Source organism: Streptomyces deserti (assembly GCF_054782695.1).
Map to the genome: position 1 here is coordinate 56,686 of NZ_BAAGRZ010000020.1, position 56,865 is coordinate 113,550.

49 protein-coding genes and 1 pseudogene (1 of these 50 only partly in view) are annotated in these 56,865 nt (G+C 71.1%); 22 read left to right on the forward strand and 28 right to left on the reverse strand.

The genetic code is table 11. From position 1 onward, the window contains the following. Window positions 1-38: 38 nt before the first annotated feature. Entirely contained in the window at window positions 39-1,643 is a 1,605-nt protein-coding gene (locus ACYVMZ_RS27430; RefSeq protein WP_461084195.1) for a DUF4192 domain-containing protein, read from the reverse strand. Between the two features lie 200 nt (window positions 1,644-1,843). On the opposite strand from ACYVMZ_RS27430, the gene ACYVMZ_RS27435 reads away from it, so the two are divergent. Together ACYVMZ_RS27435 and ACYVMZ_RS27440 are read left to right on the forward strand one after the other, a co-directional pair. Further along, entirely contained in the window at window positions 1,844-4,009 is a 2,166-nt protein-coding gene (locus ACYVMZ_RS27435) for a RecQ family ATP-dependent DNA helicase (protein ID WP_461084197.1), read from the forward strand. Window positions 4,010-4,331: 322 nt separating this feature from the next. Further along, a complete protein-coding gene (locus tag ACYVMZ_RS27440; protein WP_461084199.1) occupies window positions 4,332-4,946 on the forward strand; it encodes a hypothetical protein in 615 nt (204 codons plus the stop codon). 364 nt (window positions 4,947-5,310) lie between these two features. On the opposite strand, the gene ACYVMZ_RS27445 is transcribed toward ACYVMZ_RS27440, so the two are convergent. The 3 genes from ACYVMZ_RS27445 to ACYVMZ_RS27455 all read right to left on the reverse strand — a co-directional run bounded on the left by ACYVMZ_RS27445 (window position 5,311) and on the right by ACYVMZ_RS27455 (window position 7,422). After that, window positions 5,311-5,946, reverse strand: a complete 636-nt coding sequence (locus ACYVMZ_RS27445; protein ID WP_461084201.1) for a hypothetical protein — start codon at window positions 5,944-5,946, stop codon at window positions 5,311-5,313. 68 nt (window positions 5,947-6,014) lie between these two features. Further along, complete coding sequence (locus tag ACYVMZ_RS27450) at window positions 6,015-6,716, reverse strand: ribonuclease HII (RefSeq protein ID WP_461084203.1); 702 nt, start codon at window positions 6,714-6,716, stop codon at window positions 6,015-6,017. Between the two features lie 82 nt (window positions 6,717-6,798). Beyond that, on the reverse strand, window positions 6,799-7,422 hold the full coding sequence (locus ACYVMZ_RS27455) for a TetR/AcrR family transcriptional regulator (RefSeq protein ID WP_461084307.1): 624 nt from the start codon (window positions 7,420-7,422) through the stop codon (window positions 6,799-6,801). Between the two features lie 184 nt (window positions 7,423-7,606). On the opposite strand from ACYVMZ_RS27455, the gene ACYVMZ_RS27460 reads away from it, so the two are divergent. Further along, the gene (locus ACYVMZ_RS27460) at window positions 7,607-9,154 is read left to right on the forward strand and encodes an MFS transporter (protein ID WP_461084309.1); all 1,548 of its coding nucleotides are present in this window, start codon (window positions 7,607-7,609) and stop codon (window positions 9,152-9,154) included. Window positions 9,155-9,510: 356 nt separating this feature from the next. Here the strand turns inward: ACYVMZ_RS27460 and ACYVMZ_RS27465 are convergent, their stop codons facing one another. From ACYVMZ_RS27465 to ACYVMZ_RS27475, 3 genes are all read right to left on the reverse strand, one after another. Next, window positions 9,511-10,419 carry an ADP-ribosylglycohydrolase family protein gene (locus ACYVMZ_RS27465; protein WP_461084204.1) on the reverse strand — a complete coding sequence of 303 codons (909 nt, stop codon included), beginning with the start codon at window positions 10,417-10,419 and terminating at the stop codon, window positions 9,511-9,513. 12 nt (window positions 10,420-10,431) lie between these two features. Beyond that, window positions 10,432-11,091: a histidine phosphatase family protein gene (locus ACYVMZ_RS27470; RefSeq protein ID WP_461084206.1), complete on the reverse strand. Its 660-nt coding sequence runs from the start codon at window positions 11,089-11,091 to the stop codon at window positions 10,432-10,434. A gap of 118 nt (window positions 11,092-11,209) precedes the next feature. Further along, entirely contained in the window at window positions 11,210-11,815 is a 606-nt protein-coding gene (locus ACYVMZ_RS27475; RefSeq protein WP_461084208.1) for a YdbC family protein, read from the reverse strand. Between the two features lie 155 nt (window positions 11,816-11,970). Between ACYVMZ_RS27475 and ACYVMZ_RS27480 the strand changes: the two genes are divergently transcribed. The 3 genes and pseudogenes from ACYVMZ_RS27480 to ACYVMZ_RS27490 all read left to right on the forward strand — a co-directional run bounded on the left by ACYVMZ_RS27480 (window position 11,971) and on the right by ACYVMZ_RS27490 (window position 13,295). Continuing rightward, window positions 11,971-12,504, forward strand: a complete 534-nt coding sequence (locus tag ACYVMZ_RS27480; RefSeq protein ID WP_461084210.1) for a TerD family protein — start codon at window positions 11,971-11,973, stop codon at window positions 12,502-12,504. A 4-nt stretch (window positions 12,505-12,508) separates the two neighbouring features. Further along, window positions 12,509-12,622, forward strand: a pseudogene (locus tag ACYVMZ_RS27485) (phosphotransferase); the annotation flags it as partial. A gap of 145 nt (window positions 12,623-12,767) precedes the next feature. Continuing rightward, window positions 12,768-13,295 (forward strand): phosphotransferase, encoded by a 528-nt coding sequence (locus tag ACYVMZ_RS27490; RefSeq protein WP_461084212.1) that lies wholly within the window; start codon window positions 12,768-12,770, stop codon window positions 13,293-13,295. Window positions 13,296-13,420: 125 nt separating this feature from the next. Here ACYVMZ_RS27490 and ACYVMZ_RS27495 read toward each other — a convergent pair whose 3' ends face one another. Next, complete coding sequence (locus tag ACYVMZ_RS27495) at window positions 13,421-16,303, reverse strand: vitamin B12-dependent ribonucleotide reductase (RefSeq protein ID WP_461084214.1); 2,883 nt, start codon at window positions 16,301-16,303, stop codon at window positions 13,421-13,423. Window positions 16,304-16,469: 166 nt separating this feature from the next. Further along, window positions 16,470-17,030, reverse strand: coding sequence for a transcriptional regulator NrdR (nrdR, locus tag ACYVMZ_RS27500; protein ID WP_461084216.1), 561 nt, complete (start codon window positions 17,028-17,030; stop codon window positions 16,470-16,472). Between the two features lie 566 nt (window positions 17,031-17,596). Between nrdR and lexA the strand changes: the two genes are divergently transcribed. Continuing rightward, window positions 17,597-18,376, forward strand: a complete 780-nt coding sequence (lexA, locus tag ACYVMZ_RS27505; RefSeq protein ID WP_210589133.1) for a transcriptional repressor LexA — start codon at window positions 17,597-17,599, stop codon at window positions 18,374-18,376. 273 nt (window positions 18,377-18,649) lie between these two features. Here the strand turns inward: lexA and ACYVMZ_RS27510 are convergent, their stop codons facing one another. From ACYVMZ_RS27510 to ACYVMZ_RS27525, 4 genes are all read right to left on the reverse strand, one after another. After that, window positions 18,650-20,626: an ATP-dependent DNA helicase gene (locus tag ACYVMZ_RS27510; RefSeq protein WP_461084218.1), complete on the reverse strand. Its 1,977-nt coding sequence runs from the start codon at window positions 20,624-20,626 to the stop codon at window positions 18,650-18,652. A 525-nt stretch (window positions 20,627-21,151) separates the two neighbouring features. Beyond that, the gene (locus tag ACYVMZ_RS27515) at window positions 21,152-22,075 is read right to left on the reverse strand and encodes a GNAT family N-acetyltransferase (RefSeq protein WP_461084220.1); all 924 of its coding nucleotides are present in this window, start codon (window positions 22,073-22,075) and stop codon (window positions 21,152-21,154) included. Between the two features lie 84 nt (window positions 22,076-22,159). Continuing rightward, entirely contained in the window at window positions 22,160-24,484 is a 2,325-nt protein-coding gene (locus ACYVMZ_RS27520; RefSeq protein WP_461084222.1) for an IucA/IucC family protein, read from the reverse strand. Window positions 24,485-24,663: 179 nt separating this feature from the next. Then, window positions 24,664-26,283, reverse strand: coding sequence for a diaminobutyrate--2-oxoglutarate transaminase family protein (locus tag ACYVMZ_RS27525; RefSeq protein WP_461084224.1), 1,620 nt, complete (start codon window positions 26,281-26,283; stop codon window positions 24,664-24,666). 705 nt (window positions 26,284-26,988) lie between these two features. Here ACYVMZ_RS27525 and ACYVMZ_RS27530 point away from each other — a divergent pair. Further along, window positions 26,989-28,215, forward strand: coding sequence for a trypsin-like serine peptidase (locus ACYVMZ_RS27530; protein ID WP_461084226.1), 1,227 nt, complete (start codon window positions 26,989-26,991; stop codon window positions 28,213-28,215). Between the two features lie 248 nt (window positions 28,216-28,463). After that, the gene (locus ACYVMZ_RS27535) at window positions 28,464-29,672 is read left to right on the forward strand and encodes a trypsin-like serine peptidase (protein ID WP_461084228.1); all 1,209 of its coding nucleotides are present in this window, start codon (window positions 28,464-28,466) and stop codon (window positions 29,670-29,672) included. Window positions 29,673-29,774: 102 nt separating this feature from the next. On the opposite strand, the gene hflX is transcribed toward ACYVMZ_RS27535, so the two are convergent. From hflX to miaA, 6 genes are all read right to left on the reverse strand, one after another. Then, window positions 29,775-31,268: a GTPase HflX gene (gene hflX, locus ACYVMZ_RS27540; protein WP_461084230.1), complete on the reverse strand. Its 1,494-nt coding sequence runs from the start codon at window positions 31,266-31,268 to the stop codon at window positions 29,775-29,777. Between the two features lie 177 nt (window positions 31,269-31,445). Continuing rightward, window positions 31,446-32,933 (reverse strand): M1 family metallopeptidase, encoded by a 1,488-nt coding sequence (locus tag ACYVMZ_RS27545; protein WP_461084232.1) that lies wholly within the window; start codon window positions 32,931-32,933, stop codon window positions 31,446-31,448. Window positions 32,934-33,175: 242 nt separating this feature from the next. Further along, the gene (locus ACYVMZ_RS27550) at window positions 33,176-35,335 is read right to left on the reverse strand and encodes a RelA/SpoT family protein (RefSeq protein WP_461084234.1); all 2,160 of its coding nucleotides are present in this window, start codon (window positions 35,333-35,335) and stop codon (window positions 33,176-33,178) included. Window positions 35,336-35,617: 282 nt separating this feature from the next. After that, window positions 35,618-36,496, reverse strand: coding sequence for a diaminopimelate epimerase (gene dapF / locus ACYVMZ_RS27555; RefSeq protein ID WP_461084236.1), 879 nt, complete (start codon window positions 36,494-36,496; stop codon window positions 35,618-35,620). Between the two features lie 52 nt (window positions 36,497-36,548). Continuing rightward, entirely contained in the window at window positions 36,549-37,052 is a 504-nt protein-coding gene (locus ACYVMZ_RS27560) for a hypothetical protein (protein WP_461084311.1), read from the reverse strand. 108 nt (window positions 37,053-37,160) lie between these two features. Next, the gene (gene miaA, locus ACYVMZ_RS27565; protein WP_461084238.1) at window positions 37,161-38,099 is read right to left on the reverse strand and encodes a tRNA (adenosine(37)-N6)-dimethylallyltransferase MiaA; all 939 of its coding nucleotides are present in this window, start codon (window positions 38,097-38,099) and stop codon (window positions 37,161-37,163) included. A 181-nt stretch (window positions 38,100-38,280) separates the two neighbouring features. On the opposite strand from miaA, the gene ACYVMZ_RS27570 reads away from it, so the two are divergent. Both ACYVMZ_RS27570 and ACYVMZ_RS27575 read left to right on the forward strand, forming a co-directional pair. Further along, complete coding sequence (locus ACYVMZ_RS27570; protein WP_461084240.1) at window positions 38,281-38,553, forward strand: hypothetical protein; 273 nt, start codon at window positions 38,281-38,283, stop codon at window positions 38,551-38,553. A gap of 25 nt (window positions 38,554-38,578) precedes the next feature. Further along, entirely contained in the window at window positions 38,579-38,848 is a 270-nt protein-coding gene (locus ACYVMZ_RS27575) for an antitoxin (RefSeq protein ID WP_461084242.1), read from the forward strand. A gap of 178 nt (window positions 38,849-39,026) precedes the next feature. On the opposite strand, the gene ACYVMZ_RS27580 is transcribed toward ACYVMZ_RS27575, so the two are convergent. The 5 genes from ACYVMZ_RS27580 to ACYVMZ_RS27600 all read right to left on the reverse strand — a co-directional run bounded on the left by ACYVMZ_RS27580 (window position 39,027) and on the right by ACYVMZ_RS27600 (window position 43,343). Further along, window positions 39,027-39,740 carry a class III extradiol dioxygenase subunit B-like domain-containing protein gene (locus ACYVMZ_RS27580; protein WP_461084244.1) on the reverse strand — a complete coding sequence of 238 codons (714 nt, stop codon included), beginning with the start codon at window positions 39,738-39,740 and terminating at the stop codon, window positions 39,027-39,029. Window positions 39,741-39,850: 110 nt separating this feature from the next. Then, window positions 39,851-40,120 (reverse strand): hypothetical protein, encoded by a 270-nt coding sequence (locus ACYVMZ_RS27585; RefSeq protein ID WP_461084246.1) that lies wholly within the window; start codon window positions 40,118-40,120, stop codon window positions 39,851-39,853. 36 nt (window positions 40,121-40,156) lie between these two features. Next, entirely contained in the window at window positions 40,157-41,677 is a 1,521-nt protein-coding gene (gene miaB / locus ACYVMZ_RS27590; RefSeq protein ID WP_461084248.1) for a tRNA (N6-isopentenyl adenosine(37)-C2)-methylthiotransferase MiaB, read from the reverse strand. 65 nt (window positions 41,678-41,742) lie between these two features. Then, the gene (locus tag ACYVMZ_RS27595) at window positions 41,743-42,396 is read right to left on the reverse strand and encodes a response regulator (RefSeq protein WP_461084250.1); all 654 of its coding nucleotides are present in this window, start codon (window positions 42,394-42,396) and stop codon (window positions 41,743-41,745) included. Beyond that, entirely contained in the window at window positions 42,396-43,343 is a 948-nt protein-coding gene (locus ACYVMZ_RS27600; protein WP_461084313.1) for a sensor histidine kinase, read from the reverse strand. The genes ACYVMZ_RS27595 and ACYVMZ_RS27600 overlap by 1 nt, the downstream gene beginning before the upstream one ends. A gap of 245 nt (window positions 43,344-43,588) precedes the next feature. Here ACYVMZ_RS27600 and ACYVMZ_RS27605 point away from each other — a divergent pair, with 245 nt between their 5' ends. Both ACYVMZ_RS27605 and ACYVMZ_RS27610 read left to right on the forward strand, forming a co-directional pair. Then, entirely contained in the window at window positions 43,589-44,074 is a 486-nt protein-coding gene (locus ACYVMZ_RS27605) for a cation:proton antiporter regulatory subunit (RefSeq protein WP_461084252.1), read from the forward strand. 4 nt (window positions 44,075-44,078) lie between these two features. Beyond that, the gene (locus ACYVMZ_RS27610; protein WP_461084254.1) at window positions 44,079-45,308 is read left to right on the forward strand and encodes a cation:proton antiporter; all 1,230 of its coding nucleotides are present in this window, start codon (window positions 44,079-44,081) and stop codon (window positions 45,306-45,308) included. A gap of 112 nt (window positions 45,309-45,420) precedes the next feature. On the opposite strand, the gene ACYVMZ_RS27615 is transcribed toward ACYVMZ_RS27610, so the two are convergent. Continuing rightward, window positions 45,421-45,828 (reverse strand): pyrophosphohydrolase domain-containing protein, encoded by a 408-nt coding sequence (locus ACYVMZ_RS27615; RefSeq protein WP_461084256.1) that lies wholly within the window; start codon window positions 45,826-45,828, stop codon window positions 45,421-45,423. A 108-nt stretch (window positions 45,829-45,936) separates the two neighbouring features. Here ACYVMZ_RS27615 and ACYVMZ_RS27620 point away from each other — a divergent pair, with 108 nt between their 5' ends. After that, window positions 45,937-46,932, forward strand: coding sequence for a TAXI family TRAP transporter solute-binding subunit (locus tag ACYVMZ_RS27620; protein WP_461084258.1), 996 nt, complete (start codon window positions 45,937-45,939; stop codon window positions 46,930-46,932). Window positions 46,933-47,435: 503 nt separating this feature from the next. On the opposite strand, the gene ACYVMZ_RS27625 is transcribed toward ACYVMZ_RS27620, so the two are convergent. Both ACYVMZ_RS27625 and ACYVMZ_RS27630 read right to left on the reverse strand, forming a co-directional pair. After that, a complete protein-coding gene (locus ACYVMZ_RS27625; protein WP_461084260.1) occupies window positions 47,436-48,839 on the reverse strand; it encodes a sensor histidine kinase in 1,404 nt (467 codons plus the stop codon). 9 nt (window positions 48,840-48,848) lie between these two features. Beyond that, the gene (locus ACYVMZ_RS27630) at window positions 48,849-49,535 is read right to left on the reverse strand and encodes a response regulator transcription factor (protein WP_461084262.1); all 687 of its coding nucleotides are present in this window, start codon (window positions 49,533-49,535) and stop codon (window positions 48,849-48,851) included. 290 nt (window positions 49,536-49,825) lie between these two features. Here ACYVMZ_RS27630 and ACYVMZ_RS27635 point away from each other — a divergent pair, with 290 nt between their 5' ends. The 8 genes from ACYVMZ_RS27635 (at window position 49,826) to ACYVMZ_RS27670 (ending at window position 56,259) form a co-directional block, all read left to right on the forward strand. Continuing rightward, window positions 49,826-50,602 (forward strand): amino acid ABC transporter ATP-binding protein, encoded by a 777-nt coding sequence (locus ACYVMZ_RS27635; RefSeq protein ID WP_461084264.1) that lies wholly within the window; start codon window positions 49,826-49,828, stop codon window positions 50,600-50,602. A gap of 91 nt (window positions 50,603-50,693) precedes the next feature. Further along, a complete protein-coding gene (locus ACYVMZ_RS27640; RefSeq protein WP_461084266.1) occupies window positions 50,694-51,533 on the forward strand; it encodes a glutamate ABC transporter substrate-binding protein in 840 nt (279 codons plus the stop codon). 75 nt (window positions 51,534-51,608) lie between these two features. Further along, window positions 51,609-52,274 (forward strand): amino acid ABC transporter permease, encoded by a 666-nt coding sequence (locus tag ACYVMZ_RS27645; RefSeq protein ID WP_461084268.1) that lies wholly within the window; start codon window positions 51,609-51,611, stop codon window positions 52,272-52,274. Further along, on the forward strand, window positions 52,271-53,182 hold the full coding sequence (locus ACYVMZ_RS27650) for an amino acid ABC transporter permease (RefSeq protein ID WP_461084270.1): 912 nt from the start codon (window positions 52,271-52,273) through the stop codon (window positions 53,180-53,182). Before ACYVMZ_RS27645 ends, ACYVMZ_RS27650 begins: the two co-directional genes overlap by 4 nt. A 243-nt stretch (window positions 53,183-53,425) precedes the next feature. After that, window positions 53,426-55,039, forward strand: a complete 1,614-nt coding sequence (locus ACYVMZ_RS27655; protein ID WP_461084272.1) for an FAD-dependent monooxygenase — start codon at window positions 53,426-53,428, stop codon at window positions 55,037-55,039. 138 nt (window positions 55,040-55,177) lie between these two features. Beyond that, window positions 55,178-55,249 (forward strand): putative leader peptide, encoded by a 72-nt coding sequence (locus ACYVMZ_RS27660; protein WP_309544753.1) that lies wholly within the window; start codon window positions 55,178-55,180, stop codon window positions 55,247-55,249. Window positions 55,250-55,330: 81 nt separating this feature from the next. After that, entirely contained in the window at window positions 55,331-55,870 is a 540-nt protein-coding gene (locus ACYVMZ_RS27665; protein ID WP_461084274.1) for a cupin domain-containing protein, read from the forward strand. Next, on the forward strand, window positions 55,861-56,259 hold the full coding sequence (locus tag ACYVMZ_RS27670) for a rhodanese-like domain-containing protein (protein WP_461084315.1): 399 nt from the start codon (window positions 55,861-55,863) through the stop codon (window positions 56,257-56,259). The genes ACYVMZ_RS27665 and ACYVMZ_RS27670 overlap by 10 nt, the downstream gene beginning before the upstream one ends. Before the next feature lie 126 nt (window positions 56,260-56,385). On the opposite strand, the gene recX is transcribed toward ACYVMZ_RS27670, so the two are convergent. After that, window positions 56,386-56,865 carry the 3' portion of a recombination regulator RecX gene (gene recX / locus ACYVMZ_RS27675; RefSeq protein ID WP_461084276.1) on the reverse strand. The gene runs 459 nt beyond the window's last position, so 480 of the gene's 939 nt are visible here — the last part of the coding sequence; its start codon lies off the right edge, out of view; the stop codon is at window positions 56,386-56,388.

The window sequence follows — 56,865 nt, forward strand, 5'->3', positions numbered from 1 at the left end:
GGTCTGCCGGATCCGGTCGCCGCCGCTCCGGTGATCGCTCACTCCTCCCCCTCGGCGCCGTGGGGGCCGGGCTGAACGCCTTCCTGGTCGGGACCGCGTCGGCGCGCGGCTCCCTTCCCGGACGTGGGCGGCCGCGTGGCGCTCGCCCGCGCGCTGCCGGGGCGCGTACCGCCAGCCGCCCCACCGCCAGCAGGCCTCCTGCCCGCCGACGTACGGCGGTGGGGAGCGCGCCCGCTCGGTTCGCAGGCGTCCGCCCGGGCGGGACGAGGTGCGCCGTCGGCCGCACCGGCGGAACGCAGGCGGCGTCGGCGGCGAGAGGGCACTGCCTCAGGGGCGGGCTCGGCTGCCTCCCGCGCCGTCGGCCTCTCGGCGTCCGCCCGGGCGGCCGGCGCCGCGGCTCCCGTACGCGCGCGCCCCTCGCGTTCTGTGCGCAGGCAGCGGCGGATCGACTCCGGGTCGAGTCCCTCGTTGCAGGCCTGGTGCAGGAGACGGGCGAAGAGGTAGTCGGGGTCCGCGCCCAGGGCCATGGCGAGAGCCTCGCGGGCCTCCAGTTCGTCACCCGTGGACCAGGCGACCCATCCGGCGAGGGTGAGGAGCGCCGCGGCGTGCTCGCCGTACGGACCGACGCAGCGGCGGGCCAGGGCCCGCCAGAGACGCAGAGCAGGACCGGCCTCGTCGCCCTCCATCCACTCGGCCGCGCGGTCGCGGGTCGTGCGGTCCTGCAGGCCGAGGATGAGCGTCGCGGCTTCGTCATGGGAGACCAGTCCGTCGTCGCGCAGATCCGCCATGAGCGTGCCGGACACGCGTGGGGCCTCGGCCAGGCGGCCCATGATCCGCTCGGCCAGTAGCAGCGTCTCCTCGGCCACCTCCGCGCGACCCGTGTCGTCAAGGATCCTGGGGATCAGGGCCATGCTGGCGGTGTCCAGGGCGACCTCCTGCTCGAGGGCCGCGGCGTTCTCCCAGGGCAGCAGCCTGGCCCGCAGCTCACGCAGCGTGCCGCGCACCTGGATCCCCGCGTAGGTGGCAGCGGCGGCCAGCACTGAGGTACCGGGCAGGCCCATCGGGGTTCCGTCGGCCGGGCAGCACGCCTCGCTCTCACAGCAGTAGGACCAGTAGCGGCCGTCCGAGATGCACAGAGCCTCGACCACCGGCACGTCCAGGGCGCCACACTCCACGCGCAGCTTCTGGGCCAGCGGACTCAGCCGTTCCTTCACCTGCCGGCCCGACTCGCCCTTCCCCGGTTCCTGGCAGAGGAAGGCGACGATCTGCTCGGGCTTGGCCCCTCGGCGCTCGCTGCCCGTCACCAGGCCGTGGGCCAGTTGCCGGGCTGCGGACGGCCAGTCGTCGGCGCTGCCGGGAATGCCGAGCCGGGCGCGGCCGCCGAACCGGCCGCGTCCGTCCCTGTCGTGCAGGGCGACCAGGACGATGCTGTCCTCGGGGCGGTATCCGAGCAGATAGGGCAGGGCGTCGGCCAGTTCGGCCGGAGTGCGCAGGGTGATCTGCTGCTCGCCGCCGTGCCTGTCGTACGCGGTGCAGGCGACGTCCTGTGCGCGCCGGTCGCGGCTGTCCCGCCCGGCGTTCACCTCGCGTCCGGTGATGTCGCCGTTTTCGGGGGATCCCGTCGTTTCGCTGTGGTTCGTCATGCGGAGACGATCTCGCGGATTGCGAAGTTCCGCTTTGGGCTGTGGATAAGTCCGATCAGGGACACGTCACCCAACAGGTTCGCCCCGCATAGTCTGGACCGCAGGCGACGCCGACGGGGCCGAAGATGAGGCCGAAGATGAGGCCGAAGCAGCAACGGCCGATGCCGCAGTTGTCAGTGCCGTCCTGTTGTATGGAACGCATGGAGCACACGAGCAACGCGGAACTCCGGTCGGCCGCCGACGCGGTTCTCGCCCGCCTCGTCGGGGATGCCTCGGGCGCGGCCCGGCTGCGCGAGGACCAGTGGCGGGCGATCGAGGCGCTGGTGGCCGAGCGGCGCCGGGCCCTGGTCGTCCAGCGCACGGGCTGGGGGAAGTCCGCGGTGTACTTCGTGGCGACCTCGCTGCTGCGGGCGCAGGGCAGCGGCCCCACCGTGATCGTCTCCCCACTGCTCGCGCTCATGCGCAACCAGGTCGAGGCGGCGGCCCGGGCCGGTATCCACGCCCGGACCATCAACTCCTCCAACACCGAGGCGTGGCAGGCCGTCCAGAACGAGATCGCCGCAGGGGAGGTCGATGTCCTGCTGGTGAGCCCGGAACGGCTCAACAACCCGGACTTCCGCGACCAGGTGCTGCCCAAGCTCGCGGCCGCCACCGGCCTCCTGGTGGTGGACGAGGCCCACTGCATCTCCGACTGGGGCCACGACTTCCGCCCGGACTACCGGCGGCTGCGCACCATGCTCGGCGATCTCCCGCCCGGTGTGCCCGTGCTGGCGACCACCGCCACCGCCAACGCGCGCGTGACCGCCGACGTGGCAGAGCAGCTCGGCACGGGAGGCACCTCGGACGCCCTGGTGCTGCGTGGCCCGCTGGACCGGGAGAGCCTGAGTCTGAGCGTGCTGCGGCTGCCGGACGCCGCGCACCGGATGGCCTGGCTCGCCGACCACCTCGACGAACTGCCGGGCTCGGGGATCATCTACACGCTCACCGTGGCCGCCGCCGAGGAGGTCACGGCGTTCCTGCGGCAGCGCGGACACACGGTCGCCTCGTACACGGGCCGGACGGAGAACGCCGACCGGCAGCAGGCCGAGGAGGACCTGCTCGCCAACAAGGTGAAGGCGCTGATCGCCACCTCCGCGCTCGGCATGGGCTTCGACAAGCCCGACCTGGGCTTCGTGGTGCACCTCGGCTCGCCGTCCTCCCCGATCGCCTACTACCAGCAGGTCGGCCGCGCGGGACGCGGTGTGAAACACGCCGAGGTGCTGCTCCTGCCGGGGAAGGAGGACGAGGCGATCTGGGAGTACTTCGCATCGCTGGCCTTCCCGTCGGAAGACCTGGTGCGCCGCACCCTCGACATCCTCGCGCGCGCGGAGAAACCCCTGTCGCTGCCCGCCCTGGAGCCCTTGGTGGAGCTGCGCCGCTCCCGTCTGGAGACCATGCTCAAGGTTCTCGACGTGGACGGGGCGGTCAAACGGGTCAAGGGCGGCTGGATCGCGACCGGGCAGCCGTGGACGTACGACACGGAGCGGTACGACTGGGTGGCGCGGCAGCGCAAGGCCGAACAGCAGGCGATGCGCGAGTACGCGGCGACACCGGGTTGCCGCATGGAGTTCCTGCAGCGCCAGCTGGACGACGAGGGCGCGAGGCCCTGCGGTCGCTGCGACAACTGCGCGGGCGCCCGCTTCACCGCCGACGCCTCCGAGGACGCCCTCGCCGCCGCGCGCGTGGACCTGGGCCGGGCGGGCGTCGAGGTGGAGCCCCGCCGGATGTGGCCGACCGGGCTTCCGGCGATCGGCGTGGACCTCAAGGGGCGTATCGCGGCCGACGAACAGGCCGCGCCTGGACGGGCGTTGGGGCGTCTGTCGGACATCGGATGGGGCAACCGGCTGCGGCCGATGCTCGCGCCCCAGGCTCCGGACGGACCCGTGCCGGACGATGTGGCGAAGGCCGTGGTGGGCGTGCTCGCCGACTGGGCCAAGGGGCCCGGTGGCTGGGCCTCCGGAGCCGCGGACGCCCCGCCGCGTCCGGTGGGCGTGGTCACCGTCGCCTCGCGCACCCGGCCCCGGCTGATCCACTCGCTGGGAGCCCACATCGCCGAGATCGGCCGGCTGCCGCTGCTGGGCTCCGTCGAGTACACGGGAGAGGCGTCCCCGGCCTCCCGGAGCAACAGCGCCCAGCGTCTGAAGGCACTCGACGGGGCGCTGACCGTGCCGCCCGCCCTCGCCTCCGCACTTGCCGAGGCCCGGGGCCCGGTCCTCCTCGTGGACGACTACACCGAGACCGGCTGGACCCTCGCGGTCGCGGCCCGCATGCTCCGGCGCGCCGGAGCACAGGGTGTGTTGCCCCTGGTACTGGCCGTACAAGGCTGACAGGCGGCCCCCGTGTGGACAGCCAACCGCAGAGCCGGCCATGCACACCTCTGGACGCCGCGCACCTGCGTGACGTACGAACGTGTCGGGCTCGAACGCCCCATGGGCCGCCCGGCGACGCACCGGGTGGGGATATAAGCCGCGCATCATCCGATTACGGTCGGCTGCCCCAATTGCTCGTTGCCGCAATCAAGTTCGACAGGAAGAATTGAAGTCCGCTCCCGCACGGCTCGTCCGCCGACCCGGTAGGGCTTCGCTGCGGTGCGCGCTCCCCCGAATCCGACCCCGCCCGCTGTGTGGGCGCGTAGCCGAAGGGAGGACCGTGACCTTCGGATTCGCTCCGTCCTCGGCGGCATCGTTGTCGACGTCCGCCGCTTCCGCCAACCGCGTGCTCGAACCCGCGGAGTGGGCCGCCGCCGGGATCCCGCTGCTGCGCAACCCCCGGGAGGTCGTCAGCGGACTGCACGCCCGGCACCATCCCCAGCCGGCGACCGCGGTCGTGGCCGTGCTCGATCAGGACGAGCGGCTGCGGGCGAGCGCCTCGTTCACCCGCCGCCCGGCACAGGCCGACGGCTGGATGTTCCGCAACGTGCTGCTGGCCCAGCTGCGCCGCGTCATCCCGCACGACCTGCGGCGCCGCACGCCGGTGCGCACCGCCGTACTGCTCTACTGCCGTGAGGGCGACGCGCGTTGGACGGAGGAGGACGGTGCGTGGATGTGGGGCCTGCGGGACGCCTGCACGCTGCACGGCCTGCGCTGCGGGGCGTACATCACGCTGACGCGTGACGGATGGCAGGTCCTCGGCGAAGGTCGTGGCGGACGCCGCCCGAACGCGGACTCGCCCCCGGAACCGTTCGCCACGTCCGAGGCGCCTCCCCCGCTGCCCCGCACCGGCGGTGCGGCATCGGACGTCCTGCGCCGCGCGGCGGCCCGCTGAGCGGACCCGAAGGAACCCCCGGCACATCCCCGTGTCGTGCGGCATACGACCAGTTCCGTACAACGGACGGGTCCACCCCGACGGCAAGCGGCCCCTCGCCCCGCACAGGTACCGGCACCCCGTCCGGCGACTGTCGCGCAGGGCCAGCCCGGACGGCTCGCAGCGCAAGCCGGCCGTTAGAGCCGCAGCCTGTACGGCACTCCCCGACACGTGGCTCCAGAGCACACTCACGGACCACGCCAAGGCCTGCGCACGGCGGCCGCCTTGGCCCTCGGCGCACGTCGAAGCCCCCACGGTGCAGACGCCACCACCGCGGGCGCCTGCGTCAACCCCCCGGCGTCCCTCCGGGCGCCACGGCGTCGGCTCAGACGCCCGCGCCCAGCACCGAGTTGATCTGCTGCGGATCGCCGCAGACGATCAGCAGGGCACCGGCCCGGGAGTGGGCCAGGGTCAGGGCACTGGCCGCCGCGGCCTCCGAACCGCCGTTGACGGCGACCACGACGACGGGCCGCGAGGCGGCGCGGTCGGCGACGGCGGCGTCCGCGTAGAAGACGTCGTCTCCGGCGTCGTGCTGCGCCCAGTAGGAGGCCTCGCCGAAGGACAGCTCGTGAGCGGCCCACGGGTGCGGCTCGCCGGTGGTGATCACCAGCACGTCGCCGGGGGCGCGGCCCGAGTCCAGGAGCAGATCCACGGCTTCCTCGGCGGCGTCGAGCGCGCCTTGGGCCGAGGCCGGGATCAGCTGGATCTGCGGAGCGGCCGAAGCGGCGGCGGCAGGGGCAGCCGGGCTGGACGGTCCGGGCTTGGCTGCGGCCACGTCACGCGGCGTGCGTTGCACCGGCGGCGCGGGCCGGAGAGGGCCGGGACGACCGGGACGCGACGGAGCCGCGGGGCGGGGGCCGGGTACGGGACGGGGGGTCGGCGCGGTACGGCCGCTGGCCGGGGTGGCGCGGGGACCCTGGGCACTCTCGTGAATCTGAGGCTCCTCGGGAATGAGAGGCATGAGTTGATGTTTATCAAACGTTGGTACGGCTCGCGTCGGCGGGTGGCACATGCGTGCACGCGGAACCGTCAGAAATCGAAGCCGAGCTGACCCTCGATTTCTGGAACGCTTCCTTCCGCCCAGCTGCGGACCTTCTTGAGGTGCCGCCACTGGGGCAGCGCATCAAGATACGCCCACGACAACCGGTGGTACGGAGTGGGGCCCCGGACCTCCAGTGCGGCCTTGTGCACGGGCGACGGATACCCGGCGTTGTCCGCAAAACCGAAGTCTGCATGGTCGATACCCAGTTCGGCCATCATTTTGTCGCGCTGAACCTTGGCGATCACCGACGCCGCCGCGACCGCCACGCACGACTGGTCGCCCTTGATCACCGTACGGACCTTCCAGGGCGCCCCGAGGTAGTTGTGCTTGCCGTCCAGGATCACCGCGTCGGGACGCACCGGCAGGGTCTCCAGGGCGCGCACCGCCGCGAGGCGCAGCGCGGCCGTCATCCCCAGGTCGTCGATCTCCTCGGGGGAGGCGTGCCCCAGGGCGTACGACGTCACCCACTTCCGCAGTTCCTCGGCGAGCTCGGTGCGGCGCCTGACGGTGAGCAGCTTGGAGTCGGTGAGGCCTTCGGGGGGTCGGCGCAGTCCGGTGATCGCCGCGCAGACGGTGACGGGGCCGGCCCACGCGCCGCGCCCCACCTCGTCGACACCCGCGATGATCTTCGCTCCGGTCGTGGCGCGGAGGGAGCGCTCGACGGTGTGAGTAGGTGGTTCGTACGGCATGGCGCCCTTAGATTACGCCGCCCGCAACCGACCGCGACACCCTGGTTTCCCCGAGCAACGTCAGCACCTCTGCGGACCCGGCTCAGGCACGGCTCGGCCGCAGCAGCGGAAGCATGAGCTGGTCGATCATCTCCCTGAGATCCTCGTCGCTCCATTCACTCCCGCACATCTTCGAGCGGTACATCATCATCGCCGGGATGGCGTCGACGACGTATCCGTTGTCCGCGTCCGACCTGACCTCTCCACGCCTTATTCCACGGGTGATGACCTCCCGAAGCAGCTTGACGGTAGGCTCCACCACCCCTTCGAAGATCACACCATGGAAGCGTTCCGCCTGGGTCGGGTCGCATTCGTGAATCACTGCACGGAGCGCGAATCCGGGTCGGGAGTACATCGCGTCGCGCGCCTGTCGGCACAGTGCGAGCAGATCCTCGCGCACGCTGCCCAGGTCGGGCGCCTCCTCGAAGCGCGGCAGTCCGGCCTGCAGCGCGTCCGCGACGAGGTCCTCCTTGGACGGCCAGCGCCGATAGACAGCGGCCTTGCCGGTCTGGGCGCCGGCGGCAACGCCCTCCATCGTGAGGCCGTTCCAGCCGACCGTACCCAACTGCTCCAACGCGGCATCCAGGATCGCGCGTTCGAGCACGGCGCCGCGCCGGCGGGGGGAGGCCGTCTGAGCGGAGGCGGCCGTCCAGCGCGAGGTAACCATCAGTGACTCCAGCAAGCAGGGGAAGCGGGGATTCCGGGGATGGGCTCTTGTCACACGGCAGCAAAGGGGGAGACGCCACACTGCGACGTTTTAAGTGAACGCTTGCGTTCACTACCGGGGACTCACTACCGTGAACGCGACAGTGAACGCGAGCGTTCACTAACGCACTTGTGGGGGACCCATGGTGACAACCTCTCAGTTGATCAAGGACCAAAAGCCAGGTGCGGCACGCCGGGAGGGGCATCCCGGCATAGCGCTCACCGTCATCGCAGCCTGCCAACTCATGGTGGTACTCGACGCGACGATTGTGAACATCGCTCTCCCGCACATTCAAGAAGCCCTCAAGTTCAGCACCACCGACCTCACGTGGGTCGTCAGCTCCTACACACTCACCTTCGGCGGTCTGCTGCTTCTGGGCGGCCGAGCCGGTGACATCCTCGGCCGCCGCCGGGTCTTCATGACCGGCATCCTGCTGTTCACCCTCGCCTCGCTGCTCGGCGGTTTCGCCCAGGAGCCCTGGCAGTTGCTGGCCGCACGCGTCCTGCAGGGCATGGGTGGTGCGATCGCGTCGCCCACCTCGCTGGCCCTCATCACCACCACGTTCCCGGAAGGCCCGGAACGCAACCGGGCCTTCGGGGTCTTCGCCGCGGTCTCCGCGGGCGGTGGAGCCATCGGACTGCTCGCGGGCGGCATGCTCACAGAGTGGCTCGACTGGCGCTGGGTGCTCTTCGTCAACGTGCCGATCGGTGTGCTGATCGCTGTGCTCACCCCGCTGTACATCAGCGAGTCCGAGCGGCACACCGGCCGCTTCGACATTCTGGGCGCGGTCACCTCGACGGCGGGCATGGCGTCCCTCGTCTACGGCTTCATCCGGGCGGCGGACGAGGGCTGGCGGGACAGCCTCACCATCGGCTCCTTCGGCGCCGCGGTGGTCCTGCTGCTGGCCTTCGGGCTCATCGAGTCCCGGGCCAAGGAACCCATCACCCCCCTGCGGATGTTCGCCGACCGCAACCGCTCGGGCACATACGTGATCATGCTCAGCCTGGCCGCGGCGATGTTCGGCATGTTCTTCTACATCGTGCTCTTCGTGCAGAACGTGCTGGGGTACAGCCCGATCGAGGCGGGGCTCGCCTTCCTGCCGGTGACGGTCGTGATCGCGCTCGGCGCGGGGCTGTCGCAGCGGTTCCTGCCGGTGCTGGGGCCCAAGCCGTTCATGCTCGTGGGCTCGACACTCGTGGTGATCGGGCTGGCCTGGCAGACCCTGATCAGCTCCGACAGCTCGTACGCCGGCGGAGTTCTCGGCCCGATGCTGCTCTTCGGCCTCGGGATGGGCCTGAACTTCGTCACGCTGACGCTCACGGCGGTCTCCGGCGTCGCCCAGCACGAGGCCGGGGCGGCGTCCGGGCTGCTCAACACCACGCAGCAGGTCGGCGGGGCGCTCGGCCTGTCCATCCTGACGACGGTGTTCGGCACGGCCAGCAGGGACGAGGCGGAGAACCAACTGCCGAAGTTCATGGCCGAGGGCTCGGCGGAACAGAAGGCGGAGTTCGCCAGGACGCACGAGCTGCCCGCCCCCTGGGGGCACGAGGTGCTCGCCCAGGGCATCTCGACGGCCTTCATCCCGGCTGCCGCGATGGCCGTCCTCGCCCTGGCCACCGCCTGGCTGGTGATCCGGGTCCGCAAGAGCGACCTGGAGGCGCTCGCCGGCTCGGCCGGACCGGGAATCGGCTGACGGGAGCTCATCGCGGGCGGGCCTCGGCGGCTCGTCGACAGGCGCGACGGGGGCCTGTCGGCGGCTGCCGGGGCGGCCCGCCACCGGCCGCGGGTGGCCGGATCGCCTCAGAGGGACGAACGGCGAGGACGGCGGTCCGGCCATCCGCACCCGCTCCGTGCGGCACGCCCCCGTGACCCACAGGGCGAGCAGAACGACAAGCAAGACCTCCATGATCCCCCCCGTGGCGCTGTCGTACGTACCACCGTGTGGCCTCATGGCTCACACAGCGGATGCCACGACAACGTGCGCCCGGTCACGGAGAGTTCCCGAGATGCACAGAGAGTTCTGACGGCTGTCGCGACGAGTTCAGACCCTTATGCCGGCGTCGGCACCCAGTCCGGCAGCGCTTCCGTCCGCTCCACCCACTCGGCGGGCGGCGTCCCCGCCTTCCCGGAGGCGATCACGCCGCCCACGATGGCGCAGGTCGTGTCCACGTCCCCGCCGACCTGCGCGGTCGTCCAGAACGCCTGCTCGTAGTCACCGAGAGCCCGCGCGGCCGACCAGAGCGCGAAGGGCACGGTGTCGTGGGCCGTCGTACGCCGCCCGCAGCCCAGCACGGCCGCGACGGTCGCCGCGTCGGCGAAGTCGAGCATGTCCCGCGCCCGCCGCAGCCCCGCGCCGACCGCGCTCTTCCCCGGCACCAGCGCGATGACCCCGTCCAGCAGCGCCTCGGCGCCGGGCGGCCCGCCCGGAGCGGCGGCGAACGCGGCGGCCGCGGCGACGGCCATGGCACCGACCACGGCCTCGCGGTGCTGATGAGTGGGGTACGCCGAGATCTCCGCCTGGTGGGTCGCCTGCTCCGGGTCGTCCGCGTACCAGGCGCCCAGGGGCGCGATGCGCATCGCGGCGCCGTTGCCCCAGGAGCCCTGGCCGTTGAAAAGCGCTGCGGCGAGTTCCCGCCAGTCGCCGCCCTCCCGGACCAGCCGCAGCAGACGGTTGACAGCGGGGCCGTAGCCCCGGTCGAAGTCGTGGTGCTCGGCGAAGGACCGCGCCAGCGCGTCCTGGTCGATGCGGTGGTGGGCGGCCAGCACGGCGACGACGGAGCAGGCCATCTCCGTGTCGTCGGTCCACTGCCAGGGTCCGGGCGGCAGCTCGCGGTGCTTCAGCAGCGGGTAGTTCACCGGGACGAAGAACTGCGAGCCCAGCGCGTCCCCGACCGACAGTCCGCGCAGGCTGGCCAGGGCGCGGCCCAGGCGCCCGTCGGGAGAGGAGTCAGCGGTCATCGCCCTGCCACTCTATCCGGTGATCCCATAGGGTTCCGGATCTCGCCACCGATCGAAGGGCCGGTCAAGCGTGTACTTGCCGTCGTCCCCAAGAACGAGCATCCGCATCTCGCCGTTCCCAGGGTTGGAGAGCGACTCGAATTCCGCCACCGTCCAGTGGAACCAGCGCATGCAAAACAGCCGCATGGCCAGACCATGGGTCACGATCAGAACGTTCGGCGGGTGGTCGGGGGCCTCGAAGCTGCGGAACAGGCTCTCCAGGAAGCCGCCGACCCGGTCGTAGACGTCGGCTCCGGACTCGCCCTGCGCGAAGCGGTAGAAGAAGTGGCCGTACGCGTCCCGGTAGGCCTTCTGCAGGCGCACGTCGTCCCGGTCCTGCCAGTTGCCCCAGTCCTGCTCGCGCAGCCGCGGCTCCTCGCGCACCCGTATGAGCTCGGGGTCGAGGTGGAACGCGCGCAGCGTCTCGTGCGTACGGCGGTACGGGGAGACGTACACGCTGACGCGCTCGCGACCGAACAGCTCGCGCAGCTGCTTGCCCGTCGCCTCGGCCTGACGCCAGCCGCGCTCGGTCAGGGCCAGGGCGTGGTCGGGCTCACGCTCGTACACGGAGTCATCAACATTGCCCGTTGACTCGCCGTGCCGGACAAGGACGATGCGCCGTGGTCGTGCCATGCCGAAACCCTAGATCGTAGGGCGGCTGATCGAGCACTGGTACGGGCTCCCTACGGCGCAGGTCACACACTTCCTGCACCACTGGCCACACAAGGCCGACGTTCAACGTGTCCAGAGGTCACACCGTCCAGGCCGGTTCCAGGTCCACGATGTCGCCCGTGAGGGCGGCGATGTCGGCCTCGGTCTGGGCCCGCAGGGCGAGCCGCTCCACACGCTCGGTGCGGTACTTGCCGTGCTCGGCGGCCGAGCGCCACATCGACAGGACCAGGTACTCGTTCCCGGGGGCCTCGCCGAACAGTCCACGGATCATGCCCGGCGAGCCGGCCATCGCCGGGTTCCAGACCTTCTCCTGCATCAGCACGAAGTGCTCGGCCCGCTCCTCGTGGACACGGCAGAGCGCCACCCTCAGCAGATCGGCGTCCGTGAACCGCGGTTCGAAGCCGGTCTTCACATCGAAGCGGTAGTCGAAGAGCCTGACCTGGGCGTCCTTGAACGTGCCCGACTGGGCCGACGCGAGCCGGTCGTGGGAGCGCGCCATGAAGGAGTCGTAGAAGGCCCGGCTCTCCCAGAAGGCGAAGATGTGCGCCACGTCCGGGCGACCCCGGCTCCAGCCACCACCCTGCCCGCGAAAACCCGGCTCCCCCAGAAGCCCCGCCCACTTTCGCTGCCCCCGCTCGAAACCGCGGCGGTCCACCACGGTGCAACGAATCCACTTGACCAGCACCGCGCCATGGTAAGGCCAGGGAGCGTGGCGCCGGTCACCCTCGGCTGGACAACTCCCCCGCACACGTGCACGCGCGCGTGGCAGGATGGACAACCAGCCATGACGGCCCCGAAGTTGGGGTGACCGGCAGGACGGGTACGGGGAAGGGGAATCTGGTGAACGGCCTCCACAAGGGGATTCGCAAGGTCGAGGTCGCAGTGCGGTGGGACCCGAGTCCGGCGGGGCAGCCGCCCACCGATCTCGACCTCATCGCCGCCACCTACCTGGCGAGCGATCCGTACGGTGATCCGGCCTATGTGGTGCACTTCGACAGCCGCTCCCCCGACGGCACGATCACACTCAACCGGGACAGTAAGGACGGCAAGGGCTTCGGCTATGACGAGATCATGACGCTCGAACTCGACAGGCTCGACGGCCGCTACGCGCGCGTGGTGATCGGCGTCGCCATCCAGCAGCAGCAGCCCGCGCTGCGTACCTTCGTCAGCGTGGCCAATCCCGGCCTGCGTATCCGCGAGGGGTACACCGTCCTGGCCGAGGACCACTTCGGCGGAGTCCTCGGGGCCACGGCGGCGACGGTCGCCGAGTTCGTCCGGGACGGCTCCGGCCCGTGGGAGTTCAACTCCGGCGTCCACGGCTTCGAGGGCGACCCCGCGACCTTCACGAGGACCATGGGCGCGGCACGCCATTGAGCCGGTGACCTCGTTCTCGGACGGGTGGGACACCGCGGCTCGGCTGGTCGACGGCCGCTGGGTCGAGCGCCGTCCCCGCCGCGGGGAGGTGACCAGGCAACTCCGCACGGAGACCCGCCTGATGCCCTGGCTCGCCCCGCAGCTGCCGCTGGCCGTGCCGGTACCCGACGTCGTGGCGGACGATCCGCTGGTCGTCCGGCAATGCCCTGGTTCCCGGCGAGCCGCTGGAGAAGCCGGACGCCGCTCAGGGACGGGCACTTGGGGTGTTCCTGCGCGCCCTGCACGCGGCCGACACCGACGAGGCGGTGCGTCACGGAGTGCCGTCCGCGCGGGAAGTGCGCCAGGAACGCGCGGCCACGGTGGAGGAGTTCCGGTCCCGGGTGCTGCCCCTGCTGCCGACGGACCGGCACGGCCCCGCCTCCGCGCTGCTGGAGGCCGTAGGCGCGCTGCCCACCCAGAGCCTCGTTCACGGCGACCTCGGGCCGGAGCACGTCCTGGCCGGGGACGGCACCCTCAGCGGAGTCATCGACTTCGGCGACGCGCACATCGGCGACCCCGCCGTCGACCTGGCCTGGGCGCTGAACGGCACCCCGCCGGCCTTCGCCGGCGCCCTTGCCGCCGCGTACCCGGCGACACCGGCGCTGCTCGAACGCTCCCGGCTCTGGTATCGCCTGGGTCCCTGGTACGAGGTCACGCACGGGTTGGACCTCCATGACCAGGGCACCGTCCGCTCCGGGTTGGACGCGGTGCTGGACCGGCTACCACCGAGAGACCGGCTACCACCGGCTTGAATCGGCTTCCACCGGCTTGAGACCGGCTTCCACCGGTTGAGGAGGCTGCCCCGGCCACGCCGTACGACGGGAGGGGCACCAACCCATGGCTGGTGCCCCTCCGTCACGAGCTCAGGCGCTCAGTCTCAACTGCAACCGCTGGTCGAACCGCAGCCCTCGCAGATGTAGCACGAGCCGGCGCGCTGCATCTTCGTACCGCAGGAGAAGCACAGCGGGGCGTCGGCCTGGATGCCCAGCTGCATCTCCACCAGCTCGGCGCTGGTGTGGGCCTGCTGCGGGGCGGGCTTGGCCGCCTCGGACTCGGTCTTCGGCGTGGAGACCGCCTTCAGCTCCTGGGCGCGCGGCGCCGACTGGGCCAGGCCCTCGACGTCGACCTCGTCCTCGGACGGCTCGTACGAACCGGTCTCCAGGTGACGCTGACGTTCCTCGGCGGAGTGGATGCCGAGCGCGGAACGCGTCTCGAAGGGCAGGAAGTCCAGCGCCAGGCGGCGGAAGATGTAGTCGACGATCGACTGCGCCATCCGCACGTCCGGGTCGTCCGTCATGCCGGCCGGCTCGAAGCGCATGTTCGTGAACTTCGAGACGTACGTCTCCAGCGGCACGCCGTACTGCAGGCCGACCGAGACCGCGATGGAGAAGGCGTCCATCATGCCCGCGAGGGTCGACCCCTGCTTGGACATCTTCAGGAAGACCTCGCCCAGACCGTCGTCCGGGTAGGAGTTGGCGGTCATGTAGCCCTCGGCGCCGCCGACCGTGAAGGACGTCGTGATGCCGGGACGGCCCTTGGGGAGGCGCTTGCGGACAGGGCGGTACTCGACGACCTTCTCGACCTTGGGCTCGACGGCGGCGGGCTCCTCGGCCTTCTTCTCCTCCTTCTTCTTGGCGGAGAGCGGCTGGCCGACCTTGCAGTTGTCGCGGTAGATGGCGAGCGCCTTGACACCCATCTTCCAGGCCTCGAAGTAGATCTCCTCGACCTCCTCGACGGTCGCCGTCTCCGGCATGTTGACCGTCTTGGAGATGGCGCCGGAGATCCACGGCTGGATCGCGGCCATCATGCGGACGTGGCCCATCGGGGAGATGGCCCGCTCGCCCATGGCGCAGTCGAACACCTCATAGTGCTCGGGCTTGAGACTCGGGGCGTCGATCACGTTGCCGTGCTCGGCGATGTGGGCGACGATCGCCTCGACCTGCTCCTCCTGGTAGCCCAGGCGGCGCAGGGCCTGCGGGACGGTGCCGTTGACGATCTGCATCGAGCCGCCGCCGACCAGCTTCTTGAACTTGACCAGCGCCAGGTCCGGCTCGACACCGGTGGTGTCGCAGCCCATGGCGAGACCGATGGTGCCGGTCGGGGCGAGCACGGACGCCTGGGAGTTACGGAAACCGTTCTTCTCACCGAGACGCAGCACGTCCTGCCACGCCTCGGTGGCGGCGGCCCACACCGGGGTGTCCAGGTCGTCCATGCGGACGGCCGTGCCGTTGGCGTCGGCGTGCTGCTTCATGACGCGCTTGTGGGCGTCGGCGTTGCGGGCGTAACCGTCGTACGGGCCGACGACCGCGGCGAGTTCGGCGGAGCGGCGGTAGGCCGTACCCGTCATCAGGGAGGTGATGGCGCCGGCCAGGGAGCGGCCGCCGTCGGAGTCGTAGGCGTGGCCGGTGGCCATCAGCAGGGCGCCGAGGTTGGCGTAGCCGATGCCGAGCTGGCGGAACGCGCGCGTGTTCTCGCCGATCTTCTGGGTCGGGAAGTCCGCGAAGCAGATCGAGATGTCCATCGCGGTGATGACCAGCTCGACGACCTTCTGGAAGCGCTCGGTCTCGAAGGACTGGTTGCCCTTGCCGTCGTCCTTCAGGAACTTCATCAGGTTCAGCGAGGCCAGGTTGCAGGACGTGTTGTCCAGGTGCATGTACTCGCTGCACGGGTTCGACGCGGTGATCCGGCCGGACTCGGGGCAGGTGTGCCAGTTGTTGATGGTGTCGTCGTACTGGATTCCGGGGTCGGCGCAGGCCCAGGCGGCCTCGGCGATCTTGCGGAAGAGCTGCTTGGCGTCGACCTCCTCGATGACCTCACCGGTCATCCGGGCACGCAGGCCGAACTTGCCGCCCTCCTCGACCGCCTTCATGAACTCGTCGTTCACACGGACCGAGTTGTTGGCGTTCTGGTACTGGACGGACGTGATGTCGTCGCCGCCCAGGTCCATGTCGAAGCCGGCGTCGCGCAGGACGCGGATCTTCTCCTCTTCCTTGACCTTGGTCTCGATGAAGTCCTCGATGTCCGGGTGGTCCACGTCGAGGACGACCATCTTGGCGGCACGCCGCGTGGCGCCACCGGACTTGATCGTTCCGGCGGAGGCGTCGGCGCCACGCATGAAGGAGACCGGGCCGGAGGCGTTGCCTCCGGAGGACAGCAGCTCCTTGGAGGAGCGGATGCGGGAGAGGTTCAGGCCGGCACCGGAGCCGCCCTTGAAGATCATGCCCTCTTCCTTGTACCAGTCGAGGATCGACTCCATGGAGTCGTCGACGGACAGGATGAAGCAGGCGGAGACTTGCTGGGGCTGGGCCGTGCCGACGTTGAACCACACGGGGCTGTTGAAGCTGAAGATCTGGTGCAGGAGGGCGTACGCCAGCTCGTGCTCGAAGATCTCGGCGTCGGCGGGCGAGGCGAAGTACTTGTGGTCCTCACCGGCCTTCCGGTACGTCTTCACGATGCGGTCGATCAGCTGCTTGAGGCTGGTCTCGCGCTGCGGGGTGCCGACGGCACCGCGGAAGTACTTGCTGGTGACGATGTTGACCGCGTTCAACGACCAGAAGTCGGGGAACTCGACGCCGCGCTGCTCGAAGTTGACCGAGCCGTCGCGCCAGTTGGTCATGACGACGTCACGGCGCTCCCAGGCCACCTCGTCATAGGGGTGGACGCCAGGGGTGGTGTGGATGCGCTCGATGCGCAGCCCCTTGCCCGCCTTGGTGCTCTTGGCGCGGGAACTCCGTGCCGGACCGCTCGCCGTCTCTGTCATGCCGCCTCCCTGTACGGGCGAAAACGCCCTGAAGTGCCCCGTTGTTCCCGTGGCACGGTGTTCTGTCTGGTGTCGCGGGCACCCACTCGCATCGCCCGCGACAGGTCTTCCTCGTCGCCGCCGACCGGCCGGGCCCGGGCTCTGCCGTCCGGGTCCGGCCCGCCTGTCAGTCGGCGGCGCCTGCGGGCTCGGGGACCTGAGCAGTCCCTCCGGACCCGCGGTCGTCTTCCTGGCTCCCCGCACCCGTGTCCTCGCGGTCGCCTTCGTCCGCGTCGGTGCGTCCCGTCTGTTCCCTCAGCTCCGCGATGGCGGCCTCGAAGTCCTCGAGCGAGTCGAACGCCCGGTAGACGGAGGCGAATCGCAGATAGGCGACGAGGTCGAGCTCCTGCAACGGGCCGAGTATGGCCAGCCCCACGTCGTGGGTGGTCAGCTCGGCGCTTCCGGTGGCACGCACCGCCTCCTCGACCCGCTGGCCGAGCTGGGCGAGCGCGTCCTCCGTGACGGGCCGTCCCTGGCATGCCTTGCGCACACCATTGATGATCTTCGTACGGCTGAAAGGCTCGGTGACTCCGGACCGCTTGACCACCATGAGCGAGCACGTCTCCACGGTCGTGAAACGACGGGAGCAGTCAGGACACTGGCGGCGCCTGCGGATCGACGTGCCGTCGTCGGTCGTACGACTGTCGACGACACGGCTGTCGGGGTGCCTGCAGAAGGGGCAGTGCATGAACTCCCAACCCTCCTCACAGCAGACTCAATAGCCTCGCTGGACCTCTTGGGCCCCACGAAGCAGCCCCAAGCATAGGCGATCGCCGGGGGCGCGAAGACCCGGGGGACCACAACTTCTGGGCTGCTCCTGCAATCCAACCACTAGATGTGGGGATTGGCTCATACATACACACCCGGCACGCGTGTCGCGTCCGTACGCGCAGGTGGCACGCGCCCGGTTCGCCGCGCCGCGTCCCGGCGCGCGCACGTGTGCCGCTGCGGCTCATGCGGAGATGCCGTGAGCACCACGGGGAGGGCACGTGCGACTCCCGCACAGATGGAGGCCGCTCCACGGGGAACGGGGTGCCGGATGGCAGACTGGGGCCACAGCCCACGAGGCCGTCGCCCCGGCGGTGAAGAGTACAGCAATGAACCCTTTTGTCCGCCGGGAACCGCGGTAGCCCATACACCTGGACGCATGGCCACGTCAGGCGATTCGCGATTTTTCACTCGAACGTGTGTTTGGCGCAACCTTTCGAAAGCAACTACCGTTGTGCTGCAGGGAGACCATCGAGAGGGGCCGACGTGACCACCACCGCAGACAGTGCCACCATCACTGCCCAGGACCGCTCCCAGGGCCGACTCGAGCCGGTGCATGCGATGAACGAAGCCACGAATCCCGAGGGGCACAAGCGCTCCCTGCCGGGCCGACCTCCAGGCATCCGGGCCGACAGCTCCGGACTCACCGACCGCCAGCGCCGGGTGATCGAGGTCATCAGGGACTCCGTGCAGCGACGCGGCTACCCGCCGTCGATGCGGGAGATCGGCCAGGCCGTCGGCCTCTCCAGCACCTCCTCCGTCGCACACCAGCTGATGGCACTGGAACGCAAGGGCTTCCTGCGCCGCGACCCGCACCGCCCGCGCGCGTACGAGGTGCGCGGCTCCGACCAGGCCGCCTCCGTGCAGCCCACGGACACCGCGGGCAAGCCGGCCGCGTCGTACGTGCCGCTGGTCGGCCGGATCGCCGCCGGCGGCCCGATCCTCGCCGAGGAGTCCGTCGAGGACGTCTTCCCCCTCCCCCGCCAGCTCGTCGGTGACGGTGAGCTGTTCGTCCTGAAGGTCGTCGGCGACTCCATGATCGAGGCCGCGATCTGCGACGGCGACTGGGTCACCGTCCGCCGCCAGCCCGTCGCCGAGAACGGCGACATCGTGGCCGCGATGCTGGACGGCGAGGCCACCGTCAAGCGCTTCAAGCGCGAGGACGGCCATGTCTGGCTCCTCCCGCACAACTCGGCGTACGAGCCGATCCCCGGCGACGACGCGACCATCCTCGGCAAGGTGGTGGCCGTTCTGCGGCGCGTCTGAGCACAGCGGCGGAGGAGCCGAAGGGGCACGTCCCCGCGGCGAACCGCCGAAACAGCGGGCGGGTCCTCCCCGCCCCGCCCTTGACCGGGCCCCGGGACCCCTGCGCCGGTTCCGGGGCCCTGTGCTGTGCCGGTCCCGGTTCCGGGCCCGTGCTGTGCCGGTTTTGGGCCCTGTGCGGTCCGGATTCCGGATCCCGGTGCTGCCCAGGCCCCGATTCCGAGTGATCCCGATCGCGGGTTGGCCTGTCGCGGCGCGCGACAGGCCAACCCGCGATCACTTCGCTTCCGCCTGTTGCGCCGCCGCGTCGATCGCGGCCAGCGACTTCCGGACCTGGTTACGGTCCGTGGTGAACCAGAAGTCCGGCAGTGACGCCTTCAGGTAGCTCCCGTACCGGGCCGTCGCCAGCCGCTGGTCCAGTACGGCGACCACGCCGCGGTCCCCCGACGCCCGTACGAGACGGCCGGCGCCCTGGGCCATGAGCAGCGCCGCGTGGGTCGCGGCGACCGCCATGAAGCCGTTGCCACCCGCGTCCTCCACGGCCTTCTGGCGGGCGCTCATCAGGGGATCGTCGGGACGCGGGAACGGGATCTTGTCCATGACGACCAGCTGGCAGCTGGGTCCGGGGACGTCGACGCCCTGCCAGAGCGACAGGGTGCCGAAGAGACACGTCTTCGGATCGGCGGCGAAGTTCTTGATCAACTCGCCGAGCGTCTCCTCGCCCTGGAGGAGGATCGGGAACTCCGGGATGCGGGAACGCAGTTCCTCGGCGGCCAGCTGGGCCGCCCGCATCGAGGAGAACAGGCCGAGGGTACGGCCGCCTGCGGCCTTGATCAGCTCGGTGAGCTCGTCCAGCATGTCCGCGCGGTCGCCGTCCCGCGCGGGACGCGACAGGTGCTTGGCGACGTACAGGATGCCCTGCTTGCGGTAGTCGAAGGGCGAGCCGACGTCGACGCCCTTCCACTTGGGGAGGTCGTCACCCTCGGTGCCCTCGGGGGCGAGACCCAGGGACGCGCCGACGCCGTTGAAGTCGCCGCCCAGTTTGAGCGTCGCGGAGGTCAGGATGACGGAACGGTCCGCGAAGAGCTTCTCCCGCAGCAGGCCCGACACGGACATGGGGGCGATGCGCAGAGAGGCGCCGAAGCGGTCGTGACGCTCGTACCAGACGACGTCCCACTCGGAGCCGTTCGTGATCCGCTCCGCCACATCGTGGATGGTCTCCACAGAGGCCAGAGCCTGTTTGCGGACTGCGTCCTCGTCCTGCACGGACTTGTCGCGGGTGGTGCCGATCGCCGAGATCACCGTGCGGCAGGCGTCGCGCAGCGCCATGAGCGCGTAGCCGAGGTCCTCTGGAATCTCCTCCAGGCGGCCGGGCAGGGCCAGCTCCATCAGCCGCTCGAAGCCCTCGGCGGCGGTCTGCAGCTGGTCGGCGGCCTTCTCGTTCACGAGCTTCGCGGCGCGGCGCACCGCGCGGTTGACCTGGCCGGGGGTGAGCTCGCCGGTGGCGACGCCGGTGACCCGGGAGACCAGTTCGTGTGCCTCGTCGACGATCAGCACCTCGTGCTGAGGCAGGACCGGGGCGCCCTCGATGGCGTCGATCGCGAGCAGCGCGTGGTTGGTGACGACGACGTCCGAGAGCTTGGCCCGCTCCCGGGCCATCTCGGCGAAGCACTCGGCGCCGTACGCGCACTTCGAGGCACCCAGGCACTCCCGGGACGACACCGACACCTGGGACCAGGCCCGGTCCGAAATGCCGGGCGAGAGGTCGTCGCGGTCTCCGGTCTCCGTCTCGTCGGCCCAGTCACGCACCCGCAGCAGGTCCTGGCCCAGTTTGCTGGTGGGAGCGGCCGCCTCGAACTGGTCGAAGAGGCCCTCCTCCTCGTCCTGCGGGACGCCCTCGTGGAGGCGGTGCAGGCACAGGTAGTTCGACCGGCCCTTGAGCATGGCGAACTCCGGGCGGCGGCGCAGCAGCGGGTGCAGCGCCTCCACCGTGCGTGGCAGGTCGCGCTCCACGAGCTGGCGCTGCAGGGCCAGAGTGGCGGTCGCGACGATGACACGCTCCCCGTGTGCGAGCGCCGGCACCAGGTAACCCAGCGACTTTCCGGTGCCGGTGCCGGCCTGGACCAGCAGATGGGATCCGTCGTCGATCGCCTCCGCGACGGCTTCGGCCATGGCCACCTGGCCGGGGCGCTCCGTACCGCCGACGGCAGTGACGGCAGCGTGCAGGAGTTCGGGGAGTGAGGGCTTCGTCATAGCGCGACCACCCTACGACCCAGCACTGACAAACGGGCGATCACGGCGGGGACGAGGGATGTGATCAAGACGGGGGGCTCCTCGGCTGAGAGGGCGGATCGGTTCGGGTGGGGATGGGTTCGGGCCGGGATTGGTTCGGGGGGATGGGTTCGGTTGGGGCAGGGAGCGGTTCCGGGCGGGTTCGGCTTCGGCAGGGACGGGTTCGGTTCGGCCGGGCCGGGACGGGTTCGACTCCGGCTAAGACGGGATCAGTGCCGGCTGAGGCGGGTTCGGCATCGGCTGAGGCTGGCTCGGCTCGGGCTGAGAAGCGCTCGGCTTCGGCTGACACCGGTTCGGCTTCGGCCGAGACCAGGTTCGGTTCGGGGCACGGTGGTTTCGAGTTGGGGCGCCACCCGCGCCTCCGGCCCCCGCCTGGGAATCGGTATGGCCTGAGAACTCCGTGCGGCGGAAGAAATCGGTGCGCCGGGAGTGGGAACCGGAGCGGCGCGAGCGGTGTACCCAATGTGAAAGCGATGTGACACATCGCTACAGCACATGGCGCAGGGACCGGTCTCGGACCATGAGGGCGGCCTGCTTGGCGGGCAGGTCGACCTCGGCGGAGCACCGGAAACCAGCGCGTAGGAAGGCGGCCATGGAGGGGATGTTGCGAAGGTCGGGTTCCGCGACGACGCGAGCGCAGGCGGGTCTCCTGTCGAGCGCGAGATCAGCGACGGATCTGAGCAGGGTGCTGCCGAGGCCTCGTCCACGGTCGGCGACCGCACCGATGAGGAGGTGGATTCCGGTGTCATGAGGTCGGGCGGGATAGTGGCGAGCAAGCGGATCGAGGTCCGCCCGGTAGATCTCCCAGTAGCTCATCGGCGTGCCGTCCAGCACACCGATGCACGGGACGCTGCGTCCGTCCCCGGCGAGCTGAGCGCGCACATGGTCCTCGGTCACGCGCTGCGGACCTGACAGCTCCCAGAACGCCGAGACGGCGGGGTCGTTCATCCAGCGGCTGACGAGCGGGAGGTCCCGTTCGAGGCGTACGGGGACGAGGTGGAACACGCCGGCAGGTGTGTCGGTCGGCCCCCAGTCTGCGACGCCGTCGAGCAGGTCGTCATCGCTCGGGACGACAGAGGTACCGCTGGTGAGGGTGGCCCCGACGGGCTGCGCCGTGCCGTGGGGCGGCCTCCGTTCTCCGCCAGTGCCGGTGGCGCCCTTCCCGGAACGGGAGCCGGACTCTTCCTCCGCGAAGAGGGCGACGAGCTCGTCGGGCAGGCGCAGTTCGAGCGTGTCCTCACCGTCCGCGTGTGCTCCGGGCCCGGTTCCCGCTCCGCTCGTGTCCCCACCGCTGCTCGGGTCCGGGTCGGCCTCGGCCCTACCGGGGCCCGAGGCGGCTGGGGTATCCGTGTCGACGCTGGTGGTGGGGGCTGCGGCTCCGGTCTCGGCGCTCGCGTCGGTGGGAGGCACGGCGACGCTCCTCTCAGGAGGCGGGATGGGGCATGCTCCTCGGGGATGAAGGGAGTTGAAGGGAGTTGGTGCCGCTGGGGGCGGTCAGGAGTGCAGGGGGTTGGCGATGGTGACGTAGACGGACTGGGTGTCGACCGGGCCGACGAGTTCGTCGAGGCCGTGCAGCCGGGTCAGCAGGTTGGCCTTGCAGCGCAGGACGGGTGAGTCGAGCAGACGGGCGGGCAGCGAGGTGCGCAGCCGGGTCGGGCCGGAGGCGACGTCGCCGAGGAATCGCCGGAAGGCGGCTAGGAGCAGGCGTTCGTCGGCCAGGCCCTGAGAGCCGAACGCGCCGATGAGGCCGAGCACGTTGTTGATCGCGAGGTAGTAGCTGAAGCGCTCGTCGGTGACTTCGTCGGAGACGAAGGTGTCGCTGTGCTCGCCGATGCCGGGCAGCCTGGCGTCGAGTTCCGCGCGGCGGGACTCGCGGAAGTAGTAGCCCTGGTTGTCGCGGTAGCGACATCCTGCGGGCCAGCCGTCGGCGTCCAGCAAGAGGAGGGTGTTCTGCTGGTGGGCCTCCAGTGCGATGCCGGCCTCCCCGTCCAGCCACAGCACGGGACGCACGACTTGCTCGAGGTACCGCATGAACCACTCGGCGGCCACGGCGCCACGAGGTCGGCCGGTCCGGGCGGCGAGGCGCGTGACGATCTCGACCAGCCTGGGCCGCATGGCCGGTCCGTGCGTGTCCGGGAGGGCTCCGGCGGTGCCGAGTCGGGTGTACGGGCGCGGCGAGACCAAGCCGGCGAGGCAGGAAACGTCGTCCGAGGGGCTGAACGGGTTGTGCCGGATCACCACGTCGAGTCCGTACACGGGCTCGCCTTCCGGCCCGTCGACGGCGATCCAGGCCGGGTCACGAATGATGTCGAAGCCCGGGTGCGCGGCCCGCCACTGCTGGGACAGACCGGTGCGCAGCAGCCGGTGGACCTCGACACCTCGGTGGAGCTCTTTGCGGAGGTTCTCGCGGCGGGAGTTGGTGATGCGCAGTCCCAGCGACAGCTTGAGCATGGCGGGTGCGCCGGTCCGGTGCACGGTTCGTACGGAGGAGGTGGGGTGCCAAGGGGTGCCGTGAGGGCCGAGGTCGCGGAGTAGTCCGGTGTCCAGCAGGGCCGCGGTCTCGGGACGATGCCGGATCTCGCGTAGCTGCCAGGGATGCAGCGGCAGGGCCGTGTACCCGTCCGGCAGCGGCAGTCCGGTTCCGGCGAGGCGTGCGGTGAGCTGGGCCGCGGTGACGGGGCGGCCGCGTTCGGTCCAGGCGGAGTCGGTGACGAGTACGGAGGGAGCGACAGCCATCCAGTGCAGGGGGAAGGAACCGCGCAGCTCGGGCGAGTACAGCCGGGCTTCGGTTTCGGAGAGACCCTCGCGGCTCTTCGGGGTGGGGTGCAGCGGGTGTCCGAGGACGAGGGCCTGTTCCGCGGCGAGGAAGAGGTCGGGGCCGTCCGCCGGGTGGTCCCGGCGATCGCTGAGGAAGATGGCGACGCGGCGGGCGGAATCGGCGACGCGGGCGACGAGGTCGGCACCGTCGCCGATCGGGGGGACGGTAGTGGCTGAGGTGGGGCGGAAACCCACGTTGGGGTCGGAGTCCGAGCCACGCTCGGAGTCCGAGCCACGCTCGGCGTCCGAGTCACGCTCGGCGTCCGAGTCACGCTCGGCGTCCGAGTCGGGACCGGAGACCCGGTCGAAGCCAGAGTCCCGGTCGAAGCCGGAGACCTGGTCGACCTGGTGGGAGTCAGAGACCCGGTCGGAGCCGGAGACCCGGTCGAGGGCGACCTCCGGGTCCGGGCCCGAATCCCGGTCAAGGCCTGTCGGAACACCAGTCGCCTCGGCGGCCTCGGTCGGCCGCGACGCCCACGCTGTCTCGGCAGGGTCCACCGACCGCGGCACCCCTGCGGCATTCGCGTCGTCCGCCGCCCGAACCTTGCCCGGACCGCTCCACCCGCCGAATGCCTCCCGGGTGAGCAGGGCGGCGACCGTGACCGCGTCGGCCGGTGGGGCGTGGTCGGGGGCGTCGGCCAGGTACGGGAGACGGAAGCGGTGCCAGCCCGTCGCAGACCAGTAGAGGACAGGGGCGAGCAGGGCGGTGCCGCTGGCGGGCAGGGCGATGCGGAGGAGGCCGTTGTCAGGGGCGGGGAGGTTGGTCTCGCGCACCCAGCAGCGCAGCAGGTTCTCCACGGCCGCCGCCTGGGCCGCGGTGTGCGGGTCGGGGTGCTCCAGGAGGTCGGTGGCGGTGCCGGGCAGCCGCTCGGCGTCCAGCGCCCCTCCCTTCTGGTGAGGAACCGGCAGGGGCTTCGGCCGACCCGGTGCGAGTGTGTCGCCCGAGTGGCGAGCCGGTGTGGAGGCGCTGTCGTGGGGTGTGGGGAGGGGGATGGTGTTCAAGCCGATTCCTCGTGGGGTGGTTCAGGGTCGTGCGGTGCGCGTCGGACTGATGCCGAGGGCAGGCCGACCGTGCACTCAGGTGTCGTGTGCGCGGGGAAGTTCCGCAGTGGAGGGGATGTATGAGGGTGTTCCGCGGAAGCAGAGACGTACGGGCGCGGATGCGCATCGGCCGCCGGTCATCACGCCCGCTCGGTGCGGGTGGTGCCGCCTCGGGACTGGTGGCGCGAGTGATCCGTCTCGTGCGGCTGGTTGCGGCCGGTGTGGCCCCGGGCCGCCGTCTGGACCGCGTCGGCCAGTCGGTCGAGCACCGCGGCTGCCTGCTCGTCGGTGATGGTGAGCGGCGGAAGCAGCCGAACGACGCTCGTGTGACGGCCGCCGAGTTCGACGATCAGGCCGCGCCGCAGGCACTCCTGCTGGACCGCGGCGGCGAGTTCGGGGGCGGCGGGACGAGGTCCGCTCGCGCTGCCCGGCGCGACCGGCAGCCCGGCGCCGGCATCTTCGGCGCCGAGGGTCGCCGACGCGTCGGCGGCGCGAGCGGAAGCCCCGGAAGCCCTCGATCGGCCCGACCGACCTGCGGAGCACAGGCCCACCGGGCCATCGGCCACGACAGCGGAAGCCCGGGGAATTCCCCAACCCCCGGCCCGGCCTCCCAGGTGGTCAAGGGCTGCCGCGCTGTCGGCCCCCCACCCCGAGTCCACCGGCTCGCCCTCCGGATCCACCAGTTCGATCCCGATCATCAGCCCACGCCCGCGTACGTCGCCGATACAGGGGAACTGCGTTGCCAGCTCCTGGAGTTGGGCCAGCATGCCGGAGCCCAGCGTGGCCGCGCGTTCGGCGAGGCGGTTTTCTCGGACGTAGGCGAGGGTCGCCGTGCCCGCGGCCATGGCGAGCTGGTTCCCGCGGAACGTGCCGGTGTGGGCGCCCGGTTCCCAGAAGTCGAGGTCGTCCCGGTAGACCACCACGGCCAGCGGCAGGCTGCCCCCGATGGCCTTGGACAACACCATCACGTCGGGAGTGACGCCACTGTGCTCCACCGCCCAGAAGGCGCCGGTTCGCCCGACCCCCGTCTGGATCTCGTCGGCGATCAGTGGGATGGAGCGGGCGGCCGTGATCTGCCGCATCCGCCGCAGCCAGGCGTCGGGCGCCGGGATCACCCCGCCCTCGCCCTGGACGGGTTCGATGATCATCCCGGCCGGAAGCGGCACCCCCGACTTGGGGTCGTCGAGGAAGGACTCGGTCCAGCGGGCGGCGAGTTCGGCCCCGCGCTCTCCCCCGACGCCGAACGGGCAACGGTAGTCCTGCGGATAGGGCATGCGGGCGACCCGTACGTCGAAGGCGTCGCCGGACGCGTCGAGTGCTCCTGCGGTCATCCCGTGGTAGGCGCCGGTGAACGCGATCGTTACCGTCCGCCCGGTCGCGGCTCGGACGAGTTTGCAGGCGGCTTCCACCGCGTCGGTGCCGGCCGGTCCGCAGAACTGCACGCGCGCGCGATCGGCGAGTCCGGGAGGCAGGGTGTGGAACAGCTCGGTGATGAAGGCGTCCTTGACGGGAGTCGCCAGGTCGAGGACGTGCAGCGGTGCGCCCGAGTCGATGACCTTGCGGATCGCCTCCAGCACGACCGGGTGGTTGTGTCCGAGGGCGAGTGTTCCAGCGCCCGAGAGACAGTCCAGGTAACGGCGGCCGTCCGCACCCTCGATGGTCAGCCCGCGCGCCCGCACCGGCACGATCGGCAGGGCGCGGGCGTAGGTACGGGCCGCGGACTCCCGCGCGGACTGGCGCCGCAGGATCCCGTCGTGCATGGCTCCCGGTCCCGGACTCGCCTCGCCGACAGCGCGCCCCGGGACGGCGTGCCCCGACGTACGCCTCACCACGGCCCCCTCGGAACCACACCTCCCATACGTGGATTCACCCACGGCTCCCCGTCCTCCCACGGTCTTCCCCGCCGCCCCGGAGGCGAGTCGGTTCGACGTCTCGCATGGCTAGGGGCACAAGGGGACCGCCCACGGACAGCAAGCCCCCCACCGCTACCAACCGCGGACCGTTCACCGGGTTACGGGTGGCCTCAAGATCCTTGCGATGAACCGTTGAGGGGTGCCGCACCGCGCCGGGGTGCGCCCCGGGCAACGCCAGCCGCACGGTCTCCGGCCTGCGGGCCGAGCCCGCGCGGCACCGGAGGCCAGGGCCATGCGTGCCCCGCGAGCGGCGAGGTCGCTCAAGCGCCCCTCGGATCAGCAGGCGGACCCGTCGACATCAACGGGCCCCGGCAGGACCGGAGGCGGCAGGACCGGACGCGACAGGACGTCAAATCGGCAGCTGTCCGGACGAACTGCCAGTTCAGACAGCCCGTAGCGAAACCGTTGCCGTTCCGTCGGCACTCCCCCACAGCGAGCGCATAGTGTGTGATGCCGTTCCCGGACACCGTGAGGTCGGCCCGAACTCCTCGTGAGATCAGGTGAGACCACGGCTGAAGCACCAAGTACGTTCACACCAGGGGGAGTCAGATCATGCGTTCCATACGGCCGTCGTCCACCGCTCGCCGAAGGAGGACGGCGCGCCGCGGTACCTCCCCCGTGCTGACCGCCGTGGCCCTCGTCTCGGCGCTCGCGCTCACCGCCACCGCCTGCGAGTCGGGCGACGCCGCGGCGGGCGGCGAGGCCTCCGCGTCCGCCACCGCCTCCGACGACGGCAAGCTGAAGATCCCGGACGACATCAGGGACCGGCTCAAGGAGCACGGGATCGACATCGACAAGTGGAAGAACGGAGCCTGGAAGAACTGGGACAGGGACGACTGGCTGCGCGAGGCCAACGAGTTCGTCAACCCGATCATCGAGGGGCTGTGGGACCCGGACCGCATGCGTCAGGCCGAGGAACCGGACGACCAGGGCGTCGACGACAGTGACCTCTCCGGTGACCAGGGCGTGACCGACCCGGAGCCGCAGCCGGTCCAGGCGCAGGCCGTGCCGCCGTCGTACCACGCCAACGCCCCCACCGCTGGCAAGGTGTTCTTCGACTCCCCCGAGGGCACGATGGTCTGCTCGGCGACGGTCGTGAAGGACCCGGCGCACCCCGGCAAGTCCAACCTGGTGTGGACGGCGGGCCACTGTGTGCACGCGGGCAAGAAGGGCGGCTGGTACCGCAACATCGCGTTCGTGCCGTCGTACAACGACGCGGGCAAGTCGGCCGAGGAGCTGCAGAACGCCACCCGCGAGGAGGTCGCTCCCTACGGCGTCTGGTGGGGTGACTGGGCACAGACCTCCGACCAGTGGATCGAGCAGGGCGGCGCGACGGGCGGGGACGGCGCCCCGTACGACTTCGCCGTCATCCATGTGACGCCGGAGAAGGGCAGCGGCGGCAAGTCGCTGGAGGAAACGGTCGGTTCGGCGCTGCCGGTGGACTTCAAGGCCCCGGCCGTGCCGCAGGTGAAGAGCGTCACCGCGATCGGCTACCCGGCCGCGCAGCCGTATGACGGGCAGACGCTGTACCGGTGCCAGGACCGGCCGGGACGGCTGTCGCTCAGCGCCTCCGACCCGACGATGTACCGCATCGGCTGCAGCATGACGGCCGGTTCGTCCGGCGGCGGCTGGGTCGCGGCGGGCGCGGACGGCAAGCCGGCGCTGGTCTCCAACACCTCGATCGGCCCGGTGACGTCGGGCTGGCTGGCCGGCCCGCGGCTGGGCACGGAGGCCAAGGGCGTCTACGACGCCGTCAGCCAGAAGTTCGCCGGCCAGTGACAACCGGCTGGACTCCGACATCCGGCTGGACTCCGGCATCCGGCTGGACTCAGGCATCCGGCTGAACTCCGACGGCGGTGGGGTGGCGAACGAAGGCGCGGAAACCTTCACCACCCCATCGCCGTTCGCCCTCGACTCCACGGGCATAGTGGGGTGTCCGCACGAGGAGCCGCACGGGCACTCGGCGTGACAGCACCGTCATCACACCCAGCACGACACCGGCACCTTCCAACGGGGGTCATAGCACCATGCGTTCCACACGTATGCCCGCCGCGCCGAGGCGCGGGCGGCGCAGCGTCCTCGCCGCCACCGGGCTCGTCGCCGCCCTGGCGCTCACCGCCACCGCCTGTGGCGGCTCGACCGAGGACAAGGCGAGCGACAAGGCCGGCGCCACCGCCTCCCAGGCGGCCGGCAACGGCGGCGGAAAGGTCCAGCTCCCGGCCGACATCGCCGACAAGCTCAAGGAGCACGGCATCGACGTCGACCAGTGGAAGGACGGCGGCTGGAAGGACTGGGACAAGGACAAGTGGCTCAGTGAGGCCAAGGACTTCGTCAACCCGGTGATCGAGGGCCTGTGGAAGCCGGAGCGGATGCGGTCCGCGAAGGAGGCCAACAAGACCGTCACGACGAAGGACGCCTCGGCAGGCCAGGGCGTCAGCGACCCGGAGCCCGCGCCCGTCCGGGCCACGGCCGAGAAGACCCCGTACCACCGGAACGCGGCCCCGGTCGGCAAGGTCTTCTTCGACTCCCCCGACGGCCCGGCCGTCTGCTCCGGCACGGTCATCAAGGACGTCAACCACCCGGGCAGGTCCAACCTGGTCTGGACGGCCGGTCACTGCGTGCACGCCGGCGGTGACGGCGGCTGGTACCGCAACATCGTCTTCGTGCCGGCCTACAACGACCTCGGCAAGTCCGAGGCGGAGCTGGGCAACGCGAACCCGGCCGAGATCGCCCCCTACGGCAACTGGTGGGCGGACTGGGCCTCGACGTCGAACGAGTGGATCCAGGGCGGCTCGGAGACCGGCGGCGACGGAGCGGCGTACGACTACGCCGTGCTGCACGTGAAGCCGGAGCAGGGCACCAAGTCGCTGGAGGAGACGGTCGGCGCCGCACTGGACATCGACTTCTCCGCCCCGTCCGCGGCCGAGGCCGCCAAGATGGGCGCCTGGGGCTACCCGGCCGCGCCGCCCTACAACGGCCTGAAGATGTTCAAGTGCGTCGACGTGCCCGGCCGGCTCTCGCTCAGCCCCAGCCTGCCGACGATGTACCGCATCGGTTGCACCATGACCGGCGGCTCGTCCGGCGGCGGCTGGTTCCGGGTGCTGAACGGCAAGACGGTGCTGGTCTCCAACACCTCGATCGGCCCGGCCGACAACACCTGGTTGGCGGGCCCGCAGCTGGGCCGCGGGGCCGAGGCGCTGTACCAGAACATGAGCAGGACGTACGGCGGTCAGTGACCCGCACACGCTGACACGCTGAAGGCCCGCTCCCGGTGTCACGGGAGCGGGCCTTCCTGCTGGGCCTTCCTGCTGTGGCCCTCCTGCTGTCGGACGGAGCCGTCAGGCAACCGGTGCCGGAACGTACGGCGTGAGCTCCGCCGCCAGTTCCTCGTGCACCCGCACCTTGAGCAGCGTGCCCTCCGGGGTGTGCTCCTCGGTGAGCACCTCGCCCTCGTCGTGGGCACGGGCGACCAGCTTGCCGTGGGTGTACGGCACGAGCACCTCGATCTCGACCGACGGCCGCGGCAGCTCGTTGTCGATGAGCGCGAGCAGTTCGTCGATGCCCTTGCCGGTACGCGCCGACACGGCGATCGAGTGCTTCTCGACCCGCAGCAGACGCTGGAGCGTCAGCGGGTCGGCCAGATCGGCCTTGTTGATCACCACGATCTCGGGTACGTCGATGGCGCCGACGTCCCTGATCACCTCGCGCACGGCGGCCAGCTGCTCCTCCGGGTTCGGGTGCGAACCGTCCACCACGTGCAGGATCAGGTCGGACTCGCCGACCTCCTCCATCGTGGAGCGGAACGCCTCGACCAGGTGGTGCGGCAGGTGGCGCACGAAGCCGACCGTGTCGGCCAGCGTGTACAGCCGTCCGCTCGGGGTCTCGGCCCGGCGCACGGTCGGGTCGAGGGTCGCGAACAGGGCGTTCTCGACCAGCACGCCCGCGCCCGTGAGGCGGTTGAGCAGCGAGGACTTGCCGGCGTTGGTGTAGCCCGCGATGGCGACGGAGGGCACCTTGTGGCGCTTGCGCTCCTGGCGCTTGATGTCGCGGCCGGTCTTCATCTCCGCGATCTCCCGGCGCATCTTCGCCATCTTCTCGCGGATCCGGCGCCGGTCCGTCTCGATCTTGGTCTCACCGGGACCACGGGTGGCGAGGCCGCCGCCCTTGCCGCCGCCCATCTGGCGGGACAGCGACTGACCCCAGCCGCGCAGCCTCGGCAGCATGTACTGCATCTGCGCGAGCGCGACCTGCGCCTTGCCCTCTCGGGACTTGGCGTGCTGGGCGAAGATGTCCAGGATCAGGGCCGTACGGTCGATGACCTTGACCTTGACGACGTCTTCGAGGTGGATCAGCTGGCCCGGGCTGAGCTCACCGTCGCAGATGACGGTGTCCGCGCCCGTTTCGAGGACGATGTCGCGCAGTTCCTCGGCCTTGCCGGAGCCGATGTAGGTCGCCGCGTCGGGCTTGTCGCGGCGCTGGATCACGCCGTCGAGCACGAGTGCGCCCGCGGTCTCCGCGAGGGCGGCGAGCTCCGCGAGGGAGTTCTCCGCGTCCTGCACGGTTCCCGAGGTCCACACGCCGACGAGCACGACCCGCTCCAGGCGGAGCTGGCGGTACTCGACCTCGGTGACGTCCTCGAGCTCGGTGGAGAGGCCCGCGACGCGGCGCAGAGCCGCGCGCTCGGAGCGGCCGAGCTGGTCGCCGTCCCACTCTCCGTCGATCTCGGGGCTCCAGGCGACGTCCTCTTCCATCAGGGCATCGGCCCGAAGACCCTCGGGGTAGGTGTGCGCGAGGCGCTTGGTGTCCTGGGAAGGGGAAGAAGAGGAGGTCATTGGGTCCTTACGTCGATGGGAAACCGTTCTGCGGCGACGGAGGGAGCTTCGGATGCCTCAGCACGTCGGAGCTGATCCGTCATTGTCCACAACGCACGAGTACCCCGGGAGATTCCCGTGTCCCGTGCCGCGCCGACCTGACGATGGTCGCACGGCACGGGCCGTCTCGTCACCGGGTTATCGGGCGACCGGCTTCCAGTCCGGGTGGCCGGGCATCGGCGGGGTCTTCTCGCCGTACAGCCAGCCCTGGAAGAAACCGCCCAGGTCGCGTCCGGAGACGGCGGAGGCGAGTCTGACGAAGTCACCCGTCGTGGCCGTGCCGTCCCGGTGGAGGGTGACCCAGGCCCGCTCCAGGCGCTCGAAGGCGGAGCGGCCGATCTCCTGCCGCAGGGCGTAGAGCACGAGCGCCGCGCCGTCGTAGACGTTCGGCCGGAAGATGCCCATCTTCTGGCCCGGCTTGGGCGCCTTGGGAGCCGCGGGCGGCCCGCCGGCCGCACGCCAGCGGTCGGAGGCGCCGTAGGCGGCCTTCATGCGCGCCTGTAGCGACTCGCCCGCCTTCTCCTCCGCGTACAGGGCCTCGTACCAGGTGGCGTGTCCTTCGTTGAGCCACAGGTCGGACCAGTTGCGGGGGCTGACGCTGTTGCCGAACCACTGGTGGGCCAGCTCGTGCACCATGATCGACTCCACGTACCACCGGGGGTAGGTGGGCTCGGTGAACATCTGCCGCTCGAAGAGCGACAGCGTCTGCGTCTCGAGTGCGAACCCGGTGGAGGCGTCGACCATGAGCAGGCCGTACGTCTCGAAGGGGTAGGTGCCGACCTTGGCCTCCATCCAGGCGATCTGGTCGGGGGTCTTCTTCAGCCACGGTTCGAGCGCGGCGCGGTGCTTGGTCGGCACGACGTCCCGCAGGGGCAGCCCGTGCGGGCCGGTGCGGCGCAGGACCGTGGAGCGGCCGATGGACACCTGGGCGAGTTCGGTGGCCATGGGGTGCCGGGTGCGGTACGTCCAGGTGGTCGTGCCGCCGGACCTGTCCACGTCGGTCGGCAGGCCGTTGGCGACGGCCGTGTGGCCGTCGGGTGCGGTGACCCGGATGGTGAACAGCGCCTTGTCGGAGGGGTGGTCGTTGCACGGGAACACCAGGTGGGCGGCGTCGGCCTGGTTGGCCATGGCGAGGCCGTCGGCGGTGCGCACCCAGCCGCCCTCGCGGCCCTTCGCGGGTCCGGGGCCGCTGGTGTGCCGCACGGTGATCCGCATCCAGTCGCCTTCGGAGACCGAGTCCTCGGGCGTGACCACCAAGTCCTCGCCGGCGCTGCTGAACGCGGCCGGCGCGCCGTCGACCTCGACCGAGTGGACCGTGCCGTGGGCGAAGTCGAGGTTGACGCGGTCCAGGTCGGTGGTCGCCCAGGCGTCGATCGTGGTGACGGCCCGGAGGGGCTCGGTGTTGGTGCCGGGGTAGTTGAAGGCGAGGTCGTACGAGGCCACGTCGTATCCGGGGTTGCCCAGGTACGGGAAGAGGCGGTCGCCGACGCCGAGCGGGACCGCGGGCGCGCTCGCGGCGACCAGGCAGACGGAGACGGCGGAGGCGAGCAGCGCCACTGCCGTCCGCCGGCGGCGGGCGCGGGGGCCCTGGGTCGGGAGGGCCCGAGTGTGGGGGGTGAGCAGCATGCCCCACGGCTATCAGCGCGCGCGTGCGCTAGGGCGACGACGCGCGCCCGGCCCACCCGAACCGGGGACCGGGGCCTGCGCCGGGTGCCGTCTCACGCGCCCGCCGACGCCCGTACGGCGGGGCCACGCGCACGTGCGGCTGGGTCACACGCACGTACGCCCGATCGCACGTCAAGCGCACCAGGTCACGGGCACGTTCGCCTGGTCACGCATGAGGCGCGCCAAGTCACGCGTGCGCCGCTTCACGCGTCAAGCGCGCTCGGCGTCCGGGCCTGCGGCTGGGCACGGCTCACGTCGTACACGCCGGCCACGTTGCGCATCGCCCGCATGAGGGCGGGCAGGTGGGCTGCGTCCGGCAGCTGGACGGTGTACGTGTGACGTACGTGCTGCTGGGTGGGCGGCTCGACGGTCGCGGAGACGATCTCCGCGCCTTCGAGGGCCATCGCTTCGGTGAGGTCGGCGAGCAGATGCGGGCGGACGAACGATTCGGCGACCAGCGTGACCCGGCACTCGGTGGTGTCACCCCAGCGCACGTCGACCTCCGTACGCCCCGCGCTCTTCATCCGCGCCACCGCGGCGCACTCGACGCGGTGCACGGTGACCACTCCCCCGCGTACGGCGAAGCCGGTGACCTCGTCGGGCGGTACGGGCGTACAGCAGCCGGCGAGCCGTACGGTCGCGCCGGGCCGGTCGACGAGGACGTGGGCGGCTGCGGGGCGGCCGGCGGATCCCTCGCCGACCGCGCCCTGGCTCGCGCTCGCGGCCGCGGCGGGCCGGAACGCCGTCACGCGTTCCTCGGCCGAGGAGGAGTCCCCCTGTGCCGGATGGGCGGCCAGCCACCGCTGGATGGCGATCCGGGCGGCGGGCGTGTGGGCGTGCTCCAGCCACTCCCTGGAGGGCCCGGAGGCGGGGTCCTGGCCCATGAGGAGCTGGACGGTGTCGCCGTCCTTCAGGATGGTGCTCAGGGTCGCCAGACGGCCGTTGACGCGGGCGCCGATGCACGCGTGCGCGTCCTCGCCGTACTGCGCGTACGCGGCGTCAACGCACGTCGCGCCCTCGGGCAGGCCCAGCGTGCCGCCGTCGGGCCGGAACACGGTGATCTCCCGGTCCTGGGCGAGGTCCTCGCGGAGGGTGGACCAGAACGTGTCCGGGTCGGGTGCGGCCCGCTGCCACTCGAGGAGCCGGGAGAGCCAGCCGGGCCGGGTGGGGTCGGCGCGCTCGCCGTCGGCCGGGTCGTCGGGCGCGGGCGCGTACGGGTTGCCGAGGGCGACGACACCGGCCTCGGCGACCTTGTGCATCTGGTGGGTGCGGATGAGGACTTCGACGACCTGCCCGTCCGCCCGGGCGACGGCGGTGTGCAGCGACTGGTACAGGTTGAACTTCGGTACGGCGATGAAGTCCTTGAACTCCGAGACGACCGGCTTCATGCAGGTGTGCAGTTCACCGAGTACCGCGTAGCAGTCGGCGTCCTCGTTGACCAGTACCAGCAGGCGGCCGAAGTCGGCGCCGCGCAGCCGGCCGCGCTTGCGGGAGACGCGGTGCACGGAGACGAAGTGGCGGGGCCGGATGAGGACCTCGGCCGGGATGTCGGCCTCCCGCAGAACGCCGCGCACCTCGTCGGCGACCTCGGCGAGCGGGTCGTCCGCGCGGGCGGCGTTCTCGACGATCAACTCCCGGGTGCGCTGGTACTCCTCGGGGTGCAGGATCGCGAAGACGAGGTCTTCCAGCTCGGTCTTGAGCGCCTGGACGCCGAGGCGTTCGGCGAGCGGGATGAGGACGTCCCGGGTGACCTTGGCGATGCGCTCCTGTTTCTCGGGGCGCATCACGCCGAGGGTGCGCATGTTGTGCAGCCGGTCGGCGAGTTTGATCGACATCACGCGGACATCGTTGCCGGTGGCGACGAGCATCTTGCGGAAGGTCTCGGGCTCGGCGGCGGCACCGTAGTCGACCTTCTCCAGCTTGGTGACGCCGTCGACGAGGTAGCGGACCTCCTCGCCGAACTGCTCGCCGACCTGATCGAGCGTCACGTCGGTGTCCTCGACGGTGTCGTGGAGCAGGGACGCCGTCAAGGTCGTGGTCTCCGCGCCGAGTTCGGCGAGGATCAGGGTCACGGCGAGCGGGTGCGTGATGTACGGCTCGCCGCTCTTGCGCATCTGGCCGCGGTGCGAGGACTCGGCCAGGACGTAGGCGCGGCGCAGGGGTTCGAGGTCGGCGTCGGGGTGGTGGGCGCGGTGGGCCTCGACGACGTGGCCGATGGCGTCGGGCAGCCGGTCGCGCGTGGCGGGGCCGAGCAGCGCGGCACGGCCCAGACGGCGCAGGTCGATCCGGGGGCGGGCCTTCCTGCGCGGCGCGGCAGGCGCTACCGGGCCTGGCGTCACGGGGTTCGTGGCATCCGCACTCATGGGCACCTCCGGCTGCGTGGTCCGGCGGACGGGGTGCCCCAGGGCGGACACGGCTCAGGGGGCGGCGACCGGATCCCCCGTCCGGGCCGGTGCTTGATGCTATCGAGCCCAACACCCGCGACTGACCGCCTCTCGCCGAGCGTGAAACGGATCACCCATTCGAGCGAAGGTTTGCAGGTTTACGTTTTCGAACCGGGTGACCTGCGGCGCGGCACGGTTTCCGGCCACATGGCGAGTCGCGGCCGCGAACCGGCCGCGAACCGCCGGTTGCCTGGCGGGGTGTCAGGCTCTGCGGCGGGCGGCGTCCTCCAGCCACCGCGCGTCGATCTCGCCCTCGGCGACGATCACGGCGGGGCCCGTCATCTCGATCTCGCCGTCGGGGCGTTCGGTGATCACGAGCGTGCCGCCGGGGACGTCCACGGTGTACGTCGCGGGGGTTCCGGTGACCGCCGGGTCGAGGCCGTCGCGGCGGGCGGTGGCCACGGCGACCGCGCACGCGCCCGTGCCGCAGGAGCGGGTCTCGCCGGCGCCGCGCTCGTGCACGCGCAGTGCGACGTGCCGCGGGCCGCGGTCGACCACGAACTCGACGTTCACCCCGTCCGGGTAGGCGGAGGCCGGGCTGAAGGCCGGTGGGGAGAACAGGTCGCCGGCGTGGGCGAGGTCGTCCACGAAGGCCACCGCGTGCGGGTTGCCCATGTTCACGTTCCGCGCGGGCCAGCTGCGCTCGCCGACGCCGACCGTGACGTCGCCTTCGGGGAGCACTGCCTTGCCCATGCCGACGGTGATGTCGCCGTCCTTCGCGATGTGCACGGTCTTCACGCCCCCGCGCGTGGCGACGGCGAGGTCGCCCTCGCCTGCGTGCCCGGCGCGCTGGAGGTAGCGCGCGAACACCCGCACCCCGTTGCCGCACATCTCCGCGATCGAGCCGTCGCCGTTGCGGTAGTCCATGAACCACTCCGCCTCGGCCGCCATGTCCTTGGCCTCGGGGTGCGCGGCGGACCGCACCACGTGCAGCAGTCCGTCACCGCCGATGCCCGCGCGACGGTCGCACAGGGCGGCGACGGCGGCCGGGGGCAGGTCGATGGCGTTCTCGGGGTCCGGGACGATCACGAAGTCGTTCTCGGTGCCGTGCCCCTTGAGGAAGGCGATCCGCGTGCTCATTCCTCGATCGTACGGGGTGGGTACGACAGCCCGCCCCGGGCGGGAGCGTCGGTCAGCGCAGACGCGCCACGCGCCACACGGCGAGCACCACCACGACGGCCACCACCAGGGCGTAGCCGATCACGACCCGCCAGTCGGGTCTGCGTCCCGAGCCCCGGGCCGGCAGCCCCGGCCAGGTGTAGCCGACCCGGCGGGCGGCCATCATGCCCCAACCGGCCGCGCACGAGCAGATCAGCAGCCCCAGCATCGCGATCACCGCGCCGCTGTCGCCGAAGTCGAAGGCGAGCGGGAAGGCGAACATCAGGGAGCCGACCGCGGCCAGGCCCACGATGGGGGCGAGCTGCCAGATACGCAGCCGGCGCTGCGGGCGCAGCTCGACCTCGACCTCCTCGCCGCCCGCGAACATCTCCTCGGGCTCGGGGCCGTCGGCGGTCACACCGCCCTGCGTCTCGTCGGGCCCGTCGGAGCTGAGACGGTCCGCCTCCTGCTCCCGTTCACTCCGCTCGGTGGTGACGGGTTCGGTGCTTTGTGCGGTGTCGCGAGGGCCGGCCTCCATCGCCACGCGCCCTCCCAACTAGGACTCCACTTGGTCGATCGAAGCTCGATGATGGCACGGCACGACAGGCCCGGATGTCGGCCTGGGCGTCCCGATGCCATGACGTGATCAGGCTGTAACCGGTCGTTCGACCAATGACAGCGCGAGCTGCGGAAGTTCTGTGAGATCCGCCGCAGCCCCACTCAACCAGTGCACCCGCGGATCGCGCCTGAACCACGAATCCTGGCGGCGCGCGAAGCGCTTGGTGGCACGGACGGTCTCGGCCCGTGCCTCCTCCAAGGTGCACTCCCCCGCGAGCGCCGCGAGCACCTGCTGGTAGCCGAGTGCGCGCGAGGCCGTACGCCCTTCGCGCAACCCCTGTGCCTCCAGTGCGCGCACCTCGTCGACCAGGCCTGCCTCCCACATCCGGTCGACCCGGCGTGCGATGCGCTCGTCCAGCTCGGGGCGGGCCACGTCGACGCCGATCTGGAGGGTGTCGTAGACGGAGTCGTGGCCGGGAAGGTTGGCGGTGAAGGGTTTGCCGGTGATCTCGATCACCTCCAGGGCTCGGACGATACGGCGGCCGTTGCTCGGCAGGATGGCGCGCGCGGCCTCCGGGTCGGCGGCGGCCAGGCGGGCGTGCAGTGCCCCGGAGCCGCGCAGCGTGAGTTCCTCCTCCAGGCGGGCCCGGAGCTCGGGGTCGGTGCCGGGGAACTCCAGGTTGTCGACGGCCCCGCGGACGTACAGGCCGGAGCCGCCGACCAGGATCGGCCAGCGCCCATCGGCGAGCAGCGCGTCGATCCGCTCCCGGGCGAGCCGCTGGTACTCGGCGACGGACGCGGTGACGGTCACGTCCCAGATGTCCAGGAGGTGGTGCGGGATGCCGCCGCGTTCCTCGGGCGTCAGCTTCGCGGTGCCGATGTCCATCCCTCGGTAGAGCTGCATGGAGTCGGCGTTGACGATCTCACCGCCGAGCTGCTGCGCCAGGAAAACGCCCAGATCGGACTTTCCGGCCGCGGTCGGTCCGACGACGGCGATGACGCGGGGGGCGGGGGGTGCGCTGCTCACCGACCCAGTCTCCCAAACCTCCCACCGTGATCTCGAACGAGTTACGTGACGGTACGGACCCGAGGTCGTTGCCCGTTGCGAGGTTCCTGCCGCCGGATCGCAGAGGCGGCGGCCCGGCCTGCGCAAATGGGCGCACCGGGCAACGCGGGATTTCGCCCGCACGAGTAACGTTGGAGTGGATATGGGCGTTTTTGCACGGCTTCTCCGGAGGTCGAAGGCCACGGAGGAGGCGCCGGCCGCCGAGGCTCGGGCCGACGCGCCGGAAGGCGGGCCCGAGACCGAGGAGAAGGCCGAGGCCGCTGAGGCGAAGGCGTCGGACGGGGCAGCGGAAGCGGCGGAGCCGGCGGCGACGGAGACCGCCGAGGCCACCGACACCGAGAGCGTCGAGATCCCCAAGCAGCAGTCCACCGAAGATGCGGCCGACAACGAGGCCGGCGAGGGCGCCCGCACGTAACTGCCCCCGCGAGGGAAGGTGAAGCATGGGTCTCCTGGACAGCGTGAAGGCCAAGCTGGCCCCGGCCAAGGGCAAGGTCTCCGGCCTCGCGCAGCGGCATGAGGGCAGGATCCAGCACGGCCTCGACAAGGCCGCGCAGGTCGTCGACAAGAGGACCAAGGGCAAGTACAGCGACAAGATCCACAAGGGCACGGGCAGGGCCAAGGAGGCCATGGACCGACTCGCGCACAGGGGCGACAGCGGACCGGACGCGGGCGGCACCACGCCGCCGGCCGCACCACCGCCCACTTCCTGAACGGCACATCGGCGGACGGCCGTGGAGCACGAGGGCTCCCGGCCGTCCGCCGTTGAGGCCGCGCGGACGTTTGAGGGCGCGCGGCGGTGCGCCAGTTTCAGGGCTCGCGGCGGTCCGCCGTTTCAGGAGGGAGGTACGGTCATCGGCCTACGACCGAGTGGCCACGCGCTTCCCGCTCCTACGACCAGGTCGCCACGACGTACCCCACCCCGTACGGCGCGTCCTCGTAGAGCAGCGCGCCCTCGAGGCGCGTGCCCTCGGCCGCGCCCGCGAGGACCTGCCAGGGGGCTCGGCCGGACACCTTGAGTTCGCGGGCCAGCCCCGTGTCCAGCGCCACGAGGGCGTCCGCGTCCGCCGTTCCCAGCGCACGCGCCACCTCCGCGTCGAAGGGTTCCGCCCGCTCGTCGAGATACCCCGGCGCCTTGAGCGTGCGGCACGCGCTGGCGTCGCCCATCACCAGCAGTGCCACCCGCCCGGCCCGACCGGCGATCTCCCCGCCGATCTGAATACACCGCTCGGGCGTAAGAGGTTCCCCCACACCGAGTCCCTCGATCGGGGCGTCGGCCCACCCGGTCCGCTCCAGCAGCCAGGCGGCCACGGCGAGGGAGTACGGCAGCTCCCGCTCCGGCTCCGCGCCCTTGTCCGGGCCCAGCCGTACGTCGAGAGCGACACCGAAGCCACGGAAAGAGCCCTTCGCACCCGCCGGGTACGTCTCGGCCCCGGCACTGTCCGCGGGCCCCACGACCACGAGCCGGTCGGGCCGGGCGGCGGCGAGCACGCCGAGCGCGTCCGTGCACGCGGCCCGCGCGGCGTCCAGCTCGGGTGCGGCGCCCGCGGCGAGCTCGGGCACGAGCAGCGGCGGGCAGGGGCAGACGGCGGCGGCGACAAGCATGATCGGCAGCGTAACCCGGAGCTGTGCCGCGGCTCGCCGTCAGTCCTCGTCGCGGCTCGCCCTCCGTCCTCCGTCCTCCGTCCCAGGCTTGCCCCAAGCCCTCCGTCGCGTCAGTCCTCGATCAGCACGTCCGTCAGGTCGATCACGATCAGGACGAGCACCACGAGCGCGCCGTCGCTGATGACGTACTCGATGAAGAGGTTGCGCGAGAGGGCGATCCCCCGTGTCGCCTCATCGCCGCGTACGGGGTGGGAGAGCTTGTGCCGCGGGTCGGTCACCAGGATGGCCAGACCGCGCTCCAGCACCTCACGCCGGTCGGCGGACAGGCCGTCGCGCACCCGGGCGGCTTCTTCGGTGAACGCAACCCTGTGCGGCAACATCTGACGCTCCCTTCCGCCCGTACTGTGGCATCCCCCTCAGTCGCAGCCGCAGCCGCTTCCCGTGGCGACCGGCAGCGGCTCCGGCACCCCGATCTTCGGCAGGCCCAGCATCACGCCCGCGGGCTTGGCCTGCTCGGCGGCGTTGCGCTTCTCCCAGGCGTCACCCGCGCGCGTGCGGCGCACGTTCAGCACGGGGCCCTCGGCGAGCAGGTGGTGCGGGGCGGCGTAGGTGACCTCGACCGTGACCACGTCGCCGGGGCGGACCTGCTGCTCGGGCTTGGTGAAGTGGACCAGGCGGTTGTCGGGGGCCCGGCCGGACAGGCGGTGGGTGGTGTCGTCCTTGCGGCCCTCGCCCTCGGCGACCATCAGCTCCAGGGTGCGGCCGACCTGCTTCTTGTTCTCCTCCCAGGAGATCTCCTCCTGGAGGGCGACCAGACGCTCGTAACGCTCCTGGACGACCTTCTTGGGGATCTGGTCGTCCATCTCGGCGGCCGGGGTGCCCGGGCGCTTGGAGTACTGGAAGGTGAACGCCTGCGCGAAGCGTGCCTCGCGCACCACGTGCAGGGTCTGCTCGAAGTCCTCCTCGGTCTCGCCGGGGAAGCCCACGATGATGTCGGTCGTGATCGCCGCGTGCGGGATGGCCTCGCGCACCTTGCGGATGATGTTCAGGTACCGCTCCTGGCGGTAGGAGCGGCGCATCGCCTTCAGGACCGTGTCCGAGCCGGACTGCAGCGGCATGTGCAGCTGCGGCATCACGTTCGGCGTCTCGGCCATGGCGGCGATGACGTCGTCGGTGAAGTCGCGCGGGTGCGGGGAGGTGAAGCGCACGCGCTCCAGGCCCTCGATCTTCCCGCAGGCCCGCAGCAGTTTGCTGAAGGCCTCGCGGTCGCCGATGTCGGAGCCGTACGCGTTGACGTTCTGCCCGAGCAGTGTGATCTCGCTGACGCCCTCGGCGACCAGGGCCTCGATCTCGGCGAGGATGTCGCCGGGCCGGCGGTCCTTCTCCTTGCCGCGCAGCGCCGGGACGATGCAGAAGGTGCAGGTGTTGTTGCAGCCGACGGAGATCGACACCCAGGCCGCGTACGCGCTTTCGCGCCGCGTCGGCAGCGTCGAGGGGAACGCCTCCAGCGACTCGGCGATCTCGACCTGCGCCTCCTCCCCCACGCGCGCGCGTTCCAGCAGGACGGGCAGCTTGCCGATGTTGTGCGTACCGAAGACGACGTCCACCCAGGGCGCCCGCTTCACGATGGTGTCGCGGTCCTTCTGCGCCAGGCAGCCGCCGACCGCGATCTGCATCCCGGGACGCTTCGCCTTCTTCGGGGCGAGGTGGCCGAGGTTGCCGTACAGCTTGTTGTCGGCGTTCTCGCGCACGGCGCAGGTGTTGAAGACGACGACGTCCGCGTCGCCGTCCGCGCCCTCGGGCGCGCGCACGTAACCGGCGTCCTCCAGCAGCCCGGCCAATCGCTCGGAGTCGTGGACGTTCATCTGGCACCCGTAGGTGCGTACCTCATACGTGCGCGTGCCGCCCACTGACTGGCTCCGGTCGATGCTGCTCATGGGGACAAGGGTAGGCGGTCCGCGGGAGTGGCCCGGGCCGCCTGTGGACAACGGGGCTCGCGGCCTCACGGCTCTGTCAGGCCCGCGCGGATCGCGTACCGGGTGAGTTCCAGGCGGTCGCGCACGCCGAGTTTCTGGAGGAGATTGGCGCGGTGGCGTTCGACGGTCTTCGCACTGATGAAGAGGAGCTCGGCGATCTCCTTGGAGGTGTGGCCCTCGGCGACCAGTTTGAGGATCTCCTCCTCGCGTTCGGTGATGGCCCGCTGCGGCAGGCCGTCGCCGCGGTGCAGGCGGTCGAGGTAGGAACGGACGAGGGCGCGCTCGGCGCCGGGGTAGATGAACGGCTCGTCGCGTACGGCGGCCCGGCAGGCCTCGACCAGGTCGCGGTCGGCGACCGACTTGAGGACGTAACCGCAGGCGCCGGCCTTGAGGGCCTCGAAGAAGTACTGCTCGTTGTCGTACATGGTCAGGATGAGGATGCGCAGGGCGGGCAGGCGGCGGGAGAGCTCGCGGGCGGCCTGCAGGCCCGTCATGCGGGGCATGGCGACGTCCAGGACGGCCAGGTCCACGGCGGTCTCGCGCGCCCGGGCGACCGCCTCGGCGCCGTCGCCGGCCTCGGCGACGACCGTCAGATCCGGTTCGCCGTCCAGGATGAGGCGTACGCCGCGGCGTACGAGGGTGTGGTCGTCGGCGAGCAGGACGCGGATCGGGGCAGGCATCAGCGGGCTCCTGCCGTCAGAGGTATGCGCAGGCGTACGTCGGTGCCCCGGCCGGGGGCCGGTTCGAGGGTGAGGGCGGCGCCTGTCAGGAGGGCGCGTTCGCGCATGCCGGTGATGCCGGCGCCCTCCTGGGCCCTGCCGAGGCCGGTGCCGTTGTCGCGTACGAGGAGTTCGACGCCGCCGGGGACCGGGCAAAGGCGGAGTTCGGCGCGGTCGGCGGCGGCGTGCCGGGCGGTGTTGGTCAGGGCTTCCTGGGCCACTCGGTAGACCACGAGTTCCGACTCAGGGGTCAGCGGAGGGAGGTCGCCGGGCAGGTGGTGGCGCCCCGTCAGGCCGTGCGTGGTGAACTCGGCCGCGAGCGAGCGCAGCGCGCTGTGCAGGCCGAGCTCCTCCAGGACTCCGGGTCGCAGCCGGCGGGCGATGCGGCGGATCTCGTCCAGCCCGGCCCGGGTGGCCTCCTGCGCCTGGCCGATCTCCTCGCGCAGATCCTCGGGCGCCCGGTCCGCGACCCGCTTCAGCTGGAGCAGGACGGCGGTCAGCGTCTGGCCGACCTCGTCGTGCAGTTCCCGGGCGACGCGGTGGCGTTCGCGCTCCTGGGCGGACAGGGCCCGGGCCGCGCCCGCCGCCCGCTCGGCCTCCAGCCGGTCGAGCATCGTGTTGTACGTCGTGATGAGCTGGGCCGTCTCCGCCGCTCCGGCCACCGCCGCCCGGGCGCCCGGGCGCAGCAGGTCCGCGGTGGCCATGGCCCGGCCGAGCCGCTGCAGCGGGGCGAGTCCGAAGCGCAGCGCGAGCGCGTTGCCGGTCAGCAGCGCCGCGAGGCCGGTGAGGAGGACGAGCGCCTCGCCCGGCAGGACGGGAGTGGACACGGTGACCGGGCCCAGCAGGTGCGCGGTGGCGGCGACGAGGCCCGCGGCGTTGAGCGAGAAGATCCGCCAGAACAACGACACGTTCCTGCTCCCGCTCCTTTCCGCGTCAGCGTCCGCGTCCGCGTCCGCGCGCAGCACAGCCGGCACCAGCCTGTCCGCCCGCAGCCGGCCGCGTATATCCGTGACGAGACCCATATCGCCACCGTACGGGGGATGGCAGCATGCGGAGTTGACCGGTCCGATCACCCACACATCACCTGTCACACATACGCCGGGAATCCGGTCGCCGGCTCCACACGTACACCGAGGAAACAAGGGGAAGAAACGTGTCCGCTCCGCGCCTGAGGGCGACGCCGCTGCCAGGGATAGGGGTCCAGTACGACCTGGTCACCCGGGAACACCGCCACCTGTCGGTGGTGGCCCACCGGGACGGCACCCGCACGGTGAGCGTGTACCGCGCCGACGACCCCGACTCCTGCGCCCAGTCGCTGCGGCTGACCAGCGCGGAGGCGGGCTCGCTGATCGACGCGCTGAAGCCGTCCCACCACAGCGCGAGCCTGCTGTACACCTCGGACCTGGGGCTGGTCGCCGAGCGGATCGAGGTGGCCGCGACCTCGCACTGGAACGGGCGGGTGCTGGGCGACACCCGGTTGCGGACCGAGACGGGCACGTCGGTGGTGGCGGTGCTGCGCCGCGCCGAGGCGATCCCGTCGCCGGCGCCGGGCTTCCGGCTGGCGGGCGGGGACATCCTCATCGTCATCGGCACCCGCGAGGGCGTCGACGGCGCCGCGGCGATTCTCGGGCGGGAGTGAGCCGGTGCACTCGTCCGCGGTCCTGCTGATCGAGTTCGGCTCCATCATCCTCGGCCTCGGCCTGCTCGGCCGGGTCGCCGCCCGCTTCCAGCTGTCCCCCATCCCGCTGTACCTGCTGGCCGGTCTGGCCTTCGGCGAGGGCGGCCTACTGCCGCTGGGCGCGAGCGAGGAGTTCGTCGCCATCGGCGCCGAGATCGGCGTCATCCTGCTGCTGTTGATGCTGGGCCTGGAGTACACGGCGAGCGATCTGGTCTCCAACCTCAAGGCCCACTACCCGTCCGGTCTCGTCGACTGCGCGCTCAACGCCGTACCGGGCGCGGTGGCGGCACTGCTGCTGGGCTGGGGGCCGGTGGCCGCCGTCGTCCTCGCCGGGGTCACCTGGATCTCGTCGTCCGGGGTGATCGCCAAGGTGCTCGGCGATCTGGGCCGGGTCGGCAACCGGGAGACGCCGGTGATCCTCAGCGTCCTGGTGCTGGAGGACCTGGCGATGGCGGTGTACCTGCCCATCGTCACGGCGCTGGTGGCGGGCGCCGGGCTGCTGGCGGGGAGCGTGACGCTGGCGGTCGCGCTGGGCGCGGCCGGGCTGGTGCTGTTCGTGGCGGTGCGCTACGGCCGGGTGATCTCCCGGTTCGTCTCCAGCGACGACCCGGAGAAGCTGCTGCTGGTCGTGCTGGGCCTGACGATCCTGGTCGCGGGCGTCGCGCAGCAGCTGCAGGTGTCGGCGGCGGTCGGGGCCTTCCTGGTGGGCATCGCGCTGTCCGGGGAGGTGGCGGAGGGTGCGCACACGTTGCTGAGCCCCCTTCGAGACCTCTTCGCCGCGGTGTTCTTCGTCTTCTTCGGGCTGCACACCGACCCGGCCAGCATCCCGCCCGTGCTGCTGCCCGCCCTCGCGCTCGCCGTCCTCACGGCCGTGACGAAGATCGCCACCGGCTACTGGGCGGCCCGGCGGGCCGGGATCTCCGTCAGGGGCCGCTGGCGCGCGGGCGGGGCTCTGGTGGCGCGCGGCGAGTTCTCGATCGTCATCGCCGGGCTGGCGGTCTCGGCGGGCATCGAACCGTCCCTGGGTCCCCTGGCCACGGCGTACGTCCTCATCCTGGTCATCCTCGGGCCCCTCACGGCCCGCTACACCGAGCCGCTGGCGAGCTGGTGGACGCGACGCCGCTCGGCCGGGGGCCCCGATGCCCAGGGGGGTGCGCGGCAGGCCGCGGGGGCGGAGGCTTCCGTACGCGAGTGAGGTGCGGGCGGCGGCGGACGTCGGCTGAGCCCTGGTGGGCGGCGACTGGGCACCGCTCGTCAGGGGGTCCCTGTCAAAGGTCCCTGCCAGGGGCCCCCGTCAGGGGTCCCCGTCACGCACCCCCGCCCGGCACCCACCCCTGCCGTCGCAGTACGGCCGACACGTCCGGGGCCTCGTAGTGCTCCCCCTTGAGGACCTTGCCGTCGGAGCGGCGGGCGATGTGGCCGTCGGGCCCCAGTTTCGTCATGTTGGAACGGTGGATCTCGGCGATCACCGCGTCGAGGTCGATGCCGTGGACGAGGGCGGTGCCGTACGCGACGTAGACGACGTCGGCCAGTTCGTGCGCGAGTCGGTCGAGCGGGCCCTTCACCGACACCTCGGCGACCTCCGCGGCCTCCTCCGCGAGCAGCTCGCCGCGGTGGGCGGCCAGTTCCGGCGAGACCTCGGTCGGTGTGTCGCGGGCGTCCAGCCCGAAGGCGAGGTGGAATTCACGGACCAGGTCGGCGGGCGAGGAGCTCATGCGGCGACTGTAGCGGCCGCCCGTGACAGTGCCCCTCCTCCCCTGTGACAGCCCACTCTGGGTGCCCGCCCTGGTCAGGGCGGCGCACCAGCTGGCAGGATCTCGCGCATGTCCATGGTGTTGTCCCGTATCGGCAGGCGCCGGGTCCTGCAGGGCGCGGCCGCCGGTGTCGTCGCACTGGGGCTGCTGCTGTGGTGGCTGCTGCCCTGGGGGGAGGAGCCGCCGGGCGGGTCGATCGCGTTCAGCACGGGCACGCGCGCGGGGGTCTACCAGAAGTACGGCGACCTGCTGCGCAAGGAGCTCGACAAGGACATGCCGGGCCTGCAGGTGGACCTGCAGACCAGCGCGGGCTCGCAGGAGAACGTCAAGCGCGTGGCCACCGGCGAGGCCGACTTCACGATCGCCGCGGCCGACGCGGTGGAGACGTACAAGATCGAAGGCGGCGCCGGTGCCGACCGGCTGCGCGGAGTCGCCCGTCTCTACGACGACTACGTGCAGCTCGTCGTCCCGCCGGACTCGGACATTCGCTCCGTCGCGGATCTGCGGGGCAAGCGTGTGGCCATAGGGCTGCCCGACTCGGGTGTACGGCTGATCGCCAACGGTGTGCTCAGGGCGGCCGGCATCGATCCGGAGAAGGACATCACGCCCTCGTCGGAGGGCATCGACATCGGCCCCAAACGGCTGGGGCACGGCCTGGACGCGTTCTTCTGGTCGGGCGGGCTGCCGACGGGCGGTCTGGAGCGGCTCGCCGAGAAGTCCACGTTCCGGTTCGTGCCGATCGACGCCGCCCTCGTCGCCAAGTTGCACGAGCAGGGCGGTGCCACGCGCTACTACCGCGCCACCAACATGCCGGAGACGGCCTACCCCACCATCCAGAACGGCAAGTCCGTGCCGACGCTGGCGGTGTCCAACCTGCTGGTGACGCGCGAGGACATGGATCCCCGGCTCACCGAGTGGCTGACCCGGACCGTGATCAAGAGCCGGGACCGCATCGGCGACCGCGTTCACTCCGCCCAGCTGGTCGACGTACGCACGGCGATCTACACCGACCCGCTGCAGCTGCACGAGGGCGCCCGGCGCTACTACCGTTCGGTCAAGCCGTAACGACCCCACCGGTCGTCGACGACGCCCGCGCGGCTCACCAACGACGGGTGGCGAACGGGCTGGGGCGAGTCGCGAAGCGGCGGGAGTTGTTGGTGAGCCGACGGGACGGTTCGTGAACCGGCGAGACTTCACGACCCGTTCCAGCCCGTTCGCGAACGACTCCCGCCGACTCGTGAACGACCCCCACCGGCTCGTGAACGACTCACACCGCCTCACCAACAACTCCGGCCGCGTCACGAACAGCCGCCGCGCGTCACGATCCGCCCCCGCGTACTCACCAGCAGCTCTGCCGCTTCGCGACCCGCCTCGCCCGTTCACCACCAGCTCCCGCCGGTCGTCGACGACTCCCACCGGCTCACCAGCAACTCTCGCCGGTCCACGTGGCCCCCACCCGTTCCCGAACGCCCCCCACCGGCTCGCGAACGACTCCCGCCCGTTCCCGAACGACTCCGGCCGGTTCACATCCCACCTCTGCCGATTCACGCCATCCCACCTCTGCCGATTCACACCATCGGCGCCGACCTCGGCACCCTCACCGTCACCTTCAGCCCGTGCGGCTCGTGGTGGTCGTACGTGATCGAGCCGCCGCCCGCCGCGAGCAGCGCCCGTGAGATGGACAGGCCGAGGCCCGAGCCCTTGATGTTCTGGTGGCGGCCGCTGCGCCAGAAGCGGTCGCCGATGCGGGTGAGTTCCTCGTCGGTCAGCCCGGGGCCGTTGTCGGTGACGACGACGGTCGTGGTGTCGCCGTCGGAGGCGACGGTGACCTCGACGGTCTCGTCCCTGGGCGTGAACTTCACCGCGTTGTCGATCACCGCGTCCAGCGCGCTGGACAGGGCGACCGGGTCGGCCCAGGCCGTGGTGGGCGGGCAGTCGCCCACCAGTCGTACGCCCTTGGCCTCCGCGGTCGGGGACCAGGCCGCGACGCGCTCGGCGGCGAGCGCGCCGATGTCGGTGACCCTCAGGTCGGCCTCGGTGTGCTCGGCCAGCGCCAGGTCGAGCAGGTCGTCCAGGACCTGCGCGAGGCGCTTGCCCTCGGCCTGGACCGAGGCGATCTCCTCGTTGCCCTCGGGCAGTTCGAGGGCGAGCAGTTCGATGCGCAGCAGTAGCGCCGAGAGCGGGTTGCGCAGCTGGTGCGAGGCGTCGGCGACGAAGGCGCGCTGCTGCTCCAGCACGTTCTCGACGTTGTCCGCCATCTCGTTGAACGACCGGGCCAGCCGCCTGAGTTCCGGCGGTCCCCCGGCGGCGGCGACCCGGGACTTCAGCCGCCCGGTGGCGATGTCGTGGGTGGTGGCGTCCAGGACGCGTACGGGCCTGAGCACCCAGCCGGTCAGCCGCAGCGCGGCACCGACGGCGAGCAGCATCGCGGCGGCCTCGCCCGCGCCGATCACCAGCCAGCCGTGCAGGGTGCGCGAGCGCATTGGCCCGGTGGGCGAGTCGGTGACCACCACCGCGACGACGTCACCGTCCCGGATGACCGGCGAGGCGACGACGAGACGCCGCCGCTGCCAGGGCCACACCTGCTCCGGGTCGTGGCTGCGACGGCTGAGCAGCGCCTCGTCGAAGGCGTCGCGCACCTCGCCCGTCTCGGGGAGGAACCAGTTCGGCGCGTGGGCCATGGGCGCGTCGGTGCGGTAGAAGACGCCGGCCCGGATGCCGTAGACCCTGTAGTAGCTGTTGAGTTCGCTCTGCAGGGTCTCCCGCCGCTCGTTCCTGGCCGCGGCGGGAGACGCCGTGGGCGTCTCGGTGACGAACTGGGCGAGGGCCGCGAAGCGCGCCGTGTCGTCGATGCGGTCGACGACGACCCTCTGCTGCTGGGCGCCGGCCAGGCTGACGGCGAGCGGGATGCCGAGCGCGAGCAGCACGGCCGCCATCAGGACGATGAGCAGCGGGAGCAGTCGTGTGCGCACCCGGCCCCGCTACCCGGTAGGCGCGACGAGCCGGTAGCCGACCCCGCGCACGGTCTCGATGAGGGCGGGCATGCGCAGCTTGGCGCGCAGGGACGCGACGTGCACCTCCAGCGTGCGCCCGGTCCCCTCCCAGCTGGTGCGCCACACCTCGCTGATGATCTGCTCCCGGCGGAAGACCACTCCGGGGCGCTGCGCGAGCAGTGCGAGGAGGTCGAACTCCTTGCGGGTGAGCTGGATGACCGCACCGTCGACGCTGACCTGCCGCGTCGGCAGCTGGATGTGGACGGGGCCGAGGCGCAGTTCGGTCTCGATACCGCTCTGGGTGTCCTCGTGGGCGGTGCGCCGGCTGACGGCGTGGATCCGCGCGAGCAGCTCTCCAGTGTCGTACGGCTTCACCACGTAGTCGTCGGCGCCGAGGTTGAGGCCGTGGATGCGGGAGCGGACGTCGGAACGTGCGGTGACCATGATCACCGGGGTGCTGGTGCGCTTGCGGATCTTGCTGCAGACCTCGTATCCGTCCTGGTCGGGCAGGCCCAGGTCGAGGAGGACGACGCCGAAGCCGTTGCCCTCGGGGACGAGCGCCTGGAGGGCCTCCTCACCGCTGCGCGCGTGGGTGACGTCGAAGCCGTGCCGGGCCAGGACCGCCGACAGAGCTGCCGCCACGTGGTTGTCGTCCTCGACGAGCAGCAGTCTCATCCGGGCCCCCTTCGGTTCATCGGCCGTACGATCTGGGTGTGTACAAAAAGGCGTGCACGCGCGCGCGTGCACCTTGTGCAGTCACGCTGATGGATGAGGACGGCGTCAAGAGGGTTCCGGTTGCGCGCCGCTTCCGTTACCCGGCCGATATGAGCCCTGCTCATAAGTGCTACGACACGTGTCCGATTGCTATCGGATCGTGATGCTCAGATTCCCCTCAAGACTAATGACGCAGGTCGTAGAGGGTTACTACTGTCCTCCGAAACCGAGGAGGACGGAGCCTGAGAGCGATGACCGAAGTATCGGTGGCCAAGGAAGATGTGGCCGCGACCGGCGAACTGGTCGTCCTGAAGAGCGTCAACAAGCACTTCGGCGCGTTGCACGTTCTCCAGGACATCGACCTGACCATCGCCCGCGGTGAAGTCGTCGTCGTGATCGGACCCTCTGGGTCCGGCAAGTCCACCCTGTGCCGCACCATCAACCGCCTGGAGACGATCGACTCCGGCACGATCTCGATCGACGGCAAGCCGCTGCCCGCCGAGGGCAAGGAGCTGGCCCGGCTGCGGGCCGACGTCGGGATGGTCTTCCAGTCCTTCAACCTCTTCGCGCACAAGACCGTGCTCGAGAACGTCACGCTGGGTCAGATCAAGGTCCGCAAGAAGGACAAGAAGCAGGCCGAGGAGCGGGCCCGGGCCCTGCTCGACCGGGTCGGCGTCACCGCACAGGCCGACAAGTACCCGGCGCAGCTGTCCGGTGGTCAGCAGCAGCGCGTCGCCATCGCGCGGGCCCTGGCCATGGAACCGAAGGTCATGCTCTTCGACGAGCCGACGTCGGCGCTCGACCCGGAGATGATCAACGAGGTCCTGGAGGTCATGCAGCAGCTCGCCCGCGACGGTATGACCATGATCGTCGTCACCCACGAGATGGGTTTCGCACGATCGGCGGCAAACCGCGTGGTGTTCATGGCGGACGGCCGCATCGTCGAGGAGGCTGCGCCCGACCAGTTCTTCAGCAATCCGCGCAGCGACCGCGCCAAGGACTTCCTGTCCAAGATCCTGCACCACTGACGGCGCACGTCGCGTCCCCCGCGACGACCCGCGTCACCCGCATCCACGGCTTTCATCGACGGCTTTCTCTTCACGGCAAAGGATGTTCACCATGAAGTTCCGCAAGGTCACCGCTGCCTCAGCCACCGTGTTCGCTCTCGCCCTCACCGCAACCGCGTGCGGCGGTGACAACGGAGACGGTGGCGGCTCCGGCTCCGGTGGTGGCAAGACGATCAGCGTCGGCATCAAGTTCGACCAGCCCGGCCTCGGTCAGAAGACACCGCAGGGTTACGCCGGCTTCGACGTCGACGTCGCCACGTACGTCGCCAAGAAGCTCGGCTATGACGCGGACCAGATCGAGTGGAAGGAAGCGAAGAGCGCCGACCGCGAGACCATGCTCCAGCGCGGTGACGTCGACTTCATCGCCGCGACGTACTCGATCACCCCGGAGCGCCAGGAGAAGGTCGACTTCGCCGGCCCCTACCTGCTGGCGCACCAGGACGTGCTGATCCGCGCCGACGACAACTCCATCAAGTCGCCGGCTGACCTCAACAACAAGAAGCTGTGCTCGGTGGTCGGCTCGACCTCGGCGCAGAACGTCAAGGAGAAGCTGGCGCCCAAGGCCGACCTGCAGACGTACCCGACGTACTCGGCGTGCCTGAGCGGCCTGCAGAACAACGCGATCGACGCGCTGACCACCGACGACTCTATCCTCGCCGGTTACGCCGCCCAGTCGCAGTTCAAGGGCAAGTTCAAGCTCGGCGGCTTCAAGATGACCAACGAGAACTACGGCATCGGCGTCAAGAAGGGCAGCGACCTCAAGGACAAGATCAACAAGGCGCTCGAGGACATGGTCGCCGACAACTCCTGGCAGAAGGCCGTGGAGAAGAACTTCGGTCCGGCCAACTACAAGTACGAGCCCGCGCCGAAGATCGGCGAGATCAAGAGCTGAGGCAGCGCCTGACGGGTGTGCCGCCCTTCGGGGCGGCACACCGGGGTATCCCTACACGCGGAAGCGCGGAACACCGTGTTCGACTTTCTTTCTGACTACGACGTGCTGGGAGCCTTCTGGACGACGGTGCAGCTCGCCCTGCTCTCCGCCGTCGGCTCCTTGATCTGGGGCACCTTGCTGGCCGCCATGCGGGTGGGCCCGGTGCCGTTGATGCGCGGTTTCGGGGCCGCCTACGTGAACCTCGTGCGGAACATCCCGCTGACCGTGATCATCCTGTTCACCTCGCTCGGCCTCAACCAGACCCTGAACATCAGCCTCGGAGCGGAGGGCTTCGAGGCGATCAACTTCCGCCTCGCCGTGCTCGGTCTGATCGTCTACACCTCCGCCTTCGTGTGCGAGGCGCTGCGGTCCGGCATCAACACGGTGCCGGTCGGGCAGGCCGAGGCGGCCCGGGCCATCGGCCTCAGCTTCTCCCAGGTACTGGGCCTGGTCGTGCTGCCGCAGGCGTTCCGTTCGGTGGTCGGCCCGCTGACGAACGTACTGATCGCGCTGACGAAGAACACCACGGTGGCCGCCGCGATCGGTGTCGCGGAAGCGGCGTTGCTGATGAAGGAGATGATCGAGAACGAGGCGCAGCTGCTGCTCATCTCCGCGATCATCGCGTTCGGTTTCGTGTGCCTGACGCTGCCGACCGGTCTGATCCTCGGCTGGGTGGGCAAGAAGGTGGCGGTGAAGCGATGAGCTCGATCCTCTACGACGCCCAGGGCCCCCGCGCCAAGCGGCGCAATGTCGTGTTCACGGTGGTCTTCCTGGTCGCCCTCGTGGCCCTGATGTGGTGGGTGCTCAGCACCCTCAGGGACAAGGGCCAGCTGGAGTGGGCGCAGTGGAAGCCCTTCCTCGCCGGCACCGAGGCCTGGACCACGTACATCCTGCCGGGCCTTGCGAACACCCTGAAGGCCGCGGCGGTCTCCGTCATCATCGCGCTGCCGCTCGGCGCCGTCCTGGGCATCGCGCGGCTGTCGGACCACGTGTGGATCAGGGTGCCGGCCACGGTCGTGGTCGAGTTCTTCCGGGCCATCCCCGTCCTGGTCCTGATGATCTTCGGGAACGCGCTGTTCGCCGCGTACACCAACGTCCCTTCGGACGACCGTCCGCTGTACGCGGTCGTCACCGGTCTGGTGCTCTACAACTCCTCGGTCCTCGCGGAGATCGTCCGGGCGGGCATCCTGGCCCTGCCCAAGGGTCAGTCCGAGGCGGCGATGGCCATCGGTCTGCGCAAGGGTCAGTTGATGCGGCTCGTCCTGCTGCCGCAGGCGGTCACCGCGATGCTGCCGGCCATCGTCAGCCAGCTCGTCGTGATCGTGAAGGACACGGCCCTCGGCGGCGCGGTCCTCACCTTCCCCGAACTGCTGGCCTCGGCCAGCACGATGAGCGGCTACTACGGCGCGAACGTCATCGCCAGCTTCACGGTCGTGGCCGTGGTCTTCATCGCGGTCAACTTCGCGCTGACGAGTTTCGCGAGCTGGCTGGAGCGCAGGCTGCGGCGCAGCAAGCGGAGCACGGGCGCGGTCCTCGGTACCGAGGACGTCGAGGACCTCAACGCGGCCGAGGCCGCGGGCCATGGGGCGGGTGCCAAGCGCACCACCTGATGGCGAGTCAAGCGAGCACGGTGCAAGGGGCAGTGGCGCGATCGCCACTGCCCCTTCGTGGTCGGGGCTGACAACAGGGGCAGCTTCCCGGACCAGGCCACTGACAGACTCGCGCGGGCCCGTCCGTCGCTTGACGCAAGCACCGGCAATAGGTTGCATACGTTCTGTGATCGTGCACCCTGCTCCACCTTCCTGTTCACCTGCGTCCCTCACGACGTCACCTCGGGCAGGGGGCGCCGCGCCGTGGACCCGGTGATCATCGTCGGAGCGGGGCCCGTCGGGCTCACGCTCGCCCTGGCGCTGGCACGTCAGGAGGTGCCGTCGGTCGTCCTCGACGAGGGGCCGGGCAAGGAGGAATCGCGTCCCGCGCGCACCGTCGTCCTGCGCGAGGACACCGCGGCCCTGATGGAACGGCTCACCGGTGTTCCCCTGGCCGAGGCGGGCGCCCGTTGGGCCGGATGGCGGTCGATGCGGCGCAAGCAGGTGATGCGCGAGGTCGAGTTCGACGACGCCGAGTCGGCGCCGCTGCACATCGCCCAGCACGTCCTGACCGGCGCACTGCGCGCGGCCCTCGCGGGCCAGCCGCTCGTCGAGGTCGCCGTGGACAGCCGCCTGGACAGCCTGGAGCAGGAGGCCTCGGGCGTCACCGCCCACACCCGCGGGCCCAAGGGCACGTGGTGGCGCGGCAGTTACCTGGTCGGTTGCGACGGCCCCCGTTCGACGGTCCGCAAGCTCCAGGACATCCGCTTCCCGGGCCGTACGGCGGTGGAACGTCACGCCGTGGCCGCGCTGCGCATGGAACTTCCGTGGGAGGACCAGGCGTTGCTCCATCGGATGCCGCCGTGGCGCACGTCCGGCCCCTCGGCCGGGGAGATCACCGCCCGCCCCCTCCCCGACGGCGTGTGGCGCCTGGACTGGCTGCTGCCGCCGGGCAAGGACCTGGTCACGCCCGAGCTGCTGCTGGCCCGCATCCGGGAGACCCTCACCGGCTGGACCGGCGACCCGACGCCGTCGTACGAACTGCTGGACACCGGAGTCCACACCGTCCACCACCGGCTGGCCCGCCGCTGGCGGGTCGGGCGCGTGTTCCTCGCCGGGGACGCGGCGCACCTGCTCGGCGCGCTGGGCACGCACGGGATGGACGAGGGGCTGCGGGACGCCGACAACCTCGCCTGGAAGCTGGCGCTGGCCTGGCACCACGGGCCGCACGAGGCGCTCCTCGACAGCTACCAGGCGGAGCGGCGCGCGGTCGTCGCCGCCCGGCTGCGCGCGGCCGACCAGGTACTGCCGCTGCTGCGGGGCGGCGGAAGCCTGCGCGCGTACGTCCCCGGCTCCGCCCGCAACCACGACGCGCTGCTCGCCGACGGTCACCTGGGGCACGGCTCGCTGGGTGCGCCGGGGGCGTACGCCGACTCGCCGCTAGCGCCCCGGCGCCTGGAGGGCGAGGTGCCCGTCGACACCCCGCCCGGAGCGCAGGTCACCGACGTACGGGTCACGGCGGAGGACGGCTCCTTCGTTCGGCTACGGGACCGGCTCGGCCGCGGCGCGCTGCTCGTGGTGCTGATCGCGCCGGGTACGGGCGTGTGGGAGCGCCGGCACTGGGTGAGCGCCGGGATCATGCCCCGGCTCGCCGCCGCGGTGACCGCGCTGCCGCACTCCGCCGAGTTGCTGGTGGCCGAGAGCTATCCGGGGGCGGCCGCGCACACGGTGCTTCTGGTGCGCCCGGACGGGCACCTGGTCACCGCGCTGAGCGGGGTGCGCCCGGCCGACCTGTACGCGGCGGCGGAGGCGACACTGGGCGGCCCGGCGAAGGCGGAGGCGGAGGCCGGAGCGGGCGCCTCGGCCGGATCGCGCTGACGCGCCCCCCCTTCACCGCGCCCACCCGCACCGTGCTCGCTGTCACCAGGCTGTGCTGTCACTGTGCGTCCGCATGATGACAGCGAGTTGACCGGTCGGCACCGGTGTGGTGTACTCCGGATCGTGACCGACACCTGTGTGCGCCTGTGGCGGAGGGTCCATATGGACCTCGTCCGCTATGCGGGTTGCGTGTGTCGCCCGTCCTGCTGAATTCGCATCCCTCTTCTCTCTCGCGCGCCGCCTTCCGCGCTGCCGCGCGCCCCCTCGCGAACGCTTCTCAGGACGGTAGCCGTGTCTGTGTCTCCCGCTGTCTCCCCCACTGTCTCCCCCGCCGTGTCCGCGCCCACCCAGGCCGACCTCCTCGATTTCGTGCGGCGTACGGCCTCCGACGCCGCGCTGATCGCCTCGCTTCCGCTCGACCCGGAAGGCCGTACCTGGGTGCGGCTGGATGGACCCCATGGCAGCGAGGCCTGGCTGATCGGCTGGCCGCCCGGCTCGGGCACCGGCTGGCACGACCACGCCGACTCCGTCGGGGCCTTCGTGACCGCGTCGGGCGAGCTCAAGGAGAACTCGCTCGCCGCACGACTGCCCACCCACGGCTGGAAGACGTTGGAACTCACCGACGGCGTGGACCGGGAACGCCGGCTGCCGGCCGGGCAGGGCCGCGCCTTCGGCCGCCACCACGTCCACGAGGTCCTCAACGAGTCTCCCGACCGGCACGCGATCTCCGTGCACGCCTACTATCCGCCCCTGCCGCAGATCCGGCGCTACAGCCGCAGCGGGCAGATCCTGCGGCTGGAGCAGGTCGAGCGTCCCGAGGACTGGCAGTGAGCGAACAGCGGGTGGGAATCGACGCGTTGCTGGACCGGGTGCGCGCGGGCTACGAGCGCATCGAGGCACGCGAGGCGTACGAGGCCGCCCGGACCGGTGAGGCGCTGCTGGTGGACATCCGGTACGCGGCCCTGCGCGAGCAGGACGGCCTGATCCCCGGCGCCCTGGTCGTCGAGCGCAACGAGCTGGAGTGGCGCCTCGATCCGCAGGGCAGCCACCGCGTCCCCGAGGCCACGAGCCACGAGCTGCGCATCGTCGTCATCTGCAACGAGGGCTACGCCTCCAGCCTGGCGGCGGAATCCCTGCACCGGCTCGGGCTGCACCGGGCCACCGATCTGGTCGGGGGGTTCCAGGCGTGGCGGGCGGCGGGGTTGCCGGTGACGACCTAGCGCGGGGTTGTCGGTGGAGGTAGTACGGGCCTGGCGGAGCCGGTGACGGCGTAGGCGTCTGTCGGTCGGAGACCGCGCCGGAACATCAACCCACAGCGGGTCAGAACCCCTCGTCGAGGAACAGGGTCAGAAGCCCTCCTCGAGGAACTCCGTGTCCTCGCCCTCTTCCTCCAGCGCCTGCCGGACCACGCGCAGGGCCATGCCCTCCGGGTAGCCCTTGCGGGCGAGCATGCCGGCGAGACGGCGGATCCGCTTGTCGCGGTCGAGGCCGCGGGTGGAGCGCAGCTTGCGGGCGACGAGTTCGCGCGCGGTCGCCTCTTCCTGCTCGGAGTCGAGCTGGGCGACGGCCGCGTCGATCAGTGTGGAGTCCACGCCCTTGGTCCGCAGTTCCTGAGCGAGCGCGCGCCGGGCGAGCCCCCTGCCGTGGTGCCGGGACTCCACCCAGGCGTCGGCGAACGCGCTGTCGTCGATCAGGCCGACCTCCTCGAATCGCGACAGCACCTGCTCGGCGGCCTCGTCCGGGATCTGCCGCTTGCGCAGGGCGTCCGCGAGTTGTTTCCGGGTCCGCGGGGTCCCGGTGAGCAGGCGCAGGCAGATCGCCCGTGC

What these genes read in the sequence shown, in the direction of transcription:
- ACYVMZ_RS27430 (WP_461084195.1), bottom strand. Translation starts at nt 1,643, where the DNA reads ATGACGAACCACAGCGAAACGACGGGATCCCCCGAAAACGGCGACATC.
- ACYVMZ_RS27435 (WP_461084197.1), top strand. Translation starts at nt 1,844, where the DNA reads ATGGAGCACACGAGCAACGCGGAACTCCGGTCGGCCGCCGACGCGGTT.
- ACYVMZ_RS27445 (WP_461084201.1), bottom strand. Translation starts at nt 5,946, where the DNA reads ATGCCTCTCATTCCCGAGGAGCCTCAGATTCACGAGAGTGCCCAGGGT.
- ACYVMZ_RS27450 (WP_461084203.1), bottom strand. Translation starts at nt 6,716, where the DNA reads ATGCCGTACGAACCACCTACTCACACCGTCGAGCGCTCCCTCCGCGCC.
- ACYVMZ_RS27455 (WP_461084307.1), bottom strand. Translation starts at nt 7,422, where the DNA reads ATGGTTACCTCGCGCTGGACGGCCGCCTCCGCTCAGACGGCCTCCCCC.
- ACYVMZ_RS27465 (WP_461084204.1), bottom strand. Translation starts at nt 10,419, where the DNA reads ATGACCGCTGACTCCTCTCCCGACGGGCGCCTGGGCCGCGCCCTGGCC.
- ACYVMZ_RS27470 (WP_461084206.1), bottom strand. Translation starts at nt 11,091, where the DNA reads ATGGCACGACCACGGCGCATCGTCCTTGTCCGGCACGGCGAGTCAACG.
- ACYVMZ_RS27495 (WP_461084214.1), bottom strand. Translation starts at nt 16,303, where the DNA reads ATGACAGAGACGGCGAGCGGTCCGGCACGGAGTTCCCGCGCCAAGAGC.
- nrdR (WP_461084216.1), bottom strand. Translation starts at nt 17,030, where the DNA reads ATGCACTGCCCCTTCTGCAGGCACCCCGACAGCCGTGTCGTCGACAGT.
- ACYVMZ_RS27510 (WP_461084218.1), bottom strand. Translation starts at nt 20,626, where the DNA reads ATGACGAAGCCCTCACTCCCCGAACTCCTGCACGCTGCCGTCACTGCC.
- ACYVMZ_RS27525 (WP_461084224.1), bottom strand. Translation starts at nt 26,283, where the DNA reads ATGCACGACGGGATCCTGCGGCGCCAGTCCGCGCGGGAGTCCGCGGCC.
- ACYVMZ_RS27530 (WP_461084226.1), top strand. Translation starts at nt 26,989, where the DNA reads ATGCGTTCCATACGGCCGTCGTCCACCGCTCGCCGAAGGAGGACGGCG.
- ACYVMZ_RS27535 (WP_461084228.1), top strand. Translation starts at nt 28,464, where the DNA reads ATGCGTTCCACACGTATGCCCGCCGCGCCGAGGCGCGGGCGGCGCAGC.
- hflX (WP_461084230.1), bottom strand. Translation starts at nt 31,268, where the DNA reads ATGACCTCCTCTTCTTCCCCTTCCCAGGACACCAAGCGCCTCGCGCAC.
- ACYVMZ_RS27545 (WP_461084232.1), bottom strand. Translation starts at nt 32,933, where the DNA reads ATGCTGCTCACCCCCCACACTCGGGCCCTCCCGACCCAGGGCCCCCGC.
- ACYVMZ_RS27550 (WP_461084234.1), bottom strand. Translation starts at nt 35,335, where the DNA reads ATGAGTGCGGATGCCACGAACCCCGTGACGCCAGGCCCGGTAGCGCCT.
- dapF (WP_461084236.1), bottom strand. Translation starts at nt 36,496, where the DNA reads ATGAGCACGCGGATCGCCTTCCTCAAGGGGCACGGCACCGAGAACGAC.
- ACYVMZ_RS27560 (WP_461084311.1), bottom strand. Translation starts at nt 37,052, where the DNA reads ATGGAGGCCGGCCCTCGCGACACCGCACAAAGCACCGAACCCGTCACC.
- ACYVMZ_RS27570 (WP_461084240.1), top strand. Translation starts at nt 38,281, where the DNA reads ATGGGCGTTTTTGCACGGCTTCTCCGGAGGTCGAAGGCCACGGAGGAG.
- ACYVMZ_RS27575 (WP_461084242.1), top strand. Translation starts at nt 38,579, where the DNA reads ATGGGTCTCCTGGACAGCGTGAAGGCCAAGCTGGCCCCGGCCAAGGGC.
- ACYVMZ_RS27580 (WP_461084244.1), bottom strand. Translation starts at nt 39,740, where the DNA reads ATGCTTGTCGCCGCCGCCGTCTGCCCCTGCCCGCCGCTGCTCGTGCCC.
- ACYVMZ_RS27585 (WP_461084246.1), bottom strand. Translation starts at nt 40,120, where the DNA reads ATGTTGCCGCACAGGGTTGCGTTCACCGAAGAAGCCGCCCGGGTGCGC.
- miaB (WP_461084248.1), bottom strand. Translation starts at nt 41,677, where the DNA reads ATGAGCAGCATCGACCGGAGCCAGTCAGTGGGCGGCACGCGCACGTAT.
- ACYVMZ_RS27595 (WP_461084250.1), bottom strand. Translation starts at nt 42,396, where the DNA reads ATGCCTGCCCCGATCCGCGTCCTGCTCGCCGACGACCACACCCTCGTA.
- ACYVMZ_RS27615 (WP_461084256.1), bottom strand. Translation starts at nt 45,828, where the DNA reads ATGAGCTCCTCGCCCGCCGACCTGGTCCGTGAATTCCACCTCGCCTTC.
- ACYVMZ_RS27620 (WP_461084258.1), top strand. Translation starts at nt 45,937, where the DNA reads ATGTCCATGGTGTTGTCCCGTATCGGCAGGCGCCGGGTCCTGCAGGGC.
- ACYVMZ_RS27630 (WP_461084262.1), bottom strand. Translation starts at nt 49,535, where the DNA reads ATGAGACTGCTGCTCGTCGAGGACGACAACCACGTGGCGGCAGCTCTG.
- ACYVMZ_RS27635 (WP_461084264.1), top strand. Translation starts at nt 49,826, where the DNA reads ATGACCGAAGTATCGGTGGCCAAGGAAGATGTGGCCGCGACCGGCGAA.
- ACYVMZ_RS27640 (WP_461084266.1), top strand. Translation starts at nt 50,694, where the DNA reads ATGAAGTTCCGCAAGGTCACCGCTGCCTCAGCCACCGTGTTCGCTCTC.
- ACYVMZ_RS27650 (WP_461084270.1), top strand. Translation starts at nt 52,271, where the DNA reads ATGAGCTCGATCCTCTACGACGCCCAGGGCCCCCGCGCCAAGCGGCGC.